This is a genomic window from Brevibacillus sp. MCWH (assembly GCF_013096935.1).
In the GTDB taxonomy this organism is placed as follows: domain Bacteria; phylum Bacillota; class Bacilli; order Brevibacillales; family Brevibacillaceae; genus Brevibacillus; species Brevibacillus aydinogluensis.
Genome location: NZ_SDLF01000009.1, coordinates 1 through 57,671, shown reverse-complemented (window position 1 = coordinate 57,671; position 57,671 = coordinate 1). Strand labels below are relative to the sequence as shown.

General features: G+C 58.5%; 46 protein-coding genes and 2 riboswitches (1 of these 48 running past the window's edge). Of the genes, 10 read left to right on the top strand and 36 right to left on the bottom strand.

The genetic code is table 11. The features are described 5' to 3' along the window. The 18 genes from ETC00_RS10300 to ETC00_RS10215 all read right to left on the bottom strand — a co-directional run. Nucleotides 1-114 carry the 5' end (the start) of a DUF5316 domain-containing protein gene (locus ETC00_RS10300; protein WP_171565916.1) on the bottom strand. Its footprint begins 165 nt before the window's first position, so 114 of the gene's 279 nt are visible here — the first part of the coding sequence; it begins with the start codon at nucleotides 112-114; the stop codon falls past the left edge of the window. Nucleotides 115-264: 150 nt separating this feature from the next. After that, on the bottom strand, nucleotides 265-1,434 hold the full coding sequence (gene nagA / locus ETC00_RS10295) for an N-acetylglucosamine-6-phosphate deacetylase (RefSeq protein WP_171565915.1): 1,170 nt from the start codon (nucleotides 1,432-1,434) through the stop codon (nucleotides 265-267). Between the two features lie 100 nt (nucleotides 1,435-1,534). Next, a complete protein-coding gene (locus ETC00_RS10290) occupies nucleotides 1,535-2,029 on the bottom strand; it encodes a GNAT family N-acetyltransferase (protein ID WP_171565914.1) in 495 nt (164 codons plus the stop codon). A gap of 115 nt (nucleotides 2,030-2,144) precedes the next feature. Continuing rightward, nucleotides 2,145-2,768 carry a hypothetical protein gene (locus ETC00_RS10285; RefSeq protein ID WP_171565913.1) on the bottom strand — a complete coding sequence of 208 codons (624 nt, stop codon included), beginning with the start codon at nucleotides 2,766-2,768 and terminating at the stop codon, nucleotides 2,145-2,147. A gap of 128 nt (nucleotides 2,769-2,896) precedes the next feature. Beyond that, nucleotides 2,897-3,976, bottom strand: coding sequence for an NAD(P)H-dependent flavin oxidoreductase (locus ETC00_RS10280; protein ID WP_171565912.1), 1,080 nt, complete (start codon nucleotides 3,974-3,976; stop codon nucleotides 2,897-2,899). 28 nt (nucleotides 3,977-4,004) lie between these two features. After that, nucleotides 4,005-4,682, bottom strand: coding sequence for an NUDIX hydrolase (locus ETC00_RS10275; RefSeq protein WP_371808896.1), 678 nt, complete (start codon nucleotides 4,680-4,682; stop codon nucleotides 4,005-4,007). 149 nt (nucleotides 4,683-4,831) lie between these two features. Further along, a complete protein-coding gene (locus ETC00_RS10270; RefSeq protein ID WP_253264281.1) occupies nucleotides 4,832-5,218 on the bottom strand; it encodes a VOC family protein in 387 nt (128 codons plus the stop codon). Nucleotides 5,219-5,361: 143 nt separating this feature from the next. Beyond that, nucleotides 5,362-5,697 (bottom strand): antibiotic biosynthesis monooxygenase family protein, encoded by a 336-nt coding sequence (locus ETC00_RS10265; RefSeq protein WP_171565911.1) that lies wholly within the window; start codon nucleotides 5,695-5,697, stop codon nucleotides 5,362-5,364. A gap of 120 nt (nucleotides 5,698-5,817) precedes the next feature. Next, complete coding sequence (locus ETC00_RS10260) at nucleotides 5,818-6,333, bottom strand: hypothetical protein (RefSeq protein WP_171565910.1); 516 nt, start codon at nucleotides 6,331-6,333, stop codon at nucleotides 5,818-5,820. A 75-nt stretch (nucleotides 6,334-6,408) separates the two neighbouring features. Then, complete coding sequence (locus ETC00_RS10255) at nucleotides 6,409-11,004, bottom strand: Ig-like domain-containing protein (protein ID WP_171565909.1); 4,596 nt, start codon at nucleotides 11,002-11,004, stop codon at nucleotides 6,409-6,411. 254 nt (nucleotides 11,005-11,258) lie between these two features. Continuing rightward, on the bottom strand, nucleotides 11,259-11,996 hold the full coding sequence (locus ETC00_RS10250; protein WP_171565908.1) for a PIG-L deacetylase family protein: 738 nt from the start codon (nucleotides 11,994-11,996) through the stop codon (nucleotides 11,259-11,261). A gap of 2 nt (nucleotides 11,997-11,998) precedes the next feature. Next, nucleotides 11,999-13,009 carry an N-acetylglucosamine kinase gene (locus tag ETC00_RS10245; protein ID WP_171565907.1) on the bottom strand — a complete coding sequence of 337 codons (1,011 nt, stop codon included), beginning with the start codon at nucleotides 13,007-13,009 and terminating at the stop codon, nucleotides 11,999-12,001. Next, a complete protein-coding gene (gene argH, locus ETC00_RS10240; protein ID WP_171565906.1) occupies nucleotides 13,006-14,517 on the bottom strand; it encodes an argininosuccinate lyase in 1,512 nt (503 codons plus the stop codon). The genes ETC00_RS10245 and argH overlap by 4 nt, the downstream gene beginning before the upstream one ends. Nucleotides 14,518-14,639: 122 nt before the next feature. Beyond that, nucleotides 14,640-17,171 carry an NEW3 domain-containing protein gene (locus ETC00_RS10235; RefSeq protein ID WP_171565905.1) on the bottom strand — a complete coding sequence of 844 codons (2,532 nt, stop codon included), beginning with the start codon at nucleotides 17,169-17,171 and terminating at the stop codon, nucleotides 14,640-14,642. 163 nt (nucleotides 17,172-17,334) lie between these two features. Next, nucleotides 17,335-19,062 (bottom strand): ABC transporter permease, encoded by a 1,728-nt coding sequence (locus tag ETC00_RS10230; RefSeq protein WP_171565904.1) that lies wholly within the window; start codon nucleotides 19,060-19,062, stop codon nucleotides 17,335-17,337. A gap of 13 nt (nucleotides 19,063-19,075) precedes the next feature. Further along, the gene (locus ETC00_RS10225) at nucleotides 19,076-20,152 is read right to left on the bottom strand and encodes an ABC transporter ATP-binding protein (RefSeq protein ID WP_171565903.1); all 1,077 of its coding nucleotides are present in this window, start codon (nucleotides 20,150-20,152) and stop codon (nucleotides 19,076-19,078) included. A gap of 129 nt (nucleotides 20,153-20,281) precedes the next feature. After that, the gene (locus ETC00_RS10220) at nucleotides 20,282-21,391 is read right to left on the bottom strand and encodes an extracellular solute-binding protein (protein ID WP_171565902.1); all 1,110 of its coding nucleotides are present in this window, start codon (nucleotides 21,389-21,391) and stop codon (nucleotides 20,282-20,284) included. 24 nt (nucleotides 21,392-21,415) lie between these two features. Next, on the bottom strand, nucleotides 21,416-22,594 hold the full coding sequence (locus ETC00_RS10215; RefSeq protein ID WP_171565901.1) for an ROK family transcriptional regulator: 1,179 nt from the start codon (nucleotides 22,592-22,594) through the stop codon (nucleotides 21,416-21,418). Nucleotides 22,595-22,836: 242 nt separating this feature from the next. On the opposite strand from ETC00_RS10215, the gene ETC00_RS10210 reads away from it, so the two are divergent. Further along, nucleotides 22,837-23,553, top strand: a complete 717-nt coding sequence (locus ETC00_RS10210; RefSeq protein WP_171565900.1) for a glycosyltransferase family 2 protein — start codon at nucleotides 22,837-22,839, stop codon at nucleotides 23,551-23,553. 102 nt (nucleotides 23,554-23,655) lie between these two features. Here ETC00_RS10210 and ETC00_RS10205 read toward each other — a convergent pair whose 3' ends face one another. The 6 genes from ETC00_RS10205 to ETC00_RS10180 all read right to left on the bottom strand — a co-directional run bounded on the left by ETC00_RS10205 (nucleotide 23,656) and on the right by ETC00_RS10180 (nucleotide 31,388). After that, on the bottom strand, nucleotides 23,656-25,641 hold the full coding sequence (locus tag ETC00_RS10205; RefSeq protein ID WP_171565899.1) for a methyl-accepting chemotaxis protein: 1,986 nt from the start codon (nucleotides 25,639-25,641) through the stop codon (nucleotides 23,656-23,658). Between the two features lie 173 nt (nucleotides 25,642-25,814). Continuing rightward, the gene (locus tag ETC00_RS10200; protein ID WP_171565898.1) at nucleotides 25,815-28,040 is read right to left on the bottom strand and encodes a YcdB/YcdC domain-containing protein; all 2,226 of its coding nucleotides are present in this window, start codon (nucleotides 28,038-28,040) and stop codon (nucleotides 25,815-25,817) included. 172 nt (nucleotides 28,041-28,212) lie between these two features. Then, nucleotides 28,213-28,965 (bottom strand): hydrogen peroxide-dependent heme synthase, encoded by a 753-nt coding sequence (gene hemQ, locus ETC00_RS10195; protein ID WP_171565897.1) that lies wholly within the window; start codon nucleotides 28,963-28,965, stop codon nucleotides 28,213-28,215. Nucleotides 28,966-29,082: 117 nt separating this feature from the next. Then, nucleotides 29,083-29,841, bottom strand: a complete 759-nt coding sequence (gene nagB / locus ETC00_RS10190) for a glucosamine-6-phosphate deaminase (protein WP_171565896.1) — start codon at nucleotides 29,839-29,841, stop codon at nucleotides 29,083-29,085. Nucleotides 29,842-29,864: 23 nt separating this feature from the next. Continuing rightward, nucleotides 29,865-30,761, bottom strand: coding sequence for a MurR/RpiR family transcriptional regulator (locus tag ETC00_RS10185; RefSeq protein ID WP_171565895.1), 897 nt, complete (start codon nucleotides 30,759-30,761; stop codon nucleotides 29,865-29,867). A 273-nt stretch (nucleotides 30,762-31,034) separates the two neighbouring features. Next, nucleotides 31,035-31,388 carry a YisL family protein gene (locus ETC00_RS10180; RefSeq protein WP_230077342.1) on the bottom strand — a complete coding sequence of 118 codons (354 nt, stop codon included), beginning with the start codon at nucleotides 31,386-31,388 and terminating at the stop codon, nucleotides 31,035-31,037. Nucleotides 31,389-31,585: 197 nt separating this feature from the next. Next, nucleotides 31,586-31,785: riboswitch (cobalamin riboswitch) on the top strand. 191 nt (nucleotides 31,786-31,976) lie between these two features. Between ETC00_RS10180 and ETC00_RS10175 the strand changes: the two genes are divergently transcribed. Continuing rightward, a complete protein-coding gene (locus ETC00_RS10175) occupies nucleotides 31,977-34,196 on the top strand; it encodes a ribonucleoside-diphosphate reductase subunit alpha (protein ID WP_371808899.1) in 2,220 nt (739 codons plus the stop codon). Nucleotides 34,197-34,219: 23 nt separating this feature from the next. After that, nucleotides 34,220-35,248 (top strand): ribonucleotide-diphosphate reductase subunit beta, encoded by a 1,029-nt coding sequence (locus ETC00_RS10170; protein ID WP_171566043.1) that lies wholly within the window; start codon nucleotides 34,220-34,222, stop codon nucleotides 35,246-35,248. Between the two features lie 71 nt (nucleotides 35,249-35,319). Here the strand turns inward: ETC00_RS10170 and ETC00_RS10165 are convergent, their stop codons facing one another. The 9 genes from ETC00_RS10165 to ETC00_RS10125 form a co-directional block, all read right to left on the bottom strand. Beyond that, nucleotides 35,320-36,948, bottom strand: a complete 1,629-nt coding sequence (locus tag ETC00_RS10165) for a long-chain fatty acid--CoA ligase (protein ID WP_171565892.1) — start codon at nucleotides 36,946-36,948, stop codon at nucleotides 35,320-35,322. Nucleotides 36,949-37,120: 172 nt separating this feature from the next. After that, on the bottom strand, nucleotides 37,121-38,341 hold the full coding sequence (locus tag ETC00_RS10160; RefSeq protein WP_171565891.1) for an ROK family transcriptional regulator: 1,221 nt from the start codon (nucleotides 38,339-38,341) through the stop codon (nucleotides 37,121-37,123). 111 nt (nucleotides 38,342-38,452) lie between these two features. Continuing rightward, nucleotides 38,453-39,535: a M24 family metallopeptidase gene (locus tag ETC00_RS10155; RefSeq protein WP_171565890.1), complete on the bottom strand. Its 1,083-nt coding sequence runs from the start codon at nucleotides 39,533-39,535 to the stop codon at nucleotides 38,453-38,455. Then, nucleotides 39,525-41,240, bottom strand: a complete 1,716-nt coding sequence (locus ETC00_RS10150; RefSeq protein WP_171565889.1) for a phospho-sugar mutase — start codon at nucleotides 41,238-41,240, stop codon at nucleotides 39,525-39,527. Before ETC00_RS10150 ends, ETC00_RS10155 begins: the two co-directional genes overlap by 11 nt. A gap of 24 nt (nucleotides 41,241-41,264) precedes the next feature. After that, a complete protein-coding gene (galE, locus tag ETC00_RS10145) occupies nucleotides 41,265-42,260 on the bottom strand; it encodes a UDP-glucose 4-epimerase GalE (RefSeq protein WP_171565888.1) in 996 nt (331 codons plus the stop codon). Then, nucleotides 42,260-43,258, bottom strand: coding sequence for a galactose-1-phosphate uridylyltransferase (galT, locus tag ETC00_RS10140; RefSeq protein WP_171565887.1), 999 nt, complete (start codon nucleotides 43,256-43,258; stop codon nucleotides 42,260-42,262). The genes galE and galT overlap by 1 nt, the downstream gene beginning before the upstream one ends. A 54-nt stretch (nucleotides 43,259-43,312) precedes the next feature. Then, nucleotides 43,313-44,509, bottom strand: a complete 1,197-nt coding sequence (locus tag ETC00_RS10135; RefSeq protein WP_171566042.1) for a galactokinase — start codon at nucleotides 44,507-44,509, stop codon at nucleotides 43,313-43,315. A 204-nt stretch (nucleotides 44,510-44,713) separates the two neighbouring features. Continuing rightward, complete coding sequence (locus ETC00_RS10130) at nucleotides 44,714-45,055, bottom strand: hypothetical protein (RefSeq protein WP_171565886.1); 342 nt, start codon at nucleotides 45,053-45,055, stop codon at nucleotides 44,714-44,716. 133 nt (nucleotides 45,056-45,188) lie between these two features. Beyond that, the gene (locus tag ETC00_RS10125) at nucleotides 45,189-45,899 is read right to left on the bottom strand and encodes a copper homeostasis protein CutC (RefSeq protein WP_171565885.1); all 711 of its coding nucleotides are present in this window, start codon (nucleotides 45,897-45,899) and stop codon (nucleotides 45,189-45,191) included. A gap of 169 nt (nucleotides 45,900-46,068) precedes the next feature. Beyond that, a riboswitch (PreQ1 riboswitch) is annotated at nucleotides 46,069-46,112 on the top strand. An 82-nt stretch (nucleotides 46,113-46,194) separates the two neighbouring features. Here ETC00_RS10125 and queC point away from each other — a divergent pair. The 4 genes from queC to queF are packed head-to-tail and all read left to right on the top strand — an operon-like array spanning nucleotide 46,195 to nucleotide 48,616. Beyond that, nucleotides 46,195-46,866: a 7-cyano-7-deazaguanine synthase QueC gene (gene queC, locus ETC00_RS10120; protein ID WP_256379882.1), complete on the top strand. Its 672-nt coding sequence runs from the start codon at nucleotides 46,195-46,197 to the stop codon at nucleotides 46,864-46,866. Then, a complete protein-coding gene (gene queD / locus ETC00_RS10115; protein ID WP_171565883.1) occupies nucleotides 46,866-47,354 on the top strand; it encodes a 6-carboxytetrahydropterin synthase QueD in 489 nt (162 codons plus the stop codon). The genes queC and queD overlap by 1 nt, the downstream gene beginning before the upstream one ends. Continuing rightward, a complete protein-coding gene (queE, locus tag ETC00_RS10110) occupies nucleotides 47,351-48,079 on the top strand; it encodes a 7-carboxy-7-deazaguanine synthase QueE (RefSeq protein WP_371808892.1) in 729 nt (242 codons plus the stop codon). The genes queD and queE overlap by 4 nt, the downstream gene beginning before the upstream one ends. 39 nt (nucleotides 48,080-48,118) lie before the next feature. Further along, nucleotides 48,119-48,616, top strand: coding sequence for a preQ(1) synthase (gene queF, locus ETC00_RS10105; RefSeq protein ID WP_171565881.1), 498 nt, complete (start codon nucleotides 48,119-48,121; stop codon nucleotides 48,614-48,616). Between the two features lie 168 nt (nucleotides 48,617-48,784). On the opposite strand, the gene ETC00_RS10100 is transcribed toward queF, so the two are convergent. From ETC00_RS10100 to ETC00_RS10090, 3 genes are all read right to left on the bottom strand, one after another. Further along, nucleotides 48,785-51,670 carry a WG repeat-containing protein gene (locus tag ETC00_RS10100; protein ID WP_171565880.1) on the bottom strand — a complete coding sequence of 962 codons (2,886 nt, stop codon included), beginning with the start codon at nucleotides 51,668-51,670 and terminating at the stop codon, nucleotides 48,785-48,787. A gap of 270 nt (nucleotides 51,671-51,940) precedes the next feature. Then, nucleotides 51,941-52,879 (bottom strand): NAD(P)-dependent oxidoreductase, encoded by a 939-nt coding sequence (locus ETC00_RS10095; RefSeq protein WP_256379884.1) that lies wholly within the window; start codon nucleotides 52,877-52,879, stop codon nucleotides 51,941-51,943. Nucleotides 52,880-53,071: 192 nt separating this feature from the next. Further along, nucleotides 53,072-54,859, bottom strand: coding sequence for a sigma-54-dependent Fis family transcriptional regulator (locus ETC00_RS10090; RefSeq protein WP_171565878.1), 1,788 nt, complete (start codon nucleotides 54,857-54,859; stop codon nucleotides 53,072-53,074). A gap of 234 nt (nucleotides 54,860-55,093) precedes the next feature. Between ETC00_RS10090 and adh the strand changes: the two genes are divergently transcribed. The 3 genes from adh to ETC00_RS10075 form a co-directional block, all read left to right on the top strand. Continuing rightward, nucleotides 55,094-56,614, top strand: coding sequence for an aldehyde dehydrogenase (adh, locus tag ETC00_RS10085; RefSeq protein ID WP_171565877.1), 1,521 nt, complete (start codon nucleotides 55,094-55,096; stop codon nucleotides 56,612-56,614). 7 nt (nucleotides 56,615-56,621) lie between these two features. After that, on the top strand, nucleotides 56,622-56,996 hold the full coding sequence (locus tag ETC00_RS10080) for a DUF779 domain-containing protein (protein WP_171565876.1): 375 nt from the start codon (nucleotides 56,622-56,624) through the stop codon (nucleotides 56,994-56,996). Nucleotides 56,997-57,187: 191 nt separating this feature from the next. Next, nucleotides 57,188-57,671 (top strand): transposase (locus ETC00_RS10075; RefSeq protein ID WP_171565875.1); only part of this gene is annotated, 484 nt, incomplete at its 3' end.

Genomic DNA, 57,671 nt, shown 5'->3' with positions numbered 1-57,671 from the left:
GCTGAACAGCCACGCCGCTCCGCCGACGACAGCAAACGTGTTCCAATAGCCGAAATACAGTCCGGCCGCCAAACAGGTCAGCCATAGCCCGGCACATACGACCGCGTACTTCACGAGACCACCCTCCCCCTTTTGCCTGCCATTCCTTTATTCGCGATTCGGATCTGCTGCGCCGATGCAGCAGCAGATGATGCTCATGCTGTGTCAGACGGCACCCCCGCTGGACGGTGCCATCCCCCACGGGACAGTCTTTTGTGCCATTGATCACGCCTGTGCGCGGTACACCTGTCTGCCCATTACATAGGTGGCCTCCACTCCGTACGACAGGTTCAGCACGGTAATATCCGCGTCGCACCCCGCCTCCAGGCGCCCTTTTTGCCCGCCCAGGCCCACGATCTCCGCCGGTGTCTGGGACGCCATGGCGACCGCTTCCGGCAGCGGCACGCCGCACAGGGTCACCATGTTCTGCACCGCCCGGTTGAGTGTCAAAATGCTGCCGGCCAGCGTGCCGTCCGCCAGTTTGGCCTGCGTTCCCCGCACGTGCACTGCCTGGCCGCCCAGGTCGTACACGCCGTCGCCGAGCGCCGCCGCCCGCATCGAATCGCTGACCAGGGCCAGGCGCCCAAACGACTTCAGCCGATACAAAATGCGCATCACGGCCGGGTGCACATGCTCTCCGTCGGCGATCAGCTCCGTGCTCAACTGTTCGTGCACCATCGCCGCACCGACCACCCCCGGCTCGCGGTGGTGCAGTCCCGTCATGGCGTTGAAGCAGTGGGTAAAGTGCTGCACGCCGCACTCCACCGCATGCTGCGCCTGGGCAAACGTGGCCCCGGTATGCCCGGCGGAGACGATGACCCCCTGCTCCTTCAGCCAGCGGATCGCTTCCAGCGCTTCCGGCTGCTCCGGCGCGATCGTCACCACCTTCAGCAGTCCGTCTGCCAGCTCGTACAGCCGGCGCACCTCCGCCAATTTGGGTGCGACGATGTGGGCCTCGTTTTGCGCCCCTTTGTAGCGCGGATTGATCCACGGCCCTTCCAGGTGAATGCCCGCGACAGCCGCTCCCTCCGTCCCGGCTCGGCTGACCGCGGCGATGTTGCGGATCGCCTTTTCCAACTCCGCGTAAGGGGCTGTCATCGTCGTCGCCAAAAACGACGTGACGCCGAATCGGGCCAGCGCCCGGGAGATCGTCATAAGCGACTCCGGCGTCCCGTCCATCGTGTCGCAGCCGGCGATGCCGTGCATGTGTATGTCGACGAACCCCGGGCAAATCCAGCCGTCCTTCACCGTCTCCACCCGTTCCGGCAGCGGTCCGGCGTACCCGGCTGACGTTCCCGCGTAGGCGATTGTGCCGCCGTCCACGACGACCAGGCCGTCAGCCACGCACGTGCCGCCTGTGACCACCGTTCCCCGCAGGGCAAATGCTTGCTTCATCCTCCATCCCTCCATCTGCTGTCTTGCTTCATCGCGTGCTGCCGCCCGGTCGGATGATGGCCGCAGGTGCCTGCCGGCGCTCTCAAGCGATGCCGCGCGGCTACGGCGATAGCCGCTTTTCCAGCTCAATCTCGTCGCGCAGCGGGATGCCGTCACTGCCAACGGTCGGGATTTGCGGCTTGAGCCGACGCGCCTGCTCCACAGCATTGCGGTGGACAGCGACCAGTACGTACCCCCGCTTTTGGTAAAAGCGCAGGGCATTCAGGTTGTCGTTGGTCGTCAACAGCCAAACGCGATCCATTCCGCTGTCGCGCGCCACCCGTTCCACCGCCAGCATCAAGGAGGTGCCGACGCCGATGCCTTCCCTCACGCTGTCCAGCGAGACCACCTGCAGCTGGCCGTCGGCGACAGCGTAGGTCACCAGCCCGACAAGCTCCTCGCCGCAGAAAGCGGCAAATCCGGGCAGCTCGTCACAGGCAAACACCTGCAGTCCGTGGCCGTACACCATGTTTGAGCTGCCCCAATGCTCACGGAGAAAGCCGCCCAGCCACAGCCGGTCCGACTCGACCAGGGCTCTGACACGAATTTCGTTCATGCTCGTTCCCCCTCTATTGTATCGCAATCACCCCGCCAGCCGAACACATAATGCGCCGATAGAGGCGAGGTTCCCGACGGGGTTCCGTCAGCACTCTGGCGAACAGCATTACGATCTATTTTTCAACCTCGGTGCCATCGACGGTCGACAGCTTGACAATCAACGCCCACTTTGCCAGTTTTAGCCGCTCGGGGGAGAAATCCATCACGTGCATGGCGTTTTCATCCGTCGCCTGCATGCCCCAGACGGCTACTTGTTCCCCTTCCGAAACCTGTACACTGTCGTGAAGTTGAATCAGCCCTCTTGCCATATGTTTACGCCCGGCGTCCAGTTCCGTCCGGACGCTGGACTGTTCGCTGTCGTCGGCAAAAGCGGAAGTGACCACGTATCGCGTGCTGGCTTCGTTGTTGGCGTCCGACTCTCGTACGGAGATGAGAAACTGGCCGTCGTAATGCCTGTTATTGGTTGACGCGCGGGTCATTGTGTCAAACGCCTGCCCAATGTCCGTTTTGACGCCGTTTTCCCACACCTCAACCACAGCCCGGATCGTCTCTTTCTTTCCTTCGTAGGACACTTTGACGGCCCCTGACATGTCTCCCAGGAACGGTTTGAATTTTTGGGCATCTCCGGCGAACAAATCGACAGATTCGATGTGCAGCATGCCCGGCTGCGTCCGCTCGGAATTGGAGCATGACAGGAGCAAAAGCGACGACAGCACAAACAGAACGATGCGCAGCATGCCCAAGGTGTGCCACCCTTCCCTTCTCCCGCATGAATGATTTCATCTCATCTGTCCGTATGCTGCTCACCGCCGCGCGGGGGACGTGCGGGAGCCTTCGACGGCCGCGATCCCGGCCGTGATGCCATTTACGTCCGGCCGGCGAAACGTGCCATCGCCTGTTCCGTTTCCTCAACCAGACGGCGCATCAGCGTCCCCGCGTCCATCTGGCGGGAGAGACCGCTCCCCTGGCCAGCCCACATCGACAGGTAGTCGCGCTCGCGCTGTTTCGCCGCGGCCTGCCGGATGTCGCGGGTCAAGGCGTTTTGCACCGGATAGGGCGGCACTTCATCCCGGTACGGGGCAATCTCGCGCATGAACCGGTTGCAGACGCCCCGCGCCGGCTTGCCGGAAAACGCGATCGTCAGCGCCGTCTGGTCATCGCCTGCCTCCAGGATCGCCTGTTTGTGCAGCGGATGGGCGCCGCTCTCCGTGCAGACCAGAAACGCCGTGCCCACCTGTACAGCCTCTGCCCCCAGTGCCAACGCGGCAGCGATCCCCCGCCCGTCCATGATGCCGCCGGCGGCAATGACCGGGATATTCAGCCTGTCCGCCAACTGCGGCACCAGGGCCATCAAGCCGATCAGGTTGTCGGGGGAATCGGGCAAAAACGAGCCGCGATGCCCGCCTGCCTCGCTGCCCTGCGCGACCACCAGGTCGACGCCGCTCGCCTCCAGCGCCACGCCTTCGCGCACCGTGGTGGCGGTGCCGATCACCGTGACCCCTCGCCGCTTCAGCTCCGCCATCCAGCGCTGCTCGAGGATGCCGAACGTGAAGCTGAACACAGGGACCTCCTCCTCCAGCACCGCCGCCATCTGCTCTTCAAACGGTTCGGCAAACCGGCCGACTTCCGGGTCTTCGGGGATGCCCAGCCGCCGCCGCGCTTCGTTCATCAGATGCCGGACGTTTTCGCCCGGACGCATGTCGCCGGTGACCTCCTCCGGGATAAACAGGTTGACCGCAAACGGTTTGTCGGTTAATTGACGGATGGCGCGAACCGCGCTGCGGATCTGCTCGCCGCTCATGTACCCCGCCCCGAGGGAGCCCAGTCCGCCCGCCTCCGAAACGGCGGCGACCAACTCGGGTGTCGTCGCCCCGCCCGCCATAGGGGCCTGGATAAACGGCCACTGCACATGCAGTCGTTGGGTTACCGCGTTTGTTGGCCACATGAATGACACGCTCCTTCCCCATTCAGAATCAGCGTTTTCCGGATCGGCCTTCGCCATCCGGGCCCAAGAGTTCCAGAAAATGTTCCAGAATCCGCGCGGTCAGCCCCCAGATCACGCGTCCCTCCACCCGGTAAAACAAGTGGTGGACGGTGCCGGTCCGCCACGGATACCGCTTGCCGCCCGGTATCAGATGATAGGGGTAGTCCGCTCCCGGCTCCACCTTCATCTTCACCGGGTACGCCTCGGGCCGGGTGGCGGCAAGCGTTTGCAGCGGCACGCAAAACACCTCTTCCACTTCGGCCGGATTGGGCGACATGCCCGCAAGCGAGTCGATCTGCCCGACGAACGGGTAGATGCAGGCAAACGGCGTCACCATCGTATCCAGCGTCCCGACCTGGCGGATGCGTTCGGCGGATAGCCCCAGTTCTTCGCTCGTCTCGCGCCGGGCCGTCTCCCACGGGGAGGCGTCTCCCTCTTCGGCCCGCCCTCCCGGAAAACAGATTTCGCCGGCCTGCCGCCGCATCGTGCGCGCCCGCTTTTCAAACAGCACGGCCAACGTTCCGTCCTCCCGCTCCACCAGCGGCACCAGCACGCTGAAGCGGCCCAGGCTGTTCTCTCCCATGATGCCGGGCTGGCGCTGCCGCAGCGCGTCGGCAATTCCGGTAACGGACAGAGAATGGTGATGCGTCGGTTCTTTCTGGTTCACTCGCCGCCCTCCTTTTCATGATGGCGCTTCCATGGGGAGAGAGCCGCTCCCCCCTGTACCGCCAGCCGGGAACGAACGGACGCCCAGGCGTTCTCCCACTCGGCTCCGCCTGTTCCGTCGCATCGTTTCGATCATTTCGTTCCTGATGGTCAACTCCCTATGTAGCGGGACACCTCCAGCAGATTGTGGTCGGGATCGCGGAAATAGACGGACAGGATGTTCCCCGTCGCGCCCGTCCGCTCCACCGGCCCTTCCACAATCGCAACTCCGCAGTCGTGGAGATGTCGGATCACTTCCTCCAGCGGGACGGACGCGATCAAACAGAGGTCGGCCGAGCCGGGAACGGGGTGATGCGCCTTTGGTTCAAATTCCTGGCCCGCCTGGTGCAGGTTGATCTTTTGACGGCCGAACTGCAGCGCCTTTCTGCCCCCGCCAAAGGTGACGACTTTCATCCCCAGCACCCGTTCGTAAAAACGGCAGGTCTCCTCCACATCCCGGACGGTCAACACGAGATGATCCAGCCTGTCGATCATCATGCTCCCTCCTCCCGACAGAGACGCTCTCTTTCGGCGCAGCATGGGCATCGCTTACCAAAAAGACGCAGTCCCTTTTCATCAGGGTACCACGTCTTTTGACAGGCTGAAACTGGTATTTGATTTTCGCTGGGGCCATTTTTATGTTACCGCAAGCTGTCCAGGGCATAGTCCCGCTCCACTTTGCAGATGCGGGTGACGTAGTGTTCGTACCAGACGGTTTTTCCTTTCTCTTGGGCGGCCCGATGCTCCTCATGACGCTTCCACTCGCGGATTGCCTCCAGAGACGACCAGTAGGAGACGGTCACGCCGAAGCCGGACCCGTCACGCACGCTCTCGACGCCGAGAAAGCCCGGCTGCCCGGAAGCAAGCCGCACCATGCGCTCGGCCATTTCGCCGTAGCCGTTCTCTCCCTCCGTTCGCTGCGACGTGAAAATGACGGCGTAATAGGGTGGGTCCGGTGTCTTGGCAAATCGGTCCATCGTGGGGGTGTCCTCCTGTCAGATCAACAGCCCGATCCTCCGTACAGCCGAGAATGATTCCTTCCGTGCTCGACCAGCCGCTTACAGACCGCTGAACTTGTTAGTTGTTGGGGATTTGATTTACTCTACTTTATCCAGCATGTACAAATTGAATTTTTTCTCTTCTCGATAACCGATATTTGGTTCGCCAAAAGAGAATGGTAAAAACCATCGGATAACGTTGTAACTATTCTCAATCATCCTCTTCACATTGTCTGTATAGGTGATGGTTGTCTCGACGCCAACACCGCCAATCACAAAATCTTTGTTTTCTACCAGACTGCTAATTTCTCTGGAAAGTCTTTCATAAAACCAGCGATTTCTCTCCGACACATGATCTACATCCAATTCCGGATATCGGTCCAGATCGAACCATGCAGAAAGCTCGTAGATGCCGTTGTTCTTTTGTACGTAGCACCCTCCATGTACCGATTGGTTTACCATGCAGCGAACAAAGCAAATCTTTCCCTGCTCGATATGTTCATGCAACAGGGCAAGGTCGGTATCTGGAGATAAGAAATGTTGATGATGATATTCCCAATCCTCGATGATTTCGATCTCGATAATGTCGCAAATGACATTGTTTTTGCGAAGCATCTTGTTACATTCTGAAAATTCGATACCCCTCCTTGTATAGAGGGTTACGTTTAATTGGGCCCCCATTCGATCACCTCAGTCTAGTAAGCGTAGAACCCTATCCGAAAAAGCACCAGGGTAAAGACTAACGAATTCACCATTCTCTTTAACCCGCAACAAATTATTTCCTCGAATAAAGTAAATCTCTCCCGCTTTCTCATCACGAACTACTTTATCATGTACTTTAAAAATATCGTTCGCAAAATTCTTGTATTCTTCATAGTTATTTAATTCCGGGTAGTCGAATCTATGTTTCCCCCATTTCGTACCTAATTGATTGTTATTAAAAATAATATCTTTAAAAGGAATATTTACTTTTGGGGTTTCATTTATGAGTTTAACTGCTTCCTTAGTTATTTTTCCTCCCTTTTTAAAGAAAGCCATGCTTGCTACAAGTGGTCCTTTACGGGCTTCCCATAAAACCGTAAAAATTTCCTGATCGCCAGCTAAGAATAATTCTGTTAAACTGTTATACTTATCTCGCCCCAAAGAGACATCCACATACGCATACCCCAGCAAACGATCAGTTACTTCTCCTCTTTCATTTAAATAGCCAAGCCCACGTTCGTATACATCACGTGCAACATGAGTGCTCCACTTGTTCAATGTTGCTTCGTAAGCGATGACACTGTGGAGGAACTCTTCGTTATACTGGCCGGAAACCGGACCATCATAGAATTGCATCTTGATCAAGTATTCCTGCATGCGTTTAATTTTCTCTGCCTGAATCGTCCGGTTATATTGATCAATTAAAACTTGCAAATCGTATTCCTCAGGATCTGTTGTATTTCTTACTGAAATCCAGGAGTGAATAGGATATGCAGGAGCGTCTGTTGCGATAATCTCTACCTTATACATACCATTCTCGGCATACGAGCCTGCATTCGGCTGATTCACCCGCCCGTCCCATGTGAAATACAGATAGGTTTTGGCCGGCAGATTAGTCCGAATTTCTTCGTATACCACGAGGTTGGAACCTGACCGCTTCACCTTAATAACCGCCTGAGGATGACCTTCGTAGAATCTCCATCGTAACGTGACAGACTTTTGAAATCCGGGGGTACTGTCTACTACACCATACTTGGAGACTCTTTCCACGTGATGAAACCCTGCCCGGTAGCCTCCGCCTATTTCAGGAACAGCTCTTTTTGTCACTCGGGCAGATCTTTCGTCAGGACTGCCATTGTCCCAAATCACCTTGGCGTAATAAGTCCCTGTCTCTTCCGGGATAAATAGCGTGTCCTCCTGATTGGCGTAAAACGTTTTGAGCGGGTTCCCGTCCTTATCCTCTAAGATGAGCACATTTGCGGTTACATAAAGGTTCATGTCCGCCAGCTCATCCAGCGCGAGCTTGAAGTAATCCACGTCATACGGAGACGACAGTCGATCCGTGTAGATTTCGTCCCACTCCGCTGGTGTAGCAGTCTCCCGGGAGTGGTCCAAATCAGCTTCCACTGTCAAACGGGTTGTGACGGCTACACTGTTGGCACCCGGTTCCACTTTCACGAAGTAGGTCGTGTTTCCTTGCAGGATTGCTTCCACTTTGGAGAACAGCTTTCCGTACGGACCGTCGTGGTTGTCGTTTAGCGCAATCTCGTTTTGCAGCAGCGGATCGGCATAGAGGCGAAGAATCGTATCCGCTTCCGCCCCGTTCCCTTGGTACGGAGACGTAAACAGGCGATAGAGCCCGGTTTTACCAGTTGTAAATTTGAAGTAAGCCGCCTCTCCTTGTCCTTTGTTCACATCCGCAAAGGAATCAACAGCGATGTCTGTAAAAGAGAGGCTCGATCCCTCTCCGGCCTGGACCATAAAGTGTTCATGGTACCCCGATACCACGACTGGACTATCTCCCGTTACCGTGACGACCAGTTTCCCTTGTGCCGGTGTGGAAAGGGTATTGGCAACCGAGTCGGTGTTTTCGCGGATCAGTGCGCCGTTTTGGTCATACAGTCGATAGGAGACCTTTCGTCCGGTTCCCTCAATATCAACAGAACTGGTCCACTGGCTCGTGTTGACAAAAGCATACGTTTCGCCCGGGTAAATCGACTGTTTAAACAACGCTGGTTGTTTACTGTCCTGCTCTTCGAACCAGGAACGGAACGCGTTAAAGGTGACGGGATCCTCGGAAGTCACCGTCACGACCAGCTTTCCGCCCGCAGGAACAGTCTTGCTCGAACCGGTTGCATCCCTTTGTTGCGCGTAACCGTCTCCGTCCGCATTATAGATCGCGTAATCAAACGTACGGGCCGATGAGGAAGAGGCATCCATCGCCACTTCCTGGATGTCCACGCTCTTGTTGACAAACACATGCGATTGCCCTTTGGACAGGGTTTTGGTAAGCAAAATTGTCTCGGCCGTCTCTTCCCGGAAAAGTTCATAGTACCCCGCAAACGTTACCGGCTCATCCGTGGTGACGGAAGCCACAAGCTTCCCCCCCGCCGGTACCGTCAAGGCCGTTCCCGCAGAGTCGTGGTTTTGCCTGTACAGGGTTCCATCGCTTTTCCAAATCTGATAACTGAACTTCTGCCGAGACGAACCGGTCGTCATGATACTTGCGCTGTCGGCGCTCGTATTGGCTATGGCAATCGTTTCGTTTTTGGACACGGTCTTTTTCAACAAGGCAGGGAAAGGAATTTCGTACCCTTCAAAGGCTGAGGCAAACCCCTTAAAGGTGACGGGGTGATCGGCTGTGACCGTCACCACCAGCCTGCCGCCTGCCGGGACCAATTTGTAGGACGCTTCGGCATCGCTGTCCTGCTCTTGCTCCGTACCGTCGCTTTTGTATTTCGCGTAATCGTAAATCCGCGTGCTCGGAGATGAAGTTGCGCCATCTATATCAATTTTTTGGATCTTGTCGCTTTTATTGACAAAAACATAGCTTTCCCCCGGCTGCAATGTCTTCACTAGCAAAGCGTCCGACGGCTCTTCTTCCCGAAAAATCTCCTCGTACCCGAAAAACATGATCGGGTCATCCGAGGTGACCGTGGCCACCATCTTTCCGCCCGCCGGTATCGTCACACTGGTGGCTTGTGTGTCAAAAATGCGGGAGGAAACCGTCCCGTCGCTTTTCCACAATTCATAACTAAACCTGCGAGCGGACGAACCCTGTGCCGAGATGGCTGTGCTCTTTGTACTCGAGTTGACGATGCTGATCGTCTGGTTCTTAAAAACGGTCCTTTCGAACAAAGCCGGTTTGTCACTCTCAGTTCCAGTAAATACCGATTGGAACGCCTGGAAGTTCACCGGATTTTCCGATGTTACCGTAACGATAAACTTCCCGCCGGCGGGAACTGTTTTATACGTGGTGGATGCGTCTTTATCAAAGTCGTTCCCAGTGCCGTCCTGATTGTAAATGGCGAAATCGTACGTGCGTTTGTCCGTCTTTGAAGCGTCGATATTCACCTTTTGGCTGTCTCCGCTTTGGTTGACAAAGACGAAAGTTCTCCCTTTGGAAACCGTTTCGTTCACCAATACAGCTCCGCCTGTTTCTTCTACCTGGAAAATTTCGTAGTAACCGGCAAAGGTTACTGGTTGACTGGTCGTCACTTCGGCCACCAGTTTTCCACCAGCAGGGATAATAGGCGTTTTGGCGGAAGAATCAAACGCTTCAGCGTATACGCTTCCGTCGCTTTTGAACACCTGATAGCTGTATTTCTGAGTAGATGATCCGCTCGCGAGAATCGATTCGCTGCTGCCTCCCGTATTTAGGACAGCGATGGTTTCCCCTTTTCGCAGCGTCTTACGAAACAGGGCGGGTATCATACTTGTGGAGTACGTGAAATATTCGGTTGAGCCCTTAAAAACCATGGGGTTGCCGGTTACGGTGACGACCAGTTTCCCTCCGGCCGGTACGGTCTTGCTCGTCACTGTGGAATCCGTATCTTGATTCATCACGCTCCCGTCACTCTTGTAAACGGCATAGTCGTAGGTTCGGTTGTTGGACGAGGAGCCGTTTGTCGTAATGGAATAGCTGTATTTCGGTGAAATGTTGACAAAAACGACCGTTTCGCCCTTTTCCACCGTCACTTCAAACTTGTCGACGGCGCGGACTTCTCGTTGCGGTTGCGCATCCACTTGTTCTTCGCCTTGAGATTCGTCCGCCTGTATCTGATCTTCTTGCTCATTTACGGGTGATTCGGGTTGGTGTTCATCCGCCACCGCTTCCGAATATTTTTCCTTTTCGCCGTTAGCTACTACCTCTACCGAGATATTTGTGTCTTTGCCTTTGTATGTCACGGTGACGACGGCGCTCCCCTTGGAGAGGCCCGTCAGTTTTCCCCGTTTGACTTTTACCACCGATTCGTTATCTGACTTCCAGGTCACCTTTTTTGTAACATCATGGAGCGTTTTATCCGACCAACGTGCGGTTATCTGGACGTTTGTCGATTCTCCTTCTTTCAAGGTTACTTTTGAATGAGAAGGCTTCATTTCCACCAGTTCGACCTCTGACTCGCTGGCAGAAGGCGGCATCTGTTCTGCGGATGCCGATTGTCCCGGATGCATCACTTCTTGGGTAGGTGTCATCTCTTCTGCATAAGCCGTTTCCCAGGGGGTAACGGATGGCACCACACCAGTTACCAGCATGGCCGCAACGACAAGTTGAACAAAAAATCGTTTCATTCTTCCTCTCAAACACAAAACCTCCAAACATGTTAAAAATAACCACATGTTTGTTATCGGTAATCCTTTCTTTTTATTTAACATGTTAGATATTTTTGAATATTTTGCCTGTTAACCCAGACGCGGAAGAATACTACATCCCTGATGCCTCCTCATTCAGATGTTTCTTTCGTTTTTTCCATACCAACAAAAAAACAACCTAACGCGGCAGTATGCCACCTTAGGCTGTTTTGCTATCGCTCAAACGTCCTGCGAATTCGCATGCGCTACAACTCCATCACCGGAATCCCGTTCTCCGGCGCGACCGGCTTCACGGGGCGGCCGCCGGAACGGACCAGCGTGTAATACTCGTAGCAGCCGATCACCCCGTAGTCTCCCTCCATGACGCCGGGGTAGGCGCGGTTGACGGAATAGACCTGGCTTTGGTGGGCCCGGAGCGCCTCCCCTTTGCGGTCGCGGTAGCGGGTGATGTCCACCTTGCCGGTGATCGGCACGGCGGGCGCCGGTCCTTTGTCCGGGCAATGGTCGTAGTAGTGCGGGATGGAGACGAAGTACAGATCGGGCCAATCGTCTGGCGGCAGTACCTGCTCCGCCTGCTCCACCGCCATGCCGGTCGCGCGGCAGACGGCGATGTGGTCGGGATGGCCCGTCACCCCGTCGGGGGGAAACGTGACCACCACGTGTGGCCTCCACTCCACGATGGCGGACGCCAGCCGTCCGGCCAGTTCGCGGGGATCCACTTCGGCCAGCCCGCCGTCGGGATAGCGGTACAGCTCCAGCCGCGTAATGCCGAGGATGTTCGCCGCTTTGGCCAGCTCCTGTTCGCGGTGGCGGGCCAGCGCCTCCCGGCTGTCAAGCGCAAACGGGCCGGAACGCCCCTTGCAGCCGGACGTGACGCAAATCAGGCAGGTCTCCTGTCCGGCCTCGCTGCATTTGGCCAGCGTCCCGCCGCAGGCAAACGATTCGTCGTCGGGATGGGGAAAGACAAACATCAGTCGTTTCACGATCACACCTCCCTCTCGCCGGCCCGTTTCTCCAGATAGGCCAACCCTTTGGCAATAACACCGAAGATCGGATCGTTCTGCGCCTTGTCGATGGTCACCTGCGGCGTGTAGCGGCGGGCGTGCTCGATGACGATGCGGCGGACGCGCTCGTCGTTTTGCAGCACGCCTCCCTGCAGGATCATCTTGAACGGCTGCTCTTTCATCCGCAGCCGCTCGATGACGGCGCGGGCGGCGAGAAACAGCTCTTCGCCGGCGGCCTTGAGAATTGACGCGGCCACCCGATCCTGCGAGTCGGCCGCCTGGCTGACGAACGGCGACAGTTCGCCCACCTTTTCCACGGAGTAGTCCGGGCCGTACGTCCAGTTAAACAGTTCCTCCACCCGGTCGAGCCCCAGATGCGGCAGCAGCAGGCTTTCCAGCAGCGTCGGCTCACCGCGGCCGTCCGCCGCTTTCAATACAGCCATGATCGCTTGTTTGCCGATCCAGTACCCGCTGCCCTCGTCGCCGACGCGGTGACCCCATCCGCCTGCGCGCGCCGTCTCGCCCGCCCGGTTCACCCCGAACGCGATCGAGCCGGTCCCGGCGATCACGAGAATGCCCGGCTCTCCGTTGGTCGCTCCCAGCAGGGCGGCAAAGCCGTCGTTTTCCACGATCAGGTGGCGGACGCGAATCCGCAGCATCTTCAGGACGTCGCGGACCATGCCCGTGATCACCTGCCGGTCGTGCTCTGTATCCAATCCAGCCAGGCCAAATACGGCGCACTCAATCTCCCATGCTGTACGGCTCATGCTGTCGTGGGGAGCGGCTGTCGGCAGCCGCCCCGCCGCCTCATTCAGCGCCTGGCTGATTGCGGCCGCCAGTTCCCGCGCGGCCGCTTCCCTGCCAATCCCCTGGTAGTTGCAGGAACCCGCCCGTCCCGCACCCAACGTCCGCTTGGACCGGTCTGTCAGAACAGCGAGGCATTTCGTGCCGCCGCCGTCCACGGCCAGCAGGGGAATGTGTACCGCTGTCATTTCCGTTCACTCCATTCGGCCATGACCTGATCCAAATAGCGCATCGCCTGGTCGCACGCCTCGCGGGCCTGCTTCAGCCAGGCCATTTCTGCCTGCAGCGACTGCTTTCGTTCGCCGATCATCCGCTTCATTTCGTCCGCATTGGGTCCGCCGGGCAGCTTGCGAACGGCGACGAAATATACCGGATCGAGCGCCTGACGAAGCTGCTCGTCCGTAATCGTCAGCGTCCGTCCAATGACAGCCAAAGCGGCCTGATTGACCAGCTCGAGGCTGATTTGGTCCGCCCGCAGCCCTTGGGCCGCCGCCTCCTTCACCACGCGGCTGACGATGTGGTGCGCCGTGCGGAAGGACAGACGGTCGATGCGCACCAGCGTGTCGGCCAGTTCCGTCACCGTGGCGAAACTGCCTTTGGTCCGTTCCAGCAGCCCCTCCTTGTTTACGTCCATCGTGCCGACCACACAGGCCATCAGGCGGTACATCTGCTCCAGGACGGACAGGCTGCGCCAGGCGTACGGCTGCATGTCGTCCTCCGTGTCAACGATGTCGCCAAACGGCGTATTGTGCATCATCGTCAAGACGACAGCGGCGTTGCCCGCGCTGGACGATAGCATGGAGCGCATGTGTTCAAACGAGACAGGATTGCGCTTCTGCGGCATGATCGAGCTGATCTGAACATACGGGTCAGCCACTTTCAGCACGTCAAACTCCTGCGTGCACCACTGCAGCATATCCTGCACCGTCCGCCCCAGGTTGATTGCCGCCACCTGCACGGCGGCCGCCGTTTCGCCCAGGTAGTCCGCCCCGCCGATCGCGTCGTAGGAATTCTCCACCAATTCGTCAAAGGCGAGCAGCTGCCGCATTCGCTCCCGGCTGATGGGAAAACCCGAGGTGGTCAGCGCCGCCGCTCCCATGGGACTGCGGTTGCAGGTGCGGTAGGCGCTGATCAGGCGGCGGATGTCCCGCGACAGCGAGTCAGCCACGGCCGTGATGTAGTGGGCCATCGTCGTCGGCTGCGCCTGCTGGGTGTGGGTGTAGCCGATCATCACCGTCTCGGTGTGTTCTTGCGCAAACAGGAGCAAATGCTCTTTCAGAGAGAGTGCCGAAGCCAGCGTGGCCAGCAGCTTCTCGCGCAGCACCATGCGGTAGATGGTGACGCCCATGTCGTTGCGGCTGCGGGCCAGGTGCAGATTGCCGGCCACGTCCCCGGCCAGCTCCAAAAGACGGCTCTCTACCTGAAAGAACAAATCTTCAAACTGTCCGGTATAGGCTGAGCGGCGCAGCCCGTCCAGGTCGATGGCAGTGAGGGCGCGGGCAATCGCCTTCGCTTCGTCCTCCGTGATCAGCTTCTGTTCGCGCAGCATGATCAGATGCGCCTTGTTGATCGCCATCATCGGCGTCAGCAGATGGGTTTTCGCTTCCGAAAAAGCCGGTTCCAGCACGGCCTCCGCGTACGTCTTTCCGGGGAACCGGGCTCCTTCCCGTTGAAATATCCGCTCTTTGTAGTCCATTGACGTTTCTCCTTCCCTGCCGTTTCCTTTTCTGTTTTTTCGCGGTTCCCCACTGCCGGGGAGCCGGGAAAAGCGGGGAAGACGGCCGACTGCGGCCGTCTCTCCCGTCCCGTTTTCCTGCCTTATTGCTTCAAACTGACCATGTTGACGAACATGCGGATGGCTCCCGGCACCAGGGCGGGGATTTCACGGTACCAGACGAGCGAACTGTAGGTGTACGTCCCCTTGCCGTATTTTGCGGTCAGGAATGTGCCGGTAAACTCCTTCTCGCCCGGATCGCCGTTTGCAATCAGCTCCACGTACTCTTTGCCCCACTGCGACGGGTTGTAGGCGGAACGGTCCTGAATCCAGTTGTTCCAGTCTTCCTCCGTAATCTTGTTGGGTGTGTTGAAAATGGGATGATCCGGCGCAAGCATGGTAACTTTCGAGTTTTCATCGGTGACGCGCCATTCAATCAGCGGCGTGCCGATCGTGATCGGGTACGGCGCCAACTCCGGCTTCCAGTTGTCTTCCGGCTTGTGGTACTGCACCACCAGGTTGCCGCCGTTTTCCACGTACTTCAACAGGCGGGCATTGCTCGAAATCAGTTCGGGGCGGAACCCGTACGCCCGGATGCCCAGCACAATCGTGTCGTACTGGCTGAGGTCGCCAGACTCGATGTCCTTGGCGCTGAGGAGGGTGACGTTGACGCCGACCTGTTTCAGGTACTCGTCGATGTTGTCAAAACCGCTGGAGACGTATCCTACTTTCAACCCCTCCGGCACTTTCAGGTCAAACGCCTGGATCATCAGCTCCGCCGGTTGGACGTAATACGTGGTGCCGATGTGCGGATAGCGGATCACCTGGGCGCCATGGCGGCTTTCTTTTGCCCCCGCGCGCGCCACGGCCGTTACCGTGTACGTGCCCGATTTGACGGCGGCGGACGGCTTTACCGTAAACGCGACCGACTTGGTCTCCCCTTTGGCGGCAAACGCCAGCGGACTTGCCTTCGGTTCTACCGTCCAGCCTGCCGGAACGTCCAGCGAGATGTCCGCTTCCGCCGCACCCGGCTGGTAGTTCTTTACCGTCACCTTCACCGAAATCGGCTCTTGCGGCTTCAACGTGTTCAGAACAGCTGCGCCCGGGTCGAGCGACAGCGAGAACGGCGGCAGGACGGCGACAGCGTCAGACGGAACGACGCGGCTGACCGCGGTGGAGCCGAACGCCTTGTACGATACGTCCGCAGTGATGGACGGCGGCAGATACGGCTGGAACAGCGGGGCGTCTTTCGGCACCTCCACTTCGTACGCGGCCGTGACGGTCTGGTTGTACCCCACCTGGCCGAAGCTGGTCGCCCCCAACGGCTTGGCCCGCCATCCTTCCGGCACATTCAGCTTCAGGCTGACGTCTTTCAGCGGCACCTGTCCGCCGTTGTACGCCGTCACTTTTACGGTGGCAGTCTGACCGGCGACCAGTTCGCCTGTCTCCGGCCTTACTTTGGCCACCAGTGACAGCGCCTCCGCACTCGCCGTGTACAGCTGTCGTTCCTTTACCTTCAGACGGTGGGTCAGGTCTGCCCTGGTCGCTTCGTCCAGTTTGGCTTCCTGCACGACGGTCAGCGCCCTCTGCACGTCCGACAGCATGTCGTGCACTTCCCTGGCCACGTCGGCAAAGCGCGGGTAGGCGGCGATCACGTCGTCGGCGTCTTTTTGCAGGGTGCGAAGCTCCCTGGCCAGCTTTTCCCCGCCCGGCTTGCCGGCCACTTCCCGGGCCAGGTCGTCAAAGGTGTAGGCGATGCCTTCGAAAAAGTCCGATTCCCGGGCTTTGGACGGAACCGTCGACTGCTCCAGCTTGTAGTAGTTGAAGCTGGGCCCTTCGTCGTAGTGGCGCCCCATCCCCTGGCTCTTGTGCATGAAGCGGGATTCCTCGCCCAACTGCTGGTAAGACGCGCCGTACACCTCGTCGTACTCGCCGATCGGCACGCGAACCGTGTAGTCTTTCTCATCCGCCGGCACGTACAGCTTTTTGGGCTGCCAGGGGCGCAGCCCGTTTTTCAGATGCTCCGGAAACACGGACGGGTCGGCGGCGTCCTTGAACGCTTTTACCGTGATCACGTTGATGGCGCGGTGATGTCCGTGCGTGGAGGGTACGTTCAAAAACGCGGGGATGAGCACGTCCGGCCGCAGTTCGCGAATCTTGCGAATCAGCCGTTCGTAGACGACCTGTTCTCCCCATTTGGACAGTGTCTCATCCGGGCTCTTGGAAAAGCCAAAGTCGTAAATGGGGTCGTTGATCGATTCGCTGAGGATGTCCAGCGTGACGTTGGTGACCTTGGACGCTTCCTGCAATTCACGAGTACGGATAATGCCCAGTGCGTTGCCCAGCTCGCTGCCGATTTCGTTTTGGCCCCCTTCGCCGCGGTTGGCGATGATGCTGTACGTGTCCACACCCTTGCCGAGCGACAGGTACGCGAGCATCGCGCTGTGCTCGTCATCCGGGTGAGCCCCCGTGTTCATGGCGCTGGCGATGGTAGTCAACGGCTTGATCGCTTTGTACAAGTCGACCACTCCCCGGTCAGCATGGGCGGTCCGGGGCGCCATCGGCCATACCAGAGTGCCTGCCAGGGCCACGGCTGATACGACGGAAAACAGCTTGGCAAATGTCCCCTTTCTCAATGAACGCTCCTCCTTTTCCTTATTGGGATTGATGTATGCATCAATCATGGCCGTCCATGGAGCCTGTTCCTGCTGTCGCCATGGATTGACCTGAGGTAGCTGAAACGGACATGCACAGACGCTGCCGTCTGGTTTCGGGACGCTAAATCGAACGCAAACCTGCCTACACCGCAGTGCCCGCCTTGTCGCCAGCCAGTTTTCTGGAGATGAACAGGACGATGATGATGACCACAATCTGCAGCACGCCGTATGCGCACGCGGTGCCGAATTCAAACGTGTACATGCGCTGGAAAATGGCCACTGACAGCGGCATCGTCCGCGGCGTAAAGATCAGGATGGAGGCGACGAACTCGCCGATACACTGAACGAACGCCAACAGCGTGCCGGCCAAAATCCCGCCAAATGCCATCGGGAAAACGACGCGGCGGAAGCTGTACCACCACGATGCCCCCAGATTGCGCGCCGCTTCCTCCACCGACGGGTCCATCTGCATCAGCGTGGCCGATGTGGAGCGGAACACCAGCGGCAGATGGCGGACGAAATAGGCGAGCGGGATGATCCAGAACGTGCCGATGAGCACCTGGCCAAAGCTGAATACGGTCGGCTCACTGAACGCGGCGATCAGGTTGACGGCGACAACAGTGCCGGGAAGCGCCCACGGCAGCATGATCAGCACGTCGAGCAGCGTTTTGCCGCGAAAGCGCAGCCGCACCATCGCGTACGCCGCCGCCACCCCGAACAGGACGATGCCGACGGTGGCGATCGCACTCAGCTCCAGGCTGTTGGCAATCGGCCGCCAGGTCTTGCTGTCCGTAAACAGGTCGATGTAGTGGTCCAGCGTGTACTGCGGCGGCAGAATCTGCACCGTCCAGGTGCCGTCCACCGAGAACGAGATCAACACCAGCACGAGGATCGGCAGCATCAGGATGACGATGCCGATGAAGGCCAGCACTATGCAGACATAGCGGCCCGCTTTGCTTTTCACCTCGGTGCGGTGTACGCTGATGCCCTTGCTCATGTTCTGGTAGTTGCGCACCCCTTGGTACCAGCGCATCAGCAGCAAAAAGGCAATGGAGACGACGGACAGGACGGTCGACTGGGTGGCGGCCATGTCCAGATCGCCGTTGGTCCGGGACAGGTAAATCTGCATCGTCATCGTCCGGTCGATGCCGAAGATCAGCGGCGCCGTGTAGGACGCCATGGAGATCATGAACACCAGCAGCGACGACGCCACCATGGCTGGCGTGAGCATCGGCAAAATCACCCGCCGCCAGACGGTAAAGCGGTTGGCGCCCAGGCTAGCCGCCGCCTCTTCCAGCGACGGGTCAAGACCTTTGATCGCCGCCGATGCCGTCATGAAAAAATAGGTGTACATGGTAAAGGTGTGGACCACAACGACGCCCCATATTCCTTTCAGCGAAAACGGCACCTGTTCCAGCCCGAACAGTTCCTTGAACAATCGGGGGAATATGCCGCTTTCCCCGTACAAAAACGTAAACGACAGCACGCCGATGAGCGGCGGCAGCGCCATCGGCACCAGGGCGAGCACGGAGAGGATTTTCCGCCCCGGGAACTCGTAGCGCTCCAGCAAAAAGGCCATCGTCACGCCAACAATGCCGCAGGTAATGACACTCAACACGGATATGTATACGCTGTTCCAAAGCGCTTCCAGATTGGCCGTGTGCTCCAGGCTGAAGAAACGGGCGTAGTTTTTCCACGTAAACTGCCCGTCCACGTTGACGCTGGTGGCAAATGTTTCAAACAGCGGATAGATGACGTAGGCCAAAAGGATCAGGAACAGCGGCGAAACCAGCACGTAGACAAAGGACGGCGAAGCAGTGAAGGAGATCCGTTTGGACGGTGTCGCGGCTGGCTGCAGTTCTGCTTTCACAAGCTCCTCCTCCTTATCCCGCAAAGTAGATGCTCGCTTTCGGAATGTGCAGGGAGATGGTCTCTCCGCGCTGTTTCAGCGGCCGTCCCTGGCTGATGGACATGCTGCGGAGCTGATGAGGGCCGACGCTGGTCACGTAGTTGACGCACGCACCCGTAAACTCGGCAAGCACAACAGTGCCCGACACCACGTTCTCACCGTCCGCTCCCGTGCTTTCCTGCACCGTTTCCGGCCGAATCGACAGCACGACTGTCTCGCCCGGCACGAGCCGCACCTGCGGCGACACGTTGTGCGCATATCCGGTCAGCACGAGGTCAGGAGCCACCCGCACCCGTACTTCGTTACCGTCGATGCCTGCCACGATCCCCTCCCACAGATTGGTTTCGCCGATGAACGACGCGACGAAACGGTTTACCGGCCGATGGTAAATCTCGTGCGGCGTACCCACCTGCTGCACTTCGCCGCCCTGCATCACCATCACCCGATCCGACATGGACATCGCCTCCGCCTGGTCATGCGTGACGTAAATGGTGGTAATGCCCAGTTCCATCTGCAGCCGCTTGATTTCATACCGGGTTTCTTCGCGCAGTTTGGCGTCCAGGTTGGACAGCGGTTCATCCAAAAGCAGAATCTGCGGCTCGATAACGAGCGCGCGGGCCAGCGCCACCCGCTGCTGCTGTCCGCCGGAAAGCTGGTCGATCCGGCGTTCGCCGTATCCTTCCAGACGGACGAGCTTCATCACCCGCTCTACCCGTTCTTTCATTTCCGCTTTCGGAATCTTGCGAACCTTGAGCCCAAAGGCGATGTTCTCAAATACGGTCATGTGCGGAAACAGGGCGTAGTTTTGAAACACCATGCCCGTGTTTCGCTTGTGGGGCGGCAGCGATGTGACATCCCGGCTGCCGAAGCAGATCCGTCCCCTGGTGGGATAGTAAAAGCCGGCGATCATCCGCAGGGTCGTCGTCTTGCCGCAGCCGCTTGGCCCCAAAAAGGTGAAGAATTCCCCTGATTCGATGTGAATGTGAACATCTTCGACCCCTTTTGCGTCGCCAAACTGTTTGCTGACGTGATCAAGTGTTACGCTGCTCATCAGGTGTCCTCCCTCTCGAGATTGGCAGGGCGCTGCCCGGCTTCGGCAGTCGCCTGTGCCGGACGGAACCGGACACGGCCAGACGGAAAGGGGTCCCCCTTCCCGTCTGGTCCTGCTGTCCTCACCCGCTTACTTCTTGCTTTTTCCCTTGATGTTTTCGTCCCAGTACTGCATCCACTCTTTTTCTTTCTCCGCCATCACATTCCAGTCGAGCTCCAGCGGTTTCAGCTCCAGGTTTTTCATGAAGTCAGGCAGTTCGTCCTTGCTGATGTCGGTGCGTGACGGGAACTGGTAGCGCTCTTTCGCCAACTGCGTGGCGATATCCGGGCTGAACAGGAACTCGTAGAACTTTTTGGCTGCGTCCATGTTCTTGGCCCCTTTGACGATCGCGACCCCGTCGACGAGGATCGGCGCGCCGCTCTCCGGATAGACAAAATCGTACGGATGGTTGTTCTGCTTGCTTTGAATCAGGACGTCCTGCAGGTTCCACAGGGAAATGACGCCTTCCTGGCGGTCCAGCTTCAGGTAGAGCTGGGTCGGGTCCTGGGCGTACTCCTTGGTGTTGGCGTCCAGTTTTTTCAGCCATTCATACCCTTTTTCCGGCGTGTCTGGCCCCTGACGGTAGATCATCGCCGCGTAAATGGTCCGCATCGTGCCGGACGGCAGGACGTTGCGGATCACGATTTTATCCTTGTACTTGGGATCGAGCAGGTCGTCCCAGTCCTGCGGCGCTTCTTCTTTCGTCAGCGCCTGCGAGTTGTACATGATCACCTCGGGCAGCAGCATTTCGCCGTACCAGCGGTCCTGCGGGTCCTTGTACAGATCGGGAATCTTGTCGGCAAACGTCGGTTTGTACGGCTCCAACAGCCCCTCGTCCGCTGCCGTGCTCAGCGCGGACTGTGTGCCGCCCCACCAGAAATCGGCCTGCGGATTGGCCTTTTCGGCACGCACCCGCTCCAGGATTTGCTGCGCCCCCATCTCAAATGTTTCCACTTCAATATTGGGATATTTTTCCTTAAACTTGGGCAGGACGATTTCAAAAATATTTTTGTCCCGGGCGGTGTAAATGACCAATTTTTGCGATTCGCCGGATGCTGCCGGCTGCGCCTGATCACCGGACTGGCCGCCTGTACCGCTGTCCGCCTGTCCTCCGCCGGAACAAGCGGCGACGGTCAGGGCCAGCGAGCCGACAAACACGCCGCGAAGCCATTTTTTCCATGTGCTGTTGGACGTTTTCACAATCGAATCCCCCTTTTTTTCACTCTATTTGTCCAGCAATTTCGTAGATGGAAACGCTTCCAGAACGCTGTGAACGGCCCCGATCAACCCCGCCTCTTCACCAAGTCGCGCTTTTTCCATACGGGGCACAACGGGCACCCATTCCGTCAGCCACTCGCGAATCTGCTTCACCCCTTTTTCGTCGATATGAACCATCTCTCCGCTCAGAATCAACAGCTCCGGGTTCAGCACGCTGACGATATTGGCCATCGCGTAGGCCCAGTGTCGGTATACGTCATCCAGCAACCGCGCGGCCTCCCGGTTGTCCTGCCGAGCTTGACCGATCAGCGTCTCTATGATACTCGACCCTTCCTGAAGGTCGGAGAGAAAGGCCTTCGCCTGTGCTTTGACGCCAGGGACGGAGTAATGCGTCTCAAACACGCCGTACGCTCCGTCGCGCCGGCTGTGTACGGGGCCGATCAGCATGTAACCGATCTCGCCCGCTGCGTCCCGGCTTCCCCGGTATAACTGGCCGTCCAGGATGATGCCGGAGCCGATCCCCGTGCCGACGTAGATGTAGACAACGTTGGAATAGCCGACACCGACACCGCGGACGCTCTCGCCCAGGGTCATCATGTTGACGTCATTGTCGATGATGACCGGCACCTCCAGCCGTTCCTCGATGGTCTGCCTGATCGGCGATCCCATCCAGCCCGTGCTGGGAGCAAAGCTGACCGTACCGCTGCCCCGCTGGGTGACCCCGGGCAGGCCGACACCGATGCCCAGCAGTCTGTCGCGCGGCAAGCTGCTCTCCGCCAGCAGACAGTCCAGTCCCGCCGCCAAATCCTCGATCACCCGTTCTCCGTCGGCCGGCTGGGCCAGACGTTTGCGGTACCGGGCCAAAAACTCGCCTTTCAGGTCGGCCACCGCCATCTCCAGCGCGGAGCCTTCAAACACTGCGCCGACGATCGCGTACGCCTGGTAGTTGTACTCCAGCAGGATCGGCTTTCGGCCGCCACGGGAGTCGCCCATCCCCACCTCCTGGAGCAGCCCATCCTGAATCATCTCCTCCACCAGGGCGGAAACGCAGGGGCGGCTCAGCTGCGTCTGTTTGGCAATGTCGGCGCGGGAGATCTGACCGTGCTGAATCACCTGCTGCAAGATCTCTTCCTTGTTCCACTTTTTCACCAGTTTGCTGCTGCCCGTTTTTCTGGACGAACGCACGCCTTTTCACTCACCACCAAACAGTTAGTTAACCTAACTAACAAAGTTATCCAAATTATACCGCCCATACACAGAATAGTCAAACTATTTCGCTTCAATGATATGCACCACCCACAGGTTATCTTGCCAAACTCCGCACCCGCTCAGCGTTCTTCGCCCCGCCTCTGAATACACATGTAGTACGTTTTGGACGTTTTCCCGCTCGTATCACACTATCCCAGCGAAGAAGGAAGTGGTTCAACGTGAAGCGAACCGGGAGTACCGGGAAAACCGGCATCTCCATTATCACCTGCACCAAACGTCCCGGCATGATGCGCAACCTGTTTCAGAATTATCTGCGGCAGCGCGGAGTCAACAAGGAATTGATCGTAGTGCTGAACAACGATGCGATGAGCGAAGCGCGCTACAAAAATTACGCGCGTTCGTTTCCCAACGTGTCCGTCTACAAACTGCCCGGACGGACGTCACTCGGCGCCTGCCTGAACTTTGCCGCAAGCAAGGCATGCTATCCCTACCTCGCCAAATTTGACGACGACGATTACTACGCCCCCCGCTACGCGGCTGACACGCTGCGCGCGTTTGCCCGATCAAAGGCGGCCGTCGTCGGGAAGCGCTCGTATTTTATGTACTTTTCTGGATTGCGGCTGCTGATCCTGCTATATCCGGGGAACGAACACAGGATGACAGGGGGGATCGCAGGCGGGACCCTCGCATTTCGGCGAAGCGTGTGGAACCGTGTCCGTTTTGCCAACCGCTCGCTTGGGGAGGATGTCTCGTTCCTGCGGAATTGCCGCCGCCTCGGCTTTCGCATCTACTCGGGCAGCCGTTTTCACTACTGTGCGATTCGCCGGAAAAACGTCGGCAGCCACACCTGGAAAGCAGGCCACCGGTACCTGCTCTCCCGGCCGCACAGGCGGATTGCCCGCACGGTCAACTATCGCAAGTTTGTCGTCGGATAGGAGTTGCCAGAAAAACAACAGCCCGGGAGGGGGTGATCCCTTGATCTTCCCCCGCCCGGGCAATCTGAATACGCACAGATCGTGCTTATACTTCATGTACGGTTATACTTTGAAACTGCCTACCATCTCCTGCAGATCTTCGGCCATCTTCGCCAGCGCCGTGGCCGACGCGTTGATCTCCTCCATGGAAGCCAACTGCTGCTGAGCTGCGGCGGAAACGTTTTGCGTACCAAATGCCGCTTCCTCTGCCACTTCCCGGATCGTATGCGTCGTCTCCACCACGCGTTTTGTGCCTTCGGTCAACTGCTGCACCGCGCCGGACACCTCCTGGATTTGTCCAGCCAGCTCTTCCACTGCCGCACGAATCTCTTCGAAGGAGGCCCCAGCCGCATGGACCACGTCAATTCCCGCGGCCACCTCCTGGGTCACCGTGTGCATGGAACGAACCGCATCGTTCGTCTCCTGGCGGATCACCGCAATGAGTTCGGCAATCTTTTGCGTGGATTGCGTCGTCTGCTCTGCCAGCTTGCGCACTTCATCCGCCACCACGGCAAATCCCCGGCCGTGTTCACCTGCCCGCGCTGCTTCGATAGCGGCATTGAGCGCCAGCAGGTTGGTCTGATCGGCAATCTCGGAGATGACGTCGACGATGCTGCCGATCTCCTGCGAGCGCTTGCCCAGTCCGTCCACGGTATGCGCCAATTCCTTGACGGTGACACTCATTTCCGTCATTTGGTTGATCGCTGTTTGCACGGTCTGGCTGCCGGAAGCTGCCTTGTCCGAAGCCTCGGAAGCCAGTCCAGCCACCTGCTGCGTGTTGCCGTTGATCTGTTCCGCAGCGCTTGCCATCATGTTGACCACCTGGTACGCTTCTTCCACGCCAGCTACCTGCTTGTCCGCCCCGACGGCCACTTCCTGAATCGCGGACGAGATTTGTTCGCTGGCCTTGCTGCTCTGATCCGCGCTCGCCATCAGCTCCTCAGCCGACGCCGCCACCTGGACGGCACCCTGGTTCACCTCGGCCAGGACAGACTGCAGCGACAGGCGCATGCCCTCGAAGCTTTCCGCCAAGCGGCCGATTTCGTCCCTGGCATTTACTCTTACTGGTTCAGACAGGTCGCCCTCGCTGATCTTGGCGGCGGCCGCCATCAATACGGCGAGCGGACGCGTGATCAAGCGGACGATCCACAGCACCAGCACGGCGCCGCCGATCACTGCTACGGCCACGATCGTCAAAATGGGAGGCAGCACGTCGGAGGCCTCTGCTTCCGCTTCACTCACGTAATTGGTGCCCAGCAGCTTCCAACCGGTCAGTCCGTTGGTGACAAACGCCATTCGCTTGCTCTGTCCGTCCTGGTTGACGAACTCAAACGTGCCCGCTTCGTTAGCATACACGTGGTCGATATAATCTGCTTTCTCCGCTTCCGTCCCCGCTTTCTGCTGGGGATGGACGATGAACTTCCGCTGTTTGTCCATCAGCACGACGTAGCCGAATTCGCCGATTTTGACCCGGCTGGTGATTTCGGCCAGTGCCTGCAGACTGAGGTCGAGCCCGACCACTCCGTGCCCGTCTTTTGTCGTCCGGGCAATGGTGATGACGGGGAGGTCTGTAGACGCAGAAATGTACGGATCAGTGATGACCGTTTTTCCCTTGTTCTCCATGGCTTGTTGGTACCAGGGTCTAGTACGCGGGTCATACCCGGCCTTTACCGACACCGTGCTGACAAACGCCCCCGTCTCCGTTCCGATGTAGATACCTTCCCACTCGTTGTGGATGGTGGCGGCCTCCTGCAAATACGCATGCGCTGCGGAATCGTTGCTCGTCAGCCCCTGTCCCGCCAGATGAGAAGCGACCCGCTCCACCTCCTTCATCTGCAAATCCAGATAGGCATCAATTGTTCCGGCCAGGGTCTTCACCTGCTCGTCAGCCCGCTGCAGCAGTTGGTCCTCGATTTCCTGCTTGGCGCTGTAGAACGAGACCCCTGCGATCAGCAGACTCGGCAACAGCAGAATCACGGCAAAGGTCAACAGCAGTTTTCCTTTCATCTGCAGCGAACGTGTTCGTTTTGGCTCGGTAGGCCCATTCATGTCGATTCCTCCTGTTGTTGATGAGCTATAATAAACACAAAAAAAACAGGCCATTCCAAATAAAAAGAACAGCCGTCCATCATTGTACAAATATTTCCCGAAAATGACAAGACAAGTATATCCTTCATGCCCATTTTTTTCTTTTTTCTAGATCTTTTTTCGCGGGACGCACGTCACTTCGGTTTCCTAACCTCCAGAAGCGCCTTCATCAACTTGGCAGCCTCTGCCCGGGTCAGCGTTTTGTCTGGTTGGAACGCGTCGGGTGACCCGGAAGGAAGCAGCCCGTAGGCATGGGCCAGGGCGACGGCGGGCACCAGCCGCTTTTCTACATCCCGATACGGCGACGCAAACAGCCCCGGTTTTTCCAGGAGTTCACCATACCCCAGCAGGCGGGCGGCCATTTCCGCCGCTTCTCCGCGGGTCACCGGGCGATCCGGCTCAAACCTGGTCCCCTCCTTGGGGATCAGTCCGTATTGAATCGCTTTTTTGATGACACCGTACAGCGGGTGGTTCTCGTCGACGTCAGCAAACCGGTACGGCTGGCGATCTTCGTCGTCATCATCGAGCCCGCTGAACTGCCGGTGAAACTCGATGCGGTTGACCATGCGCGCCATCATCTGCACCATGTCTCCGCGCGTCGCCGCTTTGTCCGGTTCCACCTTGCCATCAGTCACCGTCAACAAACCCTCCCGGATGGCAAACTGCAGTGCTGCCTGCTCGGGATGGTTGTCAATGTCCTGCGGAATTTCTTTTTTCCGCAAGTCGGCAAAACTGAGCCACTCCCCGGTCACGGCATCCACGACTCCCTCATCGCCGACGTAGCTGTAGACAAGCAGCGGTTTGGACTCGCTGTCCGGCAGGTGATAGGCAAGCATCAGTTTCTTTTGCTCCCGCTCCGTTTTGGCTGCTGCCTTACGGTCAATTTTGGCCGCCGTTTCCTCTGCACTGACAGGTCCATATTCGTACACGTTCAGCTCTTCCGCTTCCCCGGTTTCGGGATTGACGATCACGCGGAAATTCCTGTCTTCGATCGGAATGCCGTTCTTCATCAAGCCAAACCTAAACACGTAATACTGCCCCTGCTCCCGCACCTCCTCCTCGATCGTGCGGGATGCATTGCGGTCGATGAGATAGATGTCCCCCAGCCGTTCGGACAGCAGCGTTTTTACCAGCTTGACCGCACTCTCCTGCGCTGCTTTCCACGAGACCGCCTTCTCGATTTTCCGTCCCCGTTCGGAAGAAAACCGCCCTTCCCCGGTGCGGTATTCGACCAAATCCCCGCGGTCGCTGATGCTGATCTCAAGCGGCTCCACATTTTCCCCCTTGACGTGCAGCGGAGTGAATTCAAAATGCCAGTATCTCGATTCCACGCCATCCACTCCCGATCTGGCACCGCCTCCCCTGCTTCCCTCGGAACGATAGCTGCCGGGGAGCCGCTTGACCAGCTCTTCGGCGATCTTCTGCGCCTCTTCCTTGCCGATCAGCTTGTCCGCTGCACGGCTGTTGACCGTGCTCCCCAGCGGCTTGATGCCGACTTCTTCGGCCGGCTCGCCGAGTGCGTTCAGCACCTTCCCGGTCGTAGCGTCCACGAACTGCGGATCAGTTTGCACGTAGCGATAGACCAGGCGGTACCGATTTGAGTTCGCCGGGTAACGGCCGTTCAGATCACTCTCCCGCGAGTAGACCAGTGAGGGCGCCGCTTTTTCCGCCAGCAGCCGCTCCGCCTCGTCAGGCTGGATCACTGCCTTGGCGTCAGGCAGTTCTCCCTGGTACCAATTCCTGATAAACATGATCACTTCGCCGGTTCGATCGACGATCACCAGAACGCCGTTGCCGAGAAAAGGCGTGTCGCCTTCCATGCGCGTATAGGAAAAGACGCGCGTTCTCCACGGGTCACCCGTAAAATTGGGGAGGCCGGGGTATTCGTTTGGCTTGGACAGCTTCTCCCGCTCTGTTTTGGGGACAACCCGCTCGAGAAACTGCTCGGCCGCCCGCAGCGCTTGTTCCTCGCTGACCGCCGACGACGAGTCGCTTTCCCGCTTTTCATCGTAGTGTGAATAATACACCAATTGTCCCGTCACCGCATCGACGTTGACAGACACACGTCCCTCCCCGCTGTCTTTTACCCAGGTCAGGCTCCACAGCGGATGGTCGAACGGATTTTTTTGATCTTTTTTCTTGTAGTACGACCGCTCCGGCTTGTAATCGGCCGGTATGTTCAAAAGCTTGCTCATCTGTTGAATCGCCTGCTCCCGCGTCAACTCGTCCGACTGCTGCCCGGCGGCCAAGGCGCTCGGCAGGCTGTTCTCCCACACGCCAGCAAGCGGGACGGGAATACCGGCCAGCAGCACCGCTGTCGAAAATCCCGCTGCTACCCGCAACATCTTTTTTCTGGTCATACCGAAAAACACCTCTCCCCTCTTGGCTTTGCGATTACGAACACAATCTTACCATTTGTCACGAATTGATACAAATTATTCCATATATGAGAGGATCATCTATCCAGCAGATGCTTTGCATGCAAAAAAAATCTACCCCGGCTGCACCGCGGGTAGATTGTGGTTGAAAGAGTTACACCTGCAGCATTTGCGTGAGCGACTCGGGTGTGACAATGTTGCCCACCAGGAAGTTGCCGAACTCCCCATAGCGTGCGCTCACTTCGTCAAAGCGCATTTCGTAGACGATGTGCTTGAACTCGAGCGGGTCGTTGGCAAACAGCGTGACGCCCCACTCCCAATCGTCGAAGCCGACCGAGCCGCCGATGATCTGCTTCACTTTGCCGGCGTACTTGCGGCCGATCATTCCGTGCGAGCGCATCATTTCGGCACGCTGTTCCATCGTCAGCATGTACCAGTTGTCCTGCAGGTTGCGTTTTTTGTTCATCGGGTAGAAGCAGATGTGCTCCCACTTCGGCAGAATCGGGTAGAGCCGCTCCCGGATTTGCGGATTGGACTTCGGGTCTTCGCCGGGATTATGTACGTAGTTGCTCAGCTCCACCACAGAAATATAGGAGTACGGCGCCTCGGTGTACGCGGCGAAGCGGGTCTTGTTGAACGCCGTCTTGATCGCGTCCAGTTCCTGCATCGTCGGGCGCAGGAACAGGAAGACCAGGTCCGCCTTGTGCCCCAGGATGCTGTAGATGGCCGTGCTGCCTTGCTTCTCCTGTTCATTTGCCTCCCACTCGCGGATCAGGCCAAACAGCTCGTCCAGTGCGGCCTGGCGCTCTTCGGCCGAAGCCGCTTTCCACTTCTCCCAATTGATCGTGCGGAAATTATGATAAGTATACCAGCCTTCCAGCGTAAGCAACGCCTCGTTCGTGCTCATCAGGTTCAACTCCTTACGGTAATCTGGTGCATTCTTCTTGGACACTCCCAGTATAGCATAACGAACGAAGCGTTATGCGAAACGAATTGGTGAACAAGCGCCGCAAACAACGGCCGTTCACACCAGGCGGCCGCTGTTTTTCGTCTCGGCTGACAGCAGCGCTGCCGCCTCCTTGTCCGCGATGACGGTCACATCTGAATGAAGCTGCAGCAGCGACGCGGGCACGTCAGGCGTCTTCTCTCCTTCCAGCATGCGGCGCACCGCATCCGCCTTGGCCTCGCCGCTCGCAAGCAGCATGATCCGCTTCGCCGCCAGAATCGTTTTGATCCCCATCGATACAGCTTTCGTCGGCACTTCGTCGATCGATTCGAAAAAGCGCGCGTTCGCCTTGATTGTACTTTGTGCCAGTTCCACGATCCGCGTGGTCGTCTCCGCGTCGGACCCCGGCTCATTGAAACCGATGTGGCCGTTTCCGCCGATACCCAGCACCTGCAGGTCGATGCCTCCCGCCGCCGCGATTGCCGCTTCATATCGCCGGCATTCCGCCTGCAGGTCGGGTGCGTCTCCGCGCGGGATATTGGTCTGCTCCAGCGGGATGTTCACATGGCGAAAAAAGTGTTCCTGCATGAACGTATGGTAGCTTTGCGGATGATGCGGCGGCAGTCCGACGTATTCATCCAGGTTAAACGTCGTCACGCGGGAGAAGTCAACTCCCTCCTCGCGGTGCAGCCGCGCCAGTTCCCGGTACATGCCGATCGGTGTGCTGCCCGTAGCCAGTCCCAGTACGGCAGTGGGTTTGGCTGTCACCACCTGCGCCACGATGTGCGCCGCAGCTTTGCTCAACGACTCGTAATTCTCCGCAATCAGCAGTTTCATGCGCTCTCCCTCCGTCAGCCGCTTCAGTATTTTTTGTCCAGCACCGCTTTTGCCGTCTTTTCCTTGTAGGTCAGCGCTTTCTCCTGGATGCGCATGGCCAGTGCCGTACACAGGATGTCGATGACGTGCAGTTGGGCGATTTTGGCCGCGAGCGAACCGCCCTGCAGCGGCCCTTCCTTTGCTGCCGTCAAAAGCGTGACATCGGCCACGTTCGTGATCGGCGAGCGGCGGTAGTGGGTGATGCACAGCACTGTTGCCCCTGCTTCCTTCGCCACTTTCAGCGAATCGATCGTATCCTTGGTGCTGCCCGACACGGAGATGCCCACGGCGACGTCGCCGGGCCCCAGCGTGGCGGCAGCCATCGCCTGCAGGTGTGCCTCGTAAAAGGCGTCCACTTTCAGCCCCAGGCGCAAGCACGTGTATTTGGCATCCTGGGCCGTCACCCCGGATGTTCCCACGCCGTAAAAGTGGATCGTGTTGGCGGCTTGCAGCAGGTCGACACACCGCTCCAGCTCGACCGGGTCGATGAGCGAGCTGGTGTCACCAACCGCCTGCATGTTGGTGGCCGTCACCTTTTGCGCGATGGTCGTCAGCGAATCCTCCTCCGTTACCTCACCGTGCAGGTTTTTCACCGGATGGACCAGCTCCTGGGCCAGCGCCAGCTTGAACTCCTGGTAGCTGCGAAAACCGATCTTGCGGCAGAAGCGCAGCACGGTGGTTTCGCCCACGCCCGCTTTTTCCGCCAGGTCGATGACGGAAGAGTAAATTACGCTCTCCGTCTGGCTCAGTACGATCTCCGCCACTTTTTGCTCAGATTTGGTAAACGACGGCCGCAAACTCTGAATGCCCAGCAGGGTGGCATTGGTTTTGGCCGCGCCGCCGGACGCGCCGGCCGTCTGCTCTTTCTGATTTACCGTCATCGGCGTCCTCCTCCGTTTATCACCAAAAGAAAACAGCTTTATTCCTACCGCCATTATATGCAAAAGCGGAGCATTCCGCCATATTGATTGATATATGTGGAGAAGTTCTCCATTCTATAACAGACCGTTCTGATTCGCGGCGCACTCCGCTTCCGCGAGCATCCGCCGCTCTTGGCGCCGCTTGTCTTAGCGAACAACAACAAAAAAAGCCTCCACCCGGAACCTTTTGATCCGAGTGAAAGCTTTTCGACGTGTGTGCAAAGCACCTGCCGCCTACACGATTACGCGGTACCCGATCAGGATGACAAGCACCATCAGCGCGAGCGCGCCAACGAAAAATCCGATGCTGGCTTCCTGGCGGCGTGCCCGTCCCAGCGCCATTTCCATCAGCCCGAAGACGACAATCCCCAGCAGTCCCTTCACATAGTACAGGACGTCTCCCGTGTGGAACTTAAACAACATCCAACCACCCGTCACGACCACGATCACCATCATCACGCGCAGAAACATGTGAACGATGTTGCCCACTTTTTCCTTGCCGAGACGGAAAAGGATGTACCCGACGATCAGCAGGATGAATGCCACTTCCCAACCGCCTACGTGGGCTTTAAGATACGCATAGCTCACCGTTTGCTCACTCCTTGCCCAGTGCAATCTCCTTACTCGTCTCATTATAACAGATTGGCAAGGGAAAAGCAGGGCGCGCAATGCTTGGCGGTTTTGTGACAGCTAGTCACTGGACCGGACCCGCTTTTTTGGAAGCTGCCAGCCAAGATCAGTCTTCCCTCCCACAACATATTGTGTTATAGTACCTTCATACAACCATATATAGTGTGCTTTGTGGTGCGCTTGCCCAGGATTCCGGCAAGCGCTTAAAAGGGAAGACCGGTGCAAGTCCGGCGCGGTCCCGCCACTGTAAATGGGGAGCGACTCTGTCAGATGCCACTGTCGATCGCATCGACGGGAAGGTTCAGAGAAGCGATGATCCATGAGCCAGGAGACCTGCCACAAAGACAACACCGTTGGAACCACGAGGATGGGGAGGTGTGGAATCGGTCATTCGCGGCGTGCCGCTCTTTCGGGCGCACGTTCCGCTTTGACACAGGCATGTTTGTTTCCACATGGGCAACATCAGCATCCTCTACCCGGCGGGAGAGGATGCTTTTTTCATGAACCGCAAAGGAGAGGGATAGATTGCAAACGGTTGTCTCTGACATTGACCAACGTATTACATCGCTGATTGGCGACATTCTGGCCGATTTTCCCCGGCTGCGCGCAGATGCCGTCATCCAGTCGGCGGCCATCAGAGCCAAACACAAAACGCTCACGGAACAGGAAGCGGCAAAAATCGTTGCCATGTCGGCCGCCGAACTGATTTCCAAAGAGGAGCCGGAATGGACCTACGTCGCCGCCAGGGCGTACCTCGCTGCCCTGTATCACGAAGCGGCCCGCAGCCGGGCGTATTCCTTTAGTCCTGCGCGTCCCTACGGTTCGTTTTTGAACCTGTTGAAACAGCTGGTGGAAAAGGGCATTTACAAACAGGAACTGCTGACCGCCTACCGTCCGGAAGAGATTGCGGAGCTGGAACGGGAGATTGATCCGGAAAAGGACAAGCTGTTTACCTATTTGGGGATCGTGACTCTCGCCGAGCGGTATTTGGCGAGGGATTACACCGGCAGCCTGTATGAACTGCCCCAGGAGCGGTTTATGGTCATCGCCATGCACCTCATGCTGCAGGAACCCCGCGAAAAAAGACTCGCGCTGGTAAAGGAAGCCTACTGGGCGCTCAGCCATCAGTACATGACCGTGGCAACGCCCACCATGGCGAATGCCGGCAAAGCACGGGGCGGACAGCTCTCCAGCTGCTTTGTCGACACGGTCGACGACTCTCTGCAGGGCATCTACGATTCCAACACCGACGTCGCCCGGCTGTCCAAGATGGGCGGCGGCATCGGCGTGTACATGGGAAAAGTGCGGGCGCGCGGCTCTTCCATCCGCGGCTATGAAAACAAATCCAGCGGGGTCATCCCGTGGATTCGCCAGCTGAACAATACGGCGGTCAGCGTCGACCAGCTCGGAACGCGCAACGGCAGCGTTGCCGTGTATCTCGACGTGTGGCACAAGGACATCCTGGCGTTTCTCGATTTGAAAATGAACAACGGGGACGAACGCCTGCGGGCGCATGACATCTTTACGGGTGTGTGCATCCCTGATCTGTTCATGGAAGCGGTGGAAAACCGGGCCGAGTTTCACTTGTTTGATCCGCATGAAGTGCGCACCGTCATGGGCTTTTCGCTGGAGGATTGCTACGATGAGGAGCCCGGGCGCGGCACGTTCCGCGAACGGTACGAGGCGTGCGTGCGGCATCCCCGCTTGAGCCGCGTGACGGTACCCGCCATCGAGATCATGAAGCGGATCATGATCTCCCAGCTGGAGACGGGCACGCCGTTCATGTTCTACCGGGATACCGTCAACCGCGCCAACCCCAACAAACATGCGGGCATGATTTACTCCAGCAATTTGTGCACGGAAATCCTGCAGAACATGTCGCCCACCACGGTGACAGAAGAAGTGCTGCAGGACGGAGAGATCGTGATTCGAAAAACGCCGGGCGATTTCGTCGTCTGCAATCTCTCCAGCATCAACCTGGGGCGCGCCGTGCCTGCCAACGTGCTGGAGCGGCTGATCCCCATCCAGGTGCGGATGCTGGACAACGTGATCGATGTGAACCGGATCGACGTCCTGCAGGCCCAGCAAACCAACAAAAAGTACCGGGGCATCGGGCTGGGAGCGTTTGGCTTGCATCATCTGCTGGCGCTCCAGGAAATCAGATGGGAAAGCGAAGAAGCGGTCGCCTTCAACGACCGGTTGTTTGAACGCATCCATTACTTGACGATTCGCGCCTCCCTGGAACTGGCGAAGGAAAAAGGCGCCTATCCTCTCTTTTCGGGCAGCGAGTGGGAAAACGGCAGCTATTTTGCCCGCAGGGGCTACAATTCGCCCGAGTGGGAGGCGCTGGCCAAAGAAGTGGCCCGGCACGGCATTCGCAACGGGTATCTGATGGCGGTCGCTCCCACCGGCTCCACGTCGCTGATCGCCGGCTCCACCGCTTCCGTCGACCCGGTGTTTGAACCGGTCGCCTACGAGGAGAAGACGACGTACAAAATCGCCAATCCCGCTCCCGATCTGACTGCCCGCACGATGTGGTACTACAAGGGAGCGTATCACCTGGATCAGCACTGGTCGATCAGACAGGCGGCCGCCCGCCAGCGCCACCTCGATCAGGGGCAGAGCATCAATTTGTACGTCCGCCCCGACATCCACGCCAGAGAGCTGCTGCAGCTCCATCTGGAGGCATGGAAGCAGGGGCTGAAGACGACCTACTACGTCCGCAGCCGGGCCGTAGAGATTGATGAGTGCGAAGCCTGCACCTGATCGCGGAAAGGAGAACGGATATGCTGCAGAAGCAAAAGGTATTTGATACAAGCGCGCCCAACAGGTCAACCAAAATCATCAACGGCGAGTGTTCCGGGGTGTTGAACTGGGATGATATCCGCCACCCGGCGATGTACAAGCTGTACAAGGTGCTGATCGCCAACCACTGGATTCCGTCCGAGATTTCGATGAACAAGGACAAGCAGCAGTTTGCCGAACTGACGCCGATCGAACAGGACGCCTTCAAGAAGATTATCGGGCTGCTGGCTGTGCTCGACAGCATGCAGACCAACTTTGTGACCGATGTCGGCCAATACTTTACCGACTCGTCCCTGGTGGCCATTGCCGCCATTATCAACCAGCAGGAGGTGATTCACAACCAGTCCTACTCCTATGTGCTCTCCAGTCTGGTCGACTACCAGACGCAAAAGGACGTGTTTGAATACTGGAAACACGACCAGGTGCTTCTGGAGCGCAATCTGTTCATCGCCGACATGTACCAGCGCTTCCGGGACGACAAAACCCCCCAGACCTTCCTGGAGGCGCTTGTCGCCGACATGATTCTCGAAGGGGTCTTCTTCTACACCGGGTTTGCGTTCTTCTACAATCTGGCCCGTCATCAAAAGATGCTGGGAACCAGCCAGATGATCAGCTACATTCAGCGGGACGAGGCGCAGCACACCTACTTTTTCGGGGAAGTGTTCCAGCTCCTGCTGGCCGATTTTCCCGAACTGGATACGGAACAAAACCGCTTCTTTGTGTATGAAAAGATGAATCAGGCGGTTGCATTGGAGATGAAATGGGCCCGCCATGTGCTGACAGGCGTCGAGGGTATTGACTTTGACGAATTTGACCGCTACATCCGCTATATTGTCAACAAGCGGTTGGACATGATGGGTCTGGAAAAAGCGTATGAGGGCGTGGATAACTGCATGCCGTGGATTCGGCCGTTTTCCGACGAAGCCCTGAATCAAACCAAAACGGACTTCTTTGAAGGAAAATCCCGAACGTATGCCAAGGTGACAAAAGAAAACGGATTTGACGAGCTGTAATGGCGAAAAACAACTTTTGTGTCAACCAAAAAACCAGCGGGCAGCCAATATCCCGCTGGTTTTTCCGTTGCTTACCGGACATCTGTTTGTGCGGTGAAATGATGCTGGAACTGTTCCCGCAAGGCGCGTTTCATGAACTTCCCCACGGTCGTCTTGGGAATCTCGCTTACGAAGACGATGTCATCCGGCAACCACCATTTGGGAAACTGCGGAGCCAGGTACGCGAGCAGCTCTTCTTTGGTCACCTTGCCTTCGCTGCCCGCCTTTGGCACCACGCAGGCTACGGGCCGCTCGTCCCACTTGGGATGGGGAACTCCGATGCAGGCCGCTTCCAACACTGCCTCGTGGGCCATGAGCGCGTTTTCGAGATCGACGGATGAAATCCATTCGCCGCCGCTCTTGATCAAATCTTTCGTCCGGTCGACCAGCTTGATGGTCCCTTCTTCGTCAATCGTCGCCACGTCCCCTGTATGCAGCCATCCGTCGATAAACGCCTCCTGGGAGCGTTCATCCCGGTAATACTCATCAGCAATCCACGGTCCGCGGACGAGCAGTTCTCCCATTTCCTGTCCATCCCATTTCACTTCACCATGGGGTCCGACCACCTTGACTTCCAGCCCGGGTACCACCATCCCCTGCTTGGCGTACACATCCAGTTTGGCTTCCAACGGCAAATCCTGCTGATAGCTTTTCAGGCGGGAAACGGTAACGAGGGGGCTGGTTTCGGTCATGCCATACGCATGCAGGACAGGGATGTTGAACTTCTCCGCGTACGCCTTGATCATCCCTCTGGGCGCAGCGGAACCGCCGCAGACGATGTTGCGCAGGCTGCTGGTGTCGTAACGTCCTTTTTCCAGCTCCTGGTACAGGCCCAGCCAGATCGTCGGGACACCTGCAGCAACGGTTACCTTTTCGGATTCGATCAACTCGGCCAGCAGCTGCGGAGTGAATCTGGGGCCGGGCAGCACTTGGGTCGTCCCGAACCACGTAGCGGCAAACGGAAGTCCCCAGGCATTCACGTGAAACATGGGAACGACCGGCATGCAGACATCGGACTCGGACAGCGCGAGCGAATCGACCAGCCCAATGCCCATGCAGTGCAGGACAATGCCGCGGTGCGTGTACACTACTCCTTTCGGCTTCCCTGTCGTGGCTGACGTGTAGCACATGCCGGCAGGTTCATTCTCCTGGATATCGATGGGGTACTCAAAATGGGGATCGCCCTCCCGCAGCAATGCTTCGTACGAGTAAAGCGGTTGGAGGCTGGAGGCGGGCAGTTCCTCGTGATCCGTCATGAGGATGTACGCCTTCACTGAATGGAGGTGATCCTTGCAGCCCTCAATGAGCGGCAGCAGGTCTTCGTCGATCAGCAGCACCTGATCTTCTGCGTGGTTGATGATGTACGTGATGTGGTCGGGGGAAAGACGAATGTTGATCGTATGCAGCACAGCTCCCATCCCCGGGATGGCGAAATACGCCTCAAGGTGCCGATGGTGATTCCACGCCAGTGTCCCTACGCGATCGCCGCGCTTGACGCCCAATTTTTTCAGGGCACTCGCCAGCCGGCGCGTTCGTTCGCCGATCTCTCCATACGTCAACCGATGAATCCCGGTCGCCGTTCGGGAGATCACCTGTTTCCTGGAAAAGTATTGTTCCGCCCTTTCCATCATAGGCGCGATGGTCAACTGGACATTCATCATGCGCCAACCACCCCCTGCACAAGTACAATTATTATTTTGAAAATACATACTATTTTATACTATATTGCCGTCCGAAATCCTTCTGCAAACGAGAAACGAGCCCTGGGTTGCCTGCCTGCAAAACCCAGGGCTCACATTTGTTTCGGGGTACGTGCCTAAACGCCTGTCACATCTATGTCGCATAATCAGGAGCGAACAGTTTTTTCAGCACCAGCGTGACCGCGCCGATCGCCGTGGCGTGATCGCCCAGCCTGGAGAGTGTGATGGACGCGGCTTCTGCGGGCGTCTGCAGCGCCCGGTTGCGCACCGTCTCGTTGACCGCCTGCAGCAGAAAATCTCCCGCTTTGGCCACTCCTCCGCCGATGATCACCCGTGCCGGATTAAGGACGTTGATTACAGCGGCGATCCCGATGCCCAGGTAACGTCCCGCAGCCTGCAGCACCTCAATGGCCAGCGCATCCCCCTGCAGCGCGGCTGCATGGACGGTTTCGCCAGTGACCGCATCCAAGTCTCCGCCCGCCAGTTCGGCGATGATGCTTGTTCGGCCCCGCTGCAGCTCCGCCTTGGCCCTGCCGGCGATCGCCGGACCGGAGGCGAGGGCTTGCAGACAGCCGTAGTTTCCGCAACTGCACTGCGGCCCTGCGGGATCGACAGTGATGTGACCCAACTCGCCGGCCGTGTGGGTGGTTCCGTCAAACAGCTTTCGGTCGATGATGATCCCGGCCCCGACCCCCCGTCCTACATTGACGCAGACGAAGTGATCGATATTCTGGCCGCTGCCGAACCAGCTTTCGCCCAGCGCCATGGCCCGCACGTCATTTTCCACTTCCACCGGCAGTCCAAACGCAGTCTGCAGGCTCTCACGAATCGGAACGTTGCGCAGGTTCAGGTTGGGGGCGTAGATCGACACCCCTTCGGCCGGATTGACCAATCCGTGCATCCCTACGCCAATCCCGATCACGGACGCTTTGTTCAACCGATTCCGGTCCATGATGCTGCGGACAGCCTCTGTCAGCAGTGCCAGCAGCCGTTCGCCGGTCAGGCCGGCGGGCATGCTGACCCTAAGCGAGTCGAGCATCTCCGCATCCAAATTGGTCAGCACCAGTTTGATGTCTTGCGTTCCCACGTCGATGCCGATTACCTGAAATGCCTGAGCATGAATGCGCAGCAAAATGGGTTTGCGGCCGCCGCTGGAGACGCCCAGATCGCTTTCGATCACCAGACCGGATTCCAGCAGTTCGCCGACGATATTCGTAACCGTCGGAGCGGTCAACTGCGTCCGTTTTGCAATGTCGGCGCGGGAAATGGGCCCTTCGGTGCGGATGACGTTCAGGATCAGCGACTTGTTCAGCGATTTCATCAGCTGAAAGCTGCCTGCCATGCCTCGGACCATGCATATCCCTCCTTTCACGTCAGCGTGCCCGATGTGCACAATCCACACACCAGTGATACCACAAGCCGCTGTCCGGTGCCAGTCCGGTCATTTGTTCCGCTGTCTTTAGACCTAGCGGATCAGGATGTCCGGCCGCAGGTACGTCCGCCCTTCGCTTGCCGCCTCCATGTACACCCATTCGCCCGTGTGCGTGATGAATTCAATCTCTTCCTCGTGAACGAGGAAGGTATCTTCCATCTTGATGCCGCGAATCGACGGATTCCAGGCGTAGGCCTGCTGCGCCCGGACGACGCCTGTTTCGCCCGGACCGACGAGAAATTCGCGGGGGACGTATCCGCTTGGCCCTCCCTGATGCAGCAGCTGCCAGTCGTCAGGGTATCCCGCCCGTTTGTACGCTTCAATCCCCCGCTGCAGGATGTCCGCCAGCTTCGCCCCCGGTCGCGTCGCCGCAATCATCGCCACCTCGATCTCCGCCAGCTTCCGCTTGTTTTCTTCCAACTCGGGCGCAAGGTCCCCGAAATGGACGAAGCGGGTGGCGTTTGCCACCAGTCCCCCTTTTTCCGCACACAACACGAGCATGGCGTAGCGATCCAGCTGCTTCTCCGTCGGAATTGGATGGCGATAACGGAAAATCCGCTCGTCCGTGGCGACCAACAGCACCTGCGGGTTGATTCCTTCTCTCAGCAGCTTGGCCGCGAGATGGGCGGCGATTTCGTGCTCCGTCCACCCCCGCTGGAGCTCCCGGCAGGTGGCTTCGAGCGCCTTGGCCGCCGTTTGCCCCAGCTGGCGGTAGCGCTCCATCTCCTCGCCTGTCAGCGTGGACCTGATCTGCGCCAGTTCACTGGCCACATTGGGCAGGTGATGGAACCAGACGTCGGCACCCACAGCTTTTCCCGCGCACAACTGCAGGATCGCTTCATCGGTTCCTTCATACCATTCAGGCGTGACGAACTCGCAGCCAAAGCCGGCCAGTTCCTCGTCACGAATGCGGGCGGCTTCCATCCGCGTTGTAATGCAGTACATGCGGTCGGACAGGATCAGCAGGTCCGCCACGCCCAACTCCGTCGTGTTGACGATGTGGTTGTCCCCTCCTCCGGTCGCCCAGGCGAAATTGGACCGTGTGCGGAGCAGCACCCCGTCCAGATTTTGCGCGTTCAAAAACGCCCGTATTTTCGTTACTGCCTCAGTGGGCATGGCACAGGTCACTTCCTTTCGTCATTCCGATAAACTGCAAAACGTCCGTTTTCAAGCGGTTGAGCCGTTCGCTCGCATCAGCCGCATCCGTTCCCTTTACGCCAAAGTAAAACTTGATCTTCGGCTCCGTGCCGGAAGGACGGGCCGCAAACCACGAACCGTCCGCGAGCAGGACTTTGATTACGTCGGCCGGCGGCAGCCCATCAATTCCGGGCAGATAATCCTTGCGTGCGGTCACCGCAGCATCACCCACCCGTTCAGGCGGCTCTTTGCGCAGGCGCTCCATCAGCCGCTGGATTCGCTTGGCACCCTCCCGGCCGGTCCACGTGAACGATTCCAGCGCTTCCTGATAAAACCCTACCTGTTCATACAGCGCCAGCAGCACCTGATGCAGGCTTTTCCCCTGCTTGGCGTAGTAGGCTGCCATCTCCGCCGTCAACATGCACGCCTGCACCCCGTCCTTGTCGCGGCAAAAATCGCCGATCAGATAGCCGCAGCTCTCCTCGTAGCCAAAGAGAAACGTCTTCTCTCCCGTCTTCTCCCACTGCCGGATGGCTTCCGCGATATGCTTGAAGCCGGTCAGCGTCTCCACTGTTTCCACGCCGTACCGGGCGGCAATCGCGGCGCCCATCTCCGATGTGACGATCGTCTTCACGATCGCCCCGTTGCCGGGCAGCGCTTGTCGTTTTGCACGCTGGGACAGGATGTAGTCGAGCAGCAGCGCTCCCAACTGGTTGCCGGTCAGGCAGACAAATGCGCCGCTGCCGTCCCGCACCGCGACGCCAACGCGGTCGGCATCGGGGTCGGTGGCCATGGCCAGGTCGGCTTCCGTCTTTTCGGCAGTCTCGATCGCCAAGGCGAACGCCGCCGGGTCTTCCGGATTGGGAGAGGCCACTGTCGGAAAATCGGCATCGGGCCGCTCCTGCTCCGGCACGACGGTCACATGCCGGAAGCCGATGTCGAGCAGCGCCCTCTGCACCGGCGCGCTGCCCGTTCCGTGCAGCGGCGTGTAGACGACGCGGTAGTCTGCGTTGTTCTCCCGGGATTGGAATGCCAACGTGCGCAGCCGGGCGGCATAGGCCTCGTCCATCGCTGCGCCTATCTCTTCCAACAGCCCCTGTGCCGCAGCATCCTCCGCGTCCGCCAGCGGCACCGCCAGTTCGTCCACGTCCGCCAATTCCGCTGCGATTGCCTCCGCCGCGTCCGCGGTAAGCTGGGCACCGTCGGCTCCGTACAGCTTGCAGCCGTTGTATTCGGGCGGATTGTGACTCGCCGTGATCATGATCCCGGCGGCCGCCCCCAGATGGCGAACGGCAAAGGAGAGTTCCGGCGTGGGACGCACACCTTCAAACAAATACGCCTTTACCTGGTTGGCCGCCAGGACCAGCGCCGCCTCCCGGGCAAATGCGGAAGACTGTCGCCGTGAGTCGTACGCGATGACCACTCCCCGCCGCATCGCAGCGTCCCCCTGCCGGACGAGGAAACGAGCCAGGGACTGCGTCACCTTGCGGACCGTGTAGCGGTTCATCCGGTTGGTGCCGGCTCCCAGAACGCCGCGCAGTCCGCCGGTGCCAAACGTCAGCGACTGGTAAAACCGATCTTCGATTTCACGCTCGTCTCCTTCGATTTGGAACAGTTCCCGTCTCAGGTCCGGGTCCAGCTCCTCATGCCGAAGCCATCGTTCGTATTCTGCCTGCGCGTTCATTTCACATCTGCCCCTCCTCTCTCTTTACCGGTCCACACTGGCGTAGCCGTGCGGGTGGCGGCGGTGCCAGTTCCACGCGCTCGCGATGATCGTCTCCAGCTCAGGGCAGCGCGGCTGCCAGTTGAGCAGCCGTTTCGCCTTATCGGCGGAAGCGACCAGCACGGCCGGGTCGCCCGCCCGCCGGGGGCTAACTTTGGCGGGAATCGGATGGCCCGTCACCTTCCGCGCGGTGTCGATCACCTGTTTCACGGAAAAGCCCGTGCCGTTGCCCAGGTTGAACACATCGCTCCGGTTGTGCGTGCGGAGGTAGTTCAGGGCGAGCCGGTGTGCGTTCGCCAGGTCCATGACGTGCACGTAATCGCGAATGCAGGTCCCGTCTTCGGTCGGGTAATCGTCGCCAAACATCTCGATCTGCTCCCGCCGCCCCAGCGCTACCTGCAGGACGAGCGGAATCAGGTGGCTCTCCGGCTCGTGGTCTTCCCCGATCAGCGCATCCGGGTGGGCGCCGGCCGCGTTGAAGTAGCGCAGCGAGATCGACTTCAGTCCGTACGCCTGGTCGCACCAGCGAAACATCTTTTCCATGGCCAGCTTGGTCTCGCCGTACGGATTGGTGGGCACCGTCGGGTCTTCTTCCCGGATCGGGATGCGCTCAGGTTCGCCGTAGACGGCCGCTGTCGATGAAAAGACCACCTTGCGGACGCCGTGCTCCAGCATCGCCGACACCAGGGTATGAGTGCCGATCACGTTGTTGTCGTAATAGCCAAGCGGATCGCGGACGCTCTCCCCGACGAGCGATTTGGCCGCGAAGTGAATCACCGCTTCGATCTCATGGGCGCGGAACACCTCGTCCAGAAACCGCCGGTCCCGGATGTCTCCGCGGTACAGCGTGCCGCCAAGCACGGCCCGCTCGTGTCCTGTGCGGAGGTTATCCACCACGACGACCTCTTCGCCGTGGGCGAGCAGCTCCGCCACGGTGTGACTGCCGATATACCCTGTTCCACCTGTCACCAGAATCGCCATTATGCGCCGCCTCCCTCGGGCAATCGCCCATCTTTTTGCAAAAACCGCCGATACGCTTCCCGCAGCCGGGGCGCCGTCTCTTCCACGGACTGCGGATTGGTCGCCGCCCACGCTCCCATCTCCGAAGAGGCGTAGAACTTGATTTTGTCCCGATCCCGCAGCGGCGTGTAAAACTCGATGTGGAAATGGTAATAGTCCTCCACGTCGTCGCCGTTGACGGGGCGTTGGTGCATGACCATCATGTACGGGAACAGCCTATCGAACAGTTGATCCATCGCTCCGGTGGTGTCGCGAAGGATCGCGGCCAGGCTGCGTTTTTCCTCCGCAGTAAAATCGGTGATCGCCGTTTTGTGCTGTTTGCTGACGATAAACACGCCGTACGGGTAATCCGTAAAAAAGGGCAGGTAGGCGAGAAAGTGGTCGTTCTCGATGATGACCCGCTGTTGGAAGTTCTTCTCCTCGTCATTCATCTGGCACAGCAGGCACTTGCCCGTCTCTTGATAGTGCAGCTTGCAGCTTTCCAGCTCCTGCCTGATTTTCAGCGGCATTTTGGAGTAGGCGTAAATCTGTCCGTGCGGATGGGGCATGGTGACCCCACATTCTTCGCCCCGGTTTTCAAAAATCAGCACGTACTGGTGGCGAGGGTCTTTTTCCAGTTCAGCAAAACGCTCCGCCCACAGGTCGACCAGCTTGACGATATGATCAACAGAAAGTTCCGGCAATGTTTTCGTGTGATCGGGCGAGTACAGAATCACCTCGCACTTCCCGTACGACTTCGCCGTTCGGTACAGGGAGGTCTGCACCGGGTCCGGTTTCGGCGGATCGGGCGTCAGCACGGGAAAATCGTTGTCGTACTTGTACACGTCGTAGTGGTCCGGCACCTTGCCCGAGCCCGGGCAAAACGGGCAGTAATCCTTGGGCATGTGCGGACGGTGCTGCCTGTTGGACGCCACCATCGTCCAGTCGCGCAGCAGGGGATTGTAGCGCAGTTCAGCCATTGGCCAGATTCCTCCTTGCTCTCGTTCGTTTCGTTTTCAGGATGCTTGCAGAGGTTACGCGGAAGGAGGCAGGACGATTTCGCCCGCTCCGTCTCCAAGCTCGCACACGTAAAAGTCGGGTACCAGCCCTGTGGCTTGCGTGTAACGTCCGGCAACCTGACGCTTGAACGCGTCCACGGCGTCCGCCTGCACCAGACTGACCGTGCAGCCGCCGAACCCTGCCCCCGTCATGCGGGTGCCGATGCAGCCGTCAGCCTGTGCCGCCGCTTCAAACAGCGCATCCAGTTCGAATCCGGTCACTTCGTACAGGTCGCGCAGTGATTCATGCGAAGCTTTCATCAGGCGGCCGAACGCGTGCAGATCACCGGCTGCCAGGCATTGCGCCGCCTGGATGACCCGCTCGTTTTCGGCGACTACATGCTCCACCCGCCTGCGAATCACCTCGTTGGAGAGGGACGTGCTGACCTGCCGCCACTCGTTGCCGGAAAGATCGCCCAGCGAGCGGAGATGCGGCAGACGCTTCTGCAGTTCGCTTAATCCTTCCTCGCACTCCCGGCGGCGTTCGTTGTACGTGGAGTCGGTCAAGGACCGCCGCTTGTTGGAGTTGGTAATCACCAGCTTGTATCCGTCGATGCGAAACGGCACGTATTCGTAAGTCAGCGTGTCGCATTTCAGCATGATTGCATGCTCCTTTTTCCCCATCCCGACCGCGAATTGATCCATGATCCCGCAGCGCACCCCGACAAAGCGGTTTTCCGCCCGCTGCGCCAGTTTGACCAGTTCCATCATCGGCATGTCGATCCCCGCCAGGGCGGTCACGGCCACAGCGGCCGCCAATTCCACGGAAGCCGAAGACGACAGGCCCGCCCCGTTGGGAATGTTTCCGAAAAACAGCAAATCGGCCCCCTTCAGCAGCGGAGCGCATTCTGGCAGCGCCGTCAGTTCATGTACAACGCCCTTGGGATAATTGGCCCATCCGTCTTCTGCCCGGTAGACGATGCGGGACGCTTCACACGAGGTTTTCCCGGGAAAATTGACGGAAGCAAACCGGTACACCCCGTCCTGCCGGGGAGCGGCCAGCGCCCAGGTACCGTACGTGAGGGCGGCGGGAAACACATAGCCCCCGTTGTAATCGGTATGCTCCCCGATCAGATTGACCCGCCCCGGCGCAAAGAAGACGCGGACGTCTTCCCGTATGCCAAACTCCTCGCGAAATCTCGCGTGCAGCTGTGCGTAGATCTCCACAGACATCACCCTTTCCTTTCTCCTCTCGCCGGCATGATGTCGGCGGCAGCCCTTTCGATTCCAGGTGCTTGCCAACGTCAACCCCTGCTTTTCCGGCTGCCAACCGGCAGGGCCGTGGAGAGTGGGAAACATACTTTATTAAATTAATTAAATAATACTACGCACAAAGCTGATTCTCAATCATTGATTTTTTTGTTAGGGACGCCCTACTCAGTACCTTTTGTCTTTCGTGTAGATAAACTGCGGACTCATGAACGACGTAATCATTACTTTTGATTTGTCATTCTTCACTTCATATATGCGTTCGCCATGTTGTGTTTGCCCGATCAGTTTGCCAAACGTAAAGGCTGCCGGATCAGCAGAAATATCCCAGTAGTAAACATCACCATTGATCGTTACCTTACTGATGGAATATTCAGTGCCATTAAAAACCACCACTTGTACGTTGCGTTCTAACGAATATGTGGGGACGTTGAGCAGCTTGTAAATATTAAGGCTTACGAGCAATAGGATGATAAAAAATGCACAAATGATAAAGATTTTTCCCTTCATACATATATCCTCATCAGCTCCTTGGCAGCAATTAACGTTTTACTTGCGGGCAACTCCGGCGGATGGAGTCGTACCCTCTCTTTTCGTGGCCCAATCATTACGCATCCGCCGCTGCCGTCATTTTGCTCCCGGCTCAATGGCCGGGCCGTTCCAACATCAGCGTATGTAGCGCCGCTTTCACCGCCGCCACCTTCGCCTCGTCCACGGGCTTTTGCGCCTGGCCGTCTTCGCGCACGCCGGTGCCGAAATGGACTTCCGTCGCGCCGGTAGAGCGGATCACATCGGCCATCGTCGTCAGCGTCAGTCCGCTGCCGGCCATGATGGACAGATGCGTCCCCGCGGTCAACCGCACCAGGTCGGCGATCCGCTCCGCCCCGTCCAGCGCGCTTTTTTGTCCCCCGGATGTGAGTATCCGCCGCACCTGCGGATAGTGAAGCAGCACGCTTGCCGCTCCCAATTGGTCGGCGGCTTCGTCAAAGGCGCGGTGGAACGTGACGTCCAGCCCTTCCGCTTCGGCCAAAAGCTCTTCCAGCGCTGCCGTATCCACCTCACCCTGCGGCGTCAGGGCGCCGAGGACGATGCCCGCCGCACCGCTCTCGCGGATGACGCGGATGTCTTCGCGCATTACCCGCAGATCGTCGGCCGTGTAGCAAAACGACTGGCTGTGCGGCCGTACCATGACGTTGACCGGGATGGAGACGGCTTTGACCACCGCGTCGATCAAACCGCAGCTGGGCGTCACGCCCCCTTCCAGGATACCGCTGATCAGCTCAATCCGATCCGCCCCTCCCCGCTCTGCCCGTTTGGCGTCCTCCACTGTCGTCGCTATCACTTCCAGTACCATCGCGCTTCCTCCGTTCTCGTGTCTTGCATAGGTAACTGGCCGCAGCCGATCGGACTGATGTAGCAAGCCAAATAACGGCAGTCCGCGCTGACGGCAAAAATAGTGTATAATCAGAATAGCCATGCCCATACCGAATGACAACTGCATACTGGAAAATCCATGCGCACGCATGGGAGAGGTTCGCGAACTCCCTCTATAAAAAACTAAGGTGAAAAACAGTACCCTTGGTATTGTTTTGTTTTTTTTGCAGGATTCAGTTCAAGAACTCTCTTTCTTCCACCACAACGCAAAGGAGATGGAGAGCATGAAACAGGAAAAAGCCGTCGTCGTCTTCAGCGGCGGCCAGGACAGCACGACCTGCCTGTTCTGGGCGCGCAAGCAGTTTGGCGACGTGGCCGCGATTACGTTTGACTATCAGCAACGGCACAATCTGGAGATCGAATGCGCCCGGCAAATCGCCGAGGAATTGGGTGTAGAACACACGGTATTGGACATGAGCTTGCTTAATCAGCTGGCACCCAACGCGCTGACCCGAACCGACATTCCGATCGCCCAGGAAGACGGCCAGCTTCCCTCCACATTCGTGGACGGCCGCAATCTGCTGTTCTTGTCGTTTGCCGCCGTCTTTGCGAAACAGCGGGGGGCCCGCCATCTGGTCACCGGCGTGTGCGAAACGGACTTCAGCGGGTATCCCGACTGCCGCGACGCGTTTATCAAGTCGCTGAACGTCACGCTCAACCTGGCGATGGATTATCCGTTCGTCATCCACACGCCGCTCATGTGGCTGAACAAGGCGGAGACCTGGAAACTGGCCGACGAATTGGGCGCGTTTGACTATATCCGCGAAAAAACACTCACTTGCTACAACGGCATCAAGGGAGACGGCTGCGGCGAATGCCCCGCCTGCAAGTTGCGGAAAGCCGGCCTGGAGGCCTACCTGCGGGAACGCGGGGAGGTGAAGGCCTGATGAGCGGCTTTTTTGACTTCCGCATTGTCGACCGGCTGCAAACGCTGGGCAAAGAGATTCAAAAAGAACAGCTTCGCTATCACCGCAAGCGGGTGCTGGTCAGCAAGGAGTTTACCTTTGACGCCGCTCACCACCTGCACGCCTACGAAGGAAAGTGCAAAAACCTGCACGGCCACACCTACAAGGTGATCTTCGGCATCAGCGGCTATCCGAATGAGATCGGCATCGTCATTGATTTCGGCGACATCAAGGAGATCTGGAAGCGGCACATCGAAGTGTACCTGGACCACCGCTACCTGAACGAGATGCTTCCGCCGATGAACACCACGGCGGAAAACATGGTGGTCTGGCTGTTCGAGCAGATGGAGGCGCAGCTGAGCTCGGAAGCGTACCGCGACCGATATGACGGTGCCCGCGTGGAATTTGTCCGCCTGTACGAGACGCCGACCAGCTACGCCGAAGTGAGACGGGAGTGGATGTACGAGTGAACACCATTCCGGTGCTGGAAATCTTCGGCCCCACCATTCAGGGAGAAGGCATGGTGATCGGCCAGAAAACGATGTTTGTGCGCACCGCCGGCTGCGACTACCGCTGCCGCTGGTGCGACTCCGCCTTTACCTGGGACGGCTCGGCCGCAGGCGAAATCCGGCAGATGACGCCCGAGGAAATCTGGGGAGAGCTGCGCCGCATCGGGCAGGACCGCTTTGGCCACGTCACCATCTCGGGCGGCAATCCGGCGCTGATTGCCAACGTCGGGCAGCTCGTCCGGCTGCTGCGGGAGCAAAACATCCGGACGGCGGTCGAGACGCAGGGCAGCCGGTGGCAGGATTGGCTGCTGCAGGTTGACGACGTGACGATCTCGCCCAAACCGCCCAGTTCCGGGATGACCACCGACTTCGCCGCGCTGGATGCGATGGTGCACGCGCTGTCCGGCCGAGCCGGCGATGTGCGCACCAGTCTGAAGGTGGTCGTGTTTGACGAAGCCGATTTTGACTACGCCCGCCAGGTGCATCTGCGGTATCCGCGCGTTCCCTTTTATCTGCAGGCAGGGAACGACGACGTGGCGCAGGCCGATCTCGCCGGTCTGCGGGAGCGCTTGCTGGCGGCCTACGAATGGCTGATCGAGCGGACGATGACCGCAGCCGACATGAACGACGTCAAAGTGCTGCCCCAGCTTCACGCGCTGGTGTGGGGCAACAAGCGGGGCGTCTGACAAATGGCGCGTTTTTCAAACGAAACGGGGGAATATTGCATGGATAACCATCAGGAACGAGATCTTTCTTCGCTCACGCTGCTGGGCAACAAGCAGACGAAATACAGCTACACCTACGATCCCGATGTGCTGGAGACGTTTGACAACAAGCATCCGTACCGCGACTACTTTGTTAAATTCAACTGTCCGGAGTTCACCAGCCTGTGTCCGATTACCGGACAGCCCGACTTTGCCACCATCTACATCAGCTACATCCCGGACAAGAAAATGGTGGAGAGCAAGTCGCTGAAGCTGTACCTGTTCAGTTTCCGCAACCACGGTGACTTCCACGAGGATTGTGTCAACATCATCATGAACGACCTGATCAAGCTGATGGACCCGAAATACATCGAGGTGTGGGGCAAGTTCACCCCGCGCGGCGGGATTTCCATTGATCCGTACTGCAACTACGGCAGACCGGGCACCAAGTACGAGAAGATGGCGGAGTACCGCCTGATGAACCACGACATGTACCCGGAGAAGGTGGACAACCGCTGACAGAACGGACAGGTGAAGCCGCGGCGCATACACCGCCACCGGCCCACCTCAAAAAAATGCCAGACGAGCCGATCGTCTGGCATTTTGCCTGTAAAAAACGTCCTGAAAAGAATGGGCGTGTTGCCATCCGGAGACACAATGAGACGCGGGCCGCCGCTTCGTCTCCCGCTAGCGTGCCGCCTGGGCCGCTTTCAGCAGCAGCGGCGCCTGTTTATTGTACTGGCGGACAAGCTGTTCGAGGTGCCGTTTTACCTCAGCCTGCGGAAGCGGAAGCGGCAGTTGGTCATACTCCCGGCCGTTCACCACGATGAGGGATCGCAGCATTTGTTGCTGCGCTTCGCTGAGCGTGGCGAAGGACAGCGGTTTCGGCTTGACGGCCGCCGCCTGTGTCCGCAGCAGCTCCTGGAAAAAGGACTGCAGGTATTCGGTGTAGCAGCTGTCTATCGACTGCTCAACACCTTTTATCCATCTCTCCCGCACCAGCCCCCGTTTTTCCGCCCAGTCCCGCAACTGCTGCTGGGTCAGAGACTGGCTCGTCTTTCCATTCACGACGTAATACATCAGCGCGAAGAAGTCGTCATCCGACAGGATAGCGCGGCGGGGATCGTCCTTGATGATCCCTTTGGCGATCAGCGCTTGCAGGACTTCGCGCTTCCCGGAATTGACCGGCAAGTTAAAGTAGAGCGCCAGGTTGGCGAAAAACACGCGCTCGCTGTTGTCCGCCTCCGGCCATCGGTACGGTTTGCCGAAGTCCGCCAGCTCAAGCGGATTGTTTCGCAACAGCTCCCTGTAGGCTGCAAACGCCTGCGGCGTCAGCGGACGATACGAGACCGCAGGCTTTTTCGTGAACAGCGCCGTGCGGAACACCTCCTGTCCGCTGCTGTTCAGGTAGCCAAAATGGCCCCCTGCGGTAAATACGAACGGCGGTGCCTGGTCGGGTGACAGGCCGAACTGGCTGAATACCTTGTCTGCCGGCTTTACGCTTTCGTATTTCGGCGGTGTCAACACGCGGAGGTCTGTCCCCAACAGGCCGTACAAACCGGTGCGCTGGTCCTGGTAGGCGACGAACCGCTGCCCGCCGACGGTTTTGATCACTTCCAGCGAGCGGTATCCGCCGTTTGTCAGCCGGTTTCCGTCTGCCGCGTAGACATCCCAACCGCCATTACCCTGAACGAAGACTAGTCCGCTATTGCTATCGACACGATAGCCGCTGATCCCCTCCAACCTGCGGGCGGCCCCGTCTCCCCCTGCGAACCACAGATCGCGTCTGCCGTCCTTCTGTACAAACACGAACAGCGCGCGCTCGTTTACCTGCCAGGCGGTAAAGCTGTGATAGCGAAAGTCGCTTTCCACCTGCAGGGAGTCGTTTGCGATCTTTACCAGCGCCAGTTCGCCCGTGCCATTTTTTGTCCCGGCCGTGTAGATGGCTTCGCCAATGTCGATCAACATGATCGGCCGCTCGATGCTTTTATACCGAGCCGCGATCTTCACGTCTGTCGTCAGCATATTGCCATCGGGCGTGTACAGGTCTGCGGCATCACCGTCAACAGCGACCACGAGCTCGTGATCAGTGTACACGGACTGGTATGGCTTGCTGATTGGCTGCCTGGTCTCCTTTTCGATAATGACCACGTCCCCTTCCTTGTTGACAGACGCGGACAACGTGTCCGTAAGTGGGTAGATGGTCGGCTCGTTCGCATCCTGGGATGAGCCGTCCGATCGATAGATCCGCTGCTTGCCGTCTGGTCCGGTGACGGTAGCCGTTCCCGCGTACGAATCGTAGCTGATCAGCGTGTGTTCCGCAGGCGGCACGAGCAGACCCGCCTTCTGCGAATACAGCCCCACCTTTGTCCCGTCCTGCACGCTCACCATATTGTAATCGCCGATCGTGGTCACGGCGTCAAACCAGGCGTCCGGCTCCTGTACGGGCCTGCCCCACTCGCCCCGCAGGATGCCTTTCTTGCCGTCGGAGCGGACCAAAAGCCGTATCCCCGACACCCGTTCCACGCGCGGGTAGACAAACGGCACAACCGTTTCACCCCGGACGTTTTTGACGCCGTACAACCCGGTGGACGGGTCCTGTCCCAACACATAACCGCCGTGCAGGTACTCCGACTGCTTGAGCGCAAAGGAGGTTCCCCCGGCCGTCGAATGGTACGTGATGCCTCCCCCAGACACGGTGTAATAGGCGTCCGGCACATCACGCAAGACACCGACATCAGTAAAGCTGGGGGGAGCCAGCATGCCGTCTTTCCACAGGCCGACGCCCTCCTCAGCTTCCACGCGGAAGAAGCCGTTTTCCAGTGGAACCAGCGCCTTGTACTTGGGCTCCAGGAGGTATCGCCCGTTCAGGTCGACCAATCCCTGCTTGCCGCCGGATGCGATCCGGATGTACGCCGGTTTCAACCCGTTGTTCGGAACCAGCGAGGCGCGGGGCAGAGAAAACAAGGGCTTGAGGGTAACCGGATCGTACACGGTCAGTTTTTGGGCAGTGGTCGCCACCAGATAACGGACGCTTTCGTCTTCATCATCCGTTCCCCGTACCGCCACGTCCACCATTTCGATTTTCCCCTGGAACGGCGGCAGCAGCACCTTGCCGGACGGGTCCAGCAGCATGGAGGTGCTGCCGCCCATCGCAATCACCGTGGGGTATGTCCGGGACAGAAAATATGTGTGGGCGCCGGCAAATTTGCTTGGGGAAAGGGCCCGTTTCGGCAGATCAATGTACTGAAACCAGCCGCCTTTGCGGACGACGGCGATGTTTTTCCCGTCGGGGATGTCGGCATCATCCCAGACAGACGGCGTAATCTCCTTGCCGGTGCGACCGTCGAGAATCCCTTTTTTGCCGCCTTTGGTCACGACATAATAATCTCCCCGCTTGGCAGCATCGTCGAAAACCGCTTTGGTGACGAGCGAGCTGCCGTCGGTGAAGCCGATTTTGTAATCGGTTATATACGGATGAACAGTGCCCTGGCCGGCAGCCTGCCCGGTCGGCATCATCGCGCTCCATACCAGCGCGACGGACGTGACCAGGGCTGCGATTCGTTTGTTCACGTTGGGTCTCCCTTCTGTTTTGGCTGTCAATTGTAAGACGTTTCCGGACCAAAATGGTTGCGTTTCCGGTTTTCCGTATTCGCTCTGCTGCGCTCCGCTTATGACGACGGCAGGCAGTTTCGGCACATCGGTCTGCCTTCACATGCTGATAAGCAGCGACACGAGAATGGGGGTGCCAAAAGCGATACAGGACCGCGCCCGCCGGGGACTGCTCCCGGGACGGACCGGTCCTGCTTTTTGTGCCGATACATCACGTCGGCTCTCGCCTTGTCACACGGATGACGCGAACTGCTTGTCAAACCATTTGATCAGCGCCTGGGTGCCGCTGTCTTCCTCACCCTGCGCGGCCAGTTCCTCGTACAGCGATTTGGAGAGCTCCAACCCGGGGGTCATCAGCCCCATCTCCTTGGCCGCTTCCAGCGCGATGGTCATGTCTTTGATGAAATGCTTCACGTAAAAGCCGGGCGCGAAGTTGCCGGCGATCATCCGCGGCGCCAGGTTGCTGAGCGACCAGCTTCCCGCGGCTCCCGCCTCGATGCTCTGCAGCACGCGGGTGGGGTCCAGTCCGGCTCGTTTCGCGTACGCGATCGCTTCGCAGACGCCGATCATGTTGGTGGCGATGGCGATCTGGTTGCACATCTTGGTGTGCTGGCCGGCGCCGGGGCCGCCCTGCCGAATCACGTTGGTGCCCATCACCCGCAGGATCGGCTCCACCGCCGCATAGGCGTCCTCATCGCCGCCCACCATGATCGTCAGACGCGCTTCCCGCGCCCCCACGTCACCGCCGGAGACCGGCGCGTCCAAGGCAAAGAGCCCGCACTTTTTCGCCTCTTCGTAAATCGTTCCGGCGAGCGACGGCTTGGACGTGGTCATGTCAATCAGGTAGGCGCCAGGCTTGGCATGATGCACGATACCATCCGCCCCCAGATAAATCTCTTCCACGTCTTTCGGATAGCCGACCATGGTGATGATCACCTGCGCCGCTTTAGCCAGGTCGGACACCCGGTCCATCCACGTCGCTCCCTGGGCGATCAACTCCTCCGCCTTTGCTTTGGTCCGGTTGTACACGAGTACGCGGTACCCCGCCTTTATCAAATGGGACGCCATGCTTTTCCCCATCACGCCGGTGCCGACAAATCCGATCACCACATCTTTGTTCTGTACTGTCATCGTTTCCGCTCCCTTCCGCTGATGGCTTGTTTCACACAGAGGGAACTTCTCCTGCCGCCGTCCAAAATCCTGCACGCCAGCGCCAACAGCGTGGCAATGCCATAATTGCCGGAATCAGCGCGTGGTTGACTACGGATTATACTGAATATTTCGAATACACATGCACCGGGTCGCACGGCTGCCTCGCTTCCTGCCTGATTTTCGGCACTACGGCCGGCTTCCACAATGCTGTCACATCCGCAAGTGTCCTTTGTCCGCTTCCGGGCCCAGCCGGATGCCGTAGCTTTTGATCTTCCGGTACAGCGTGTTGCGGCCGATGTGCAGCAGCCGGGCAGCCTGGGAGATGTTACCCCCGGTCGCCAGCAGCGCCTCCTCGATCGCTTTTTGTTCGTGACAGCGCAGCGAAGTCGGCGCATCATCCCGCATGGCGGGCTCGTCTATGATCACGTGCTCCGGCCTGATGACTGCTCCCTCCGCCAGAAACGACGCTTGCTGAAGCACGGCCAACAGCTCCCGGATATTGCCGGGCCAGGAGTGCCTGCACAGCTTGTCCAGCGCTTCCGGGGACAGCTCTGCCGGCGTGTCTGCATGCTTGCGCAGAAGGTGTCCGGCCAATTGTCGAAGATCACTGCGCTCTCGCAGCGCGGGCAAATGCAGAATAATGCCTTTTAGCCGGTAGTACAGATCAGCCCGAAAACGGCCCGCCTGCACCTCAGCCGGCAGGTTCCGGTGCGTGGCGGCGATGACGCGGACGTCCACCCGTCTGGCCACGGCACTGCCCACGGGCGTGACCGTTTTTTCCTGCAGCACCCGGAGCAGCGCAGCCTGTGCACGGAGGGACATGTCTCCGATCTCGTCGAGAAAGATCGTTCCCCCGTTGGCCGCGACAAACTTGCCCGGACTCCCTTCTTTTTGCGCGCCGGTAAACGCTCCTTTCTCGTATCCGAACAGTTCGCTCTCGATCAGGGTGTCAGGAATGGCACTGCAGTTGACCGCCACAAACGGCCCCCGTCCGCTGGCCGCATGGATCGCCTGGGCGAACAGCTCCTTGCCGGTCCCGCTCTCCCCGGTGATCAGGACGGCCAGCGAGCTCCCTGCCGCTTTTCGGGCCAGCTCCTTGGCCCGGAGGATGGCCGGACACTCTCCGTAGATGTCGGCAAAGGTATACGGGCCCCGCTCCTGCCGGGATGCCTTTTCCCTGGTCGGGCTTGTCCCGATCGCAACTGAGCGGTAGACTCGCTGTGTCTCGTCCTTGATCGGGATCACCTGGAAGTGGGATTTGGGCGAAAAGGTTTGACCGAGGCAATCTTCTCCCAGGAGGCGGAGGGCAGCCCGGTTGGCGCCGGTCACGCGCCGGTCGGCGTCCAGCGTCAGCAGCGGCAGCGGATGGTGGTCAGACACTGCTTCCAGCTGCCGCAGCGTAATCAGCTGCTCCTTTTCCATCTCTTCGATCATGAAGCGGTTTTGCAGCAGTTCGGCGGCAAGCGGCGCAAAAGTCGCAATCACCGGGTGGAACCGGTCGTGCAGACCGCTGATGTTGATGACCCCGAGAAAGTCCCCGTTTTTGCCGTACAAGGGGGCCGAAGCGCAGGTGAGGAAGCGGTTTTCCACAAAATAATGCTCGCTTCCCCTTACGAACGCCGGCTTTTTCTCCTCGATCGCCACTCCGATGGCGTTCGTTCCTTTTCTCGATTCGTGCCAGTTGGCGCCCACCTGAAGCTGCACCTGAGCGGCGCGGTTTGCAAATTCAGCATCGCCGCTGGCATACAGGATCGTCCCTTCCCGGTCGGTCAAAAAGACGACGCAGCCAAACTGCCGGATGACCGGATACAGCTTGGAAAAGACCGTTTCGGCATGGCTGACCAGAGAGCGGTGCCGGTCGATCAGTTCCTTGATCAGTGTGCCGGTAATAATCTGGTCATCCGCCTTGTCATCCGGTTTGAGCCCGCGTTCATGAGAGCGCTTCCACGACAAGGCAACATCAGGCGGGAAGTCTGACAGAAACACCTGATCGAACATCAATAGGCCTCCTTTCCGATCATTACGTACTTCTATGGTACCATAATCGTCCGAATCTTATAAATGTTCCGTTTTGGGGCACCGCTGTTCCATTATGGCACAGGCAGCCGGAGCAATGTTCCACATTTCGCCTGAAAACGACGCAGATTACGGAGTTGGCATCTTCCTTGCACATGGATAGAGGCAGCTGCCATCAACAAATTCATCAACATTTTTCATGAGGAGGGGTATTCCATGATCTATGCGCAACCCGGACAGGACGGCGCGAAGGTGACGTTCAAGAAACGCTACGAAAACTACATTGGCGGTCAGTGGGTCCCGCCTGTAAAAGGGGAGTATTTTGAAAACGTTTCCCCCGTCAACGGCGCGGTCTTTTGCGAAGTGCCCCGCTCCACCGCCGAAGACATCGAACTGGCGCTGGATGCCGCCCATGCCGCCAAAGCCGCGTGGGGCCGGACGTCTACAGCGGAGCGCGCCCGCGTGCTCAACCAAATCGCCGACCGGATGGAAGCCAACCTGGAGATGCTGGCGGTGGCGGAGACCTGGGACAACGGCAAGCCCATCCGCGAGACCCTGGCTGCCGACTTGCCGCTGGCGATCGACCATTTCCGCTACTTCGCCGGCTGCATCCGCGCCCAGGAGGGAACGCTGGCGGAGATCGACGCCAATACCGTCGCCTACCATTTCCACGAGCCGCTCGGCGTCGTCGGCCAGATCATTCCGTGGAACTTCCCGCTGCTGATGGCCGCCTGGAAGCTGGCTCCGGCGCTGGCCGCAGGCAACTGCGTCGTCATCAAGCCCGCTGAACAGACGCCCGCCTCCATCCTGGTCCTCCTGGAGTTGATCGGCGATCTGTTGCCCCCGGGCGTGCTGAACGTCGTCAACGGCTTCGGACTGGAAGCCGGGAAGCCGCTCGCATCCAGCAGCCGCATCGCCAAGATCGCCTTCACCGGAGAGACGACGACGGGCCGCCTGATCATGCAGTACGCATCCCAGAACATCATCCCCGTCACGCTGGAGCTGGGCGGCAAGTCGCCCAACATCTTCTTCCCCGACGTGTTTGCCAAGGACGACGCGTTTTTGAACAAGGCAATTGAAGGATTCGTGCTGTTTGCGCTCAACCAGGGGGAAGTGTGCACATGCCCGTCCCGCGCCCTGATCCACGAATCGATCTACGAGCCGTTCATGGAAAGAGCGCTGGCCCGTGTCAAGGCGATCAAGCAGGGCAATCCGCTGGACACGGAGACGATGATCGGCGCGCAGGCCTCTACCGAGCAGATGGAAAAAATTCTCTCCTACATCGACATCGGCAAGCAGGAAGGCGCGGAACTGCTGACCGGCGGCGAACGGCAGTCGCTCGGCGGCGGTCTGGAAAACGGCTACTACATCCAGCCGACCGTCTTCAAGGGGCACAACAAGATGCGCATTTTCCAAGAGGAAATCTTCGGTCCGGTGGTGGCTGTGACCACGTTTGCCAGCGAAGAAGAGGCGCTGTCCATCGCCAATGACACGCTGTACGGCCTCGGTGCCGGTGTCTGGACGCGGGACATCAACACAGCCTTCCGCATGGGCCGGGGCATTCAGGCCGGTCGCGTCTGGACCAACTGCTACCACGCTTACCCCGCCCACGCCGCGTTCGGCGGGTACAAGCAGTCCGGCATCGGACGGGAAACGCACAAGATGATGCTGGAGCACTACCAGCAGACGAAAAACCTGTTGGTCAGCTACAGCCCCGATGCGCTGGGCTTCTTTTGAGAAGACGATGGCCAACGTGCAGAAGGTGCTGGCTACCGACGCCGCGCTGGCGCTGATCGAACGGCTTAAAGCCAAGTACGGCCCGCTGATGTTTCACCAATCGGGCGGCTGCTGCGACGGCAGTTCGCCGATGTGCTACCCGGCAGGAGAGTTTCTCATTGGCGACAGTGACGTGCTGTTGGGTGAAATCGGCGGATGTCCCTTCTACATGAGCCGGGCCCAGTACGAATACTGGAAGCACACACGGCTCGTGATCGACGTCGTCGAAGGCCGCGGCGGCATGTTTTCCCTGGAAGGGCCGGAAGGGGTGCGCTTTCTCACCCGCTCCAGCCTGTTTACCCCGGAAGAGTATCAACAGCTTCAAGACGAATGGAACCGCTGAATACGCAGCCCGGATCGCCGTGATCCGGGCTGTTCGCCATCCTCCGGGAGCAGGAGCGCCCCCGGGCAGAAAAAAAGCCGATGTTCCAAATGAACATCGGCTCAGCGTGTAGACAAAGTACCGAAGGTACAAGGTCTACACGCTTTTTTGTCGAATAAACATGACATTCAACGCTTTATAGAGGTGGAAGCATGCTGAACAAGCAACAGGCCGAAGGTCGTTATCAGATATCCGTAGTCTCGTTAGATGAATTGGTTCCACAAGATCATCTCGTTCGCAAAATCGAAAATGCCATCGACTTTTCATTCATCTACGACTTGGTGAAAGACCGGTACTCTCTCGACAACGGAAGACCCAGCATTGACCCCGTCGTCCTCATTAAAATGGTGTTCATCCAATACCTGTTTGGAATCCGTTCCATGCGACAAACCATCAAAGAAATCGAAACGAACATTGCTTATCGGTGGTTTCTGGGTTACGACTTTACACAACCGATTCCCCACTTCACTACGTTCGGTAAAAACTACGTACGACGATTCCAAGGAACGGATCTGTTTCAAAAGATTTTTACTCGTATTCTCGAGGAGGCTTGCCATCATGGATTTGTAGATCCCTCGGTCCTGTATATTGATTCCACCCATGTAAAAGCCAGTGCGAACAAGAACAAATACATCA

Bases quoted from the DNA above. Each gene is read 5' to 3' on its own strand.
- nagA (WP_171565915.1), bottom strand. From the start codon at position 1,434: ATGAAGCAAGCATTTGCCCTGCGGGGAACGGTGGTCACAGGCGGCACG.
- ETC00_RS10290 (WP_171565914.1), bottom strand. From the start codon at position 2,029: ATGAACGAAATTCGTGTCAGAGCCCTGGTCGAGTCGGACCGGCTGTGG.
- ETC00_RS10285 (WP_171565913.1), bottom strand. From the start codon at position 2,768: ATGCTGCGCATCGTTCTGTTTGTGCTGTCGTCGCTTTTGCTCCTGTCA.
- ETC00_RS10280 (WP_171565912.1), bottom strand. From the start codon at position 3,976: ATGTGGCCAACAAACGCGGTAACCCAACGACTGCATGTGCAGTGGCCG.
- ETC00_RS10270 (WP_253264281.1), bottom strand. From the start codon at position 5,218: ATGATGATCGACAGGCTGGATCATCTCGTGTTGACCGTCCGGGATGTG.
- ETC00_RS10265 (WP_171565911.1), bottom strand. From the start codon at position 5,697: ATGGACCGATTTGCCAAGACACCGGACCCACCCTATTACGCCGTCATT.
- ETC00_RS10260 (WP_171565910.1), bottom strand. From the start codon at position 6,333: ATGCTTCGCAAAAACAATGTCATTTGCGACATTATCGAGATCGAAATC.
- ETC00_RS10245 (WP_171565907.1), bottom strand. From the start codon at position 13,009: ATGACAGCGGTACACATTCCCCTGCTGGCCGTGGACGGCGGCGGCACG.
- argH (WP_171565906.1), bottom strand. From the start codon at position 14,517: ATGGACTACAAAGAGCGGATATTTCAACGGGAAGGAGCCCGGTTCCCC.
- ETC00_RS10225 (WP_171565903.1), bottom strand. From the start codon at position 20,152: ATGAGCAGCGTAACACTTGATCACGTCAGCAAACAGTTTGGCGACGCA.
- ETC00_RS10205 (WP_171565899.1), bottom strand. From the start codon at position 25,641: ATGAATGGGCCTACCGAGCCAAAACGAACACGTTCGCTGCAGATGAAA.
- ETC00_RS10200 (WP_171565898.1), bottom strand. From the start codon at position 28,040: ATGACCAGAAAAAAGATGTTGCGGGTAGCAGCGGGATTTTCGACAGCG.
- hemQ (WP_171565897.1), bottom strand. From the start codon at position 28,965: ATGAGCACGAACGAGGCGTTGCTTACGCTGGAAGGCTGGTATACTTAT.
- nagB (WP_171565896.1), bottom strand. From the start codon at position 29,841: ATGAAACTGCTGATTGCGGAGAATTACGAGTCGTTGAGCAAAGCTGCG.
- ETC00_RS10185 (WP_171565895.1), bottom strand. From the start codon at position 30,761: ATGACGGTAAATCAGAAAGAGCAGACGGCCGGCGCGTCCGGCGGCGCG.
- ETC00_RS10165 (WP_171565892.1), bottom strand. From the start codon at position 36,948: ATGATGAATGTCCAGTTGACCATCGCGCCTATGATGGAAAGGGCGGAA.
- ETC00_RS10160 (WP_171565891.1), bottom strand. From the start codon at position 38,341: ATGGTCCGAGGCATGGCAGGCAGCTTTCAGCTGATGAAATCGCTGAAC.
- ETC00_RS10155 (WP_171565890.1), bottom strand. From the start codon at position 39,535: ATGCCCACTGAGGCAGTAACGAAAATACGGGCGTTTTTGAACGCGCAA.
- ETC00_RS10150 (WP_171565889.1), bottom strand. From the start codon at position 41,240: ATGAACGCGCAGGCAGAATACGAACGATGGCTTCGGCATGAGGAGCTG.
- galE (WP_171565888.1), bottom strand. From the start codon at position 42,260: ATGGCGATTCTGGTGACAGGTGGAACAGGGTATATCGGCAGTCACACC.
- galT (WP_171565887.1), bottom strand. From the start codon at position 43,258: ATGGCTGAACTGCGCTACAATCCCCTGCTGCGCGACTGGACGATGGTG.
- ETC00_RS10135 (WP_171566042.1), bottom strand. From the start codon at position 44,509: ATGTCTGTGGAGATCTACGCACAGCTGCACGCGAGATTTCGCGAGGAG.
- ETC00_RS10130 (WP_171565886.1), bottom strand. From the start codon at position 45,055: ATGAAGGGAAAAATCTTTATCATTTGTGCATTTTTTATCATCCTATTG.
- ETC00_RS10125 (WP_171565885.1), bottom strand. From the start codon at position 45,899: ATGGTACTGGAAGTGATAGCGACGACAGTGGAGGACGCCAAACGGGCA.
- queC (WP_256379882.1), top strand. From the start codon at position 46,195: ATGGAGAGCATGAAACAGGAAAAAGCCGTCGTCGTCTTCAGCGGCGGC.
- queD (WP_171565883.1), top strand. From the start codon at position 46,866: ATGAGCGGCTTTTTTGACTTCCGCATTGTCGACCGGCTGCAAACGCTG.
- queF (WP_171565881.1), top strand. From the start codon at position 48,119: ATGGATAACCATCAGGAACGAGATCTTTCTTCGCTCACGCTGCTGGGC.
- ETC00_RS10090 (WP_171565878.1), bottom strand. From the start codon at position 54,859: ATGTTCGATCAGGTGTTTCTGTCAGACTTCCCGCCTGATGTTGCCTTG.
- adh (WP_171565877.1), top strand. From the start codon at position 55,094: ATGATCTATGCGCAACCCGGACAGGACGGCGCGAAGGTGACGTTCAAG.
- ETC00_RS10080 (WP_171565876.1), top strand. From the start codon at position 56,622: ATGGCCAACGTGCAGAAGGTGCTGGCTACCGACGCCGCGCTGGCGCTG.